This is a genomic window from Streptomyces sp. enrichment culture, from assembly GCF_964273145.1.
GTDB lineage: Bacteria > Actinomycetota > Actinomycetes > Streptomycetales > Streptomycetaceae > Streptomyces.
Map to the genome: position 1 here is coordinate 6,135,045 of NZ_OZ186873.1, position 56,174 is coordinate 6,191,218.

Consider the following 56,174-nt stretch of genomic DNA (forward strand, 5'->3'; position numbering starts at 1 on the left):
TGCTCACCACCGCCCTGACGGTCGCCGCGGCCGCCGCCCCCGGCGTCGCGCGGGCCGCCGCCCCCGGCCCCTCGGTCACCCGCGCGGGCACCACCACCCTCGACGACCGGGCGATCTACTTCGTGTCCTACGACGGCCTGGTCAACAACAACTCCTTCCAGAAGAACGGCCTGCTGACCTACAAGGGCCACCAGTACGCCGTCTGGTACACCGCCGACCGCAACGCCGTCGTCGGCCGCCGCGCCCTCGGCACCGGCGCGTGGCAGACCGTGAAGGTGGGCCACACCCTGCGGTACGACGACTCCCACAACGTCATCTCCATGGGCGTCTCCAAGCTCGACGGCCGCCTGCACCTCAACATGGACTCGCACAGCGACGGCTTCACCTACGTCAAGTCCGTCGCCGGCCTCGTGGACGACCCGTCCGGGCACAGCTGGACCGCGAGCCGCTTCGGGCCGCCCCGGTCCACGCTCGACGGGCTCGCCCTCACCTCCCGGTTCACCTACCCGCAGTTCATCGCCACCCCCGAGGGCAGGCTCCAGCTCAGCTACCGCGCCGGTGTCTCCGGCGACGGGCGCAACGCCCTGGCCGAGTACGACGGCGAGAAGTGGACGGCGCTGGGGGAGTGGACCGACTCCACCGGCACGTACACCAGCGAGCACGGCTCGTCCACCGCCCGCAACATGTACCTGCACGGCATCGACTACGACCGCGGCGGCCGGCTGCACGCCTTCTTCACCTGGCGGGAGCAGAACGGCGCGGTGATGTGCGCGAGCGGCGGCATCACCAACCACGACACCGGCTACGTCCGGTCCGACGACCGCGGCCGCACCTGGCGCAACGACGCGGGCGCGGTCGTCGGCGTCACCGGAGGCCCCGACCGGGTCCGCGTGAGCGACGCCGGTCTGGTCGTGGACCCGTTGGGCCCCGACCACTCCCTGATGAACCAGGAGAGCCAGTCCACCGATTCCGCGGGCCGGCCGCACGCGATCATCTCCTACGTCCCCGGCCGCTTCGGCCGGTGCACCACGGACTACGTCGCCGACCGCATCGCGAACGGCCGCGCCTTCCACGTCCGCCGCACCGCCTCCGGCGCGTGGCGGAAGACCGAGATACCGGTGCCGCTCGGCTCCAGCCAGCGCACCAAGCTGGTCCTGGACAGGTACGACAACGCGTACGCCGTCCTCCCGTACGGCAGGATCGCCGCCGCCTCCGCGGCCTTTGGGCACACGGACTGGAAGCTGCTGTACGACGGGGCGGGGCTGAACGCCTTCGGCGAGGTGGTGATCGACGAGACGCGGGTGGCGCAGGACGGTGTGCTGTCCGTGATGTACCAGGAGAAGTCCAGCGGTACGACTCCGTCGGCGCTGCGCGTCGTCGACTTCCGCCTGCCCGCCTGAGCACGGTGCGGCCGGGCGGCGTGGCGGTAGTGTGAAGGCCTTCCCGCCGCCCCTCGTCCCCCTGGAGGTCCCCGCCCGATGGCCCAGTCGGTGGGTATCAAGGACGTCGCCCGTGCCGCCGGAGTCTCCGTCGGCACGGTCTCGAACGTCATCAACCGGCCGGAGACGGTCGCCACCGGGACCCGCGCGCGCGTGCTGTCCGCGATCGACCGGCTCGGCTACGTCCGCAGCGAGTCCGCGCGCCAGCTGCGCGCGGGCCGCAGCCGGATCATGGGGCTGCTCGTCCTCGACATGGGCAACCCGTTCTTCGTCGACGTGGCGCGCGGCGCCGAGCGGGCCGCGCGCGAGGCCGGACTCGGCGTGATGGTCTGCAACAGCGCCCAGAGCCCGAGCGAGGAGGCCGAGTACCTGTCGCTCTTCGCCGAGCAGCGGGTGCGGGGCGTGCTGCTCACCCCGGCCGACGCCACCGGCCGCACCATCGAGGGCTTCCGGCGCCACGGCATCCCCTTCGTGCTGGTCGACCGGGTCGCCGAGGGAACCACCGGGTGCTCGGTCTCCGTCGACGACGTGGCGGGCGGCGCCCTCGCGGTGCGCCACCTGGTGGACGCCGGGCACCGGTCCCTCGCCTACGTCAGCGGACCCCCCGGCCTCAACCAGGTGCGCGACCGCCGCACCGGCGCCCTGAGCGCCCTCGCCGAGGCCGGCCTCGGCCCCGAGGCGCTGCGCGAACTGCCCACCGAACGGCTCGACGTGGCCGCCGGGCGCGACGCCGGCGCCCGCCTGCTGGGCCTCGCCGACCGCCCGACCGCCGTCTTCTGCGCCAACGACCTGCTCGCCCTCGGCGTTTTGCAGGCCATGTACGCGGCCGGGGTCGACGTACCCGACGACCTCGCGATCGTCGGTTACGACGACATCGAGTTCGCCGCCGCCGCGGCCGTCCCGCTGACCTCCGTACGGCAGCCCGCCGTCGCCATGGGCGCCCTCGCCGCCGGACTGCTGCTGGAGGAGACCGAGGGCGAGGACGCGGCACGACCGCACGAACACCGCCGGGTCGTCCTCCAGCCGGAACTGGTGGTACGGCGCTCCAGCATGTCCACCCGCTGACCGCCCGCGCCCGGCGGATCCCGGCGGGTCCCGGATCCGCCGGCCCGGCGGCCGTGTGCTGGACTGGGGCACGGCCACATGATCCGTCCGTCACCGGGAGCCCCCGTTGCGCGTCAGCTACCGCCAGCCCGGCGTCGTCCTCACCGACCGCCGCTTCACCGTGCCCCTCGACCACGACGACCCCGCGGGGGAGACGATCGAGCTGTACGCGCGTGAGGTCGTCGCGAGCGACAAGGCGCACCAGGACCTGCCGTGGCTGGTCCACCTCACGGGCGGTCCCGGTTTCGGGGCGGCCCGGTTCATCGGCCGGCAGAGCTGGCTGGACCGCGCCCTGCGGGAGTACCGGGTCCTGCTCCTGGACCAGCGCGGCACCGGTGCCTCCACACCCGCCAACCGGCAGACGCTCCCGCTGCGCGGCGGTCCCGCCACGCAGGCCGAGTACCTCACGCACTTCCGCGCCGACTCCATCGTCCGCGACTGCGAGGCGATCCGGCCCGAGGTCACCGGCGGCGCCCCCTGGACCGTCCACGGCCAGAGCTTCGGCGGCTTCTGCGCCGTCACCTACCTGTCCCTGGCCCCCGAGGGCCTGGACACCGCCCTGATCACCGGCGGCCTGCCCGCGCTCGACGCCCACGCCGACGACGTCTACCGGGCCGCCTACCCGCGCATGGAACGCAAGACGGCCGCCCACTACGCCCGCTACCCGCAGGACGTCGAACGCGCCCGCCGCATCGCCGACCACCTGCTCACCCACGACGTGACCCTGCCCGGCGGCTACCGCCTCACCGCCGAGGCCTTCCAGTCCCTCGGCATCCTGCTCGGCGGCGGCGAGGGCAGCCACCGCCTGCACTACCTCCTGGAGGACGCCTTCGTCCGGACCCCGTACGGCGCGCAGCTGTCCGACGCGTTCCAGGAGCAGGTGCAGGGCCTGCTGTCGTACGCGGGCCACCCGCTGTACGCGCTGGTCCACGAGGCGATCTACGGCCAGGGCGAGCGGCCCACCGACTGGGCGGCCGAGCGGGTCCGGGCCGAGTTCCCGCAGTTCGACGCCGCGCGCGCCCTGGCGTCCGGGGAACCGCTCCTGTTCACCGGCGAGGCGGTCCAGCGGTGGATGTTCGACTGCGACCCGGCGCTGCGCCCGCTGCGCGAGACCGCCGAGCTGCTCGCCGCCCGCACCGGCTGGCGGCCCCTGTACGACCCCGCCCGCCTCGCCGTCAACGAGGTGCCGGCCGCCGCGGCCGTCTACCACGACGACCTGTTCGTCGACACCGCCCACTCCCTGCGGACGGCACGCGCCATCCGCGGCCTGCGCACCTGGGTCACCGACGAGTACGAGCACGACGGCGTCCGGACCGACGGGCCCCGCGTCCTGGACCGGCTGCTCGCGCTCGCCCGCGACGAGGTGTGAACCCGGGGCGACGACGAGTCCCGGTCCCCGGGCGCGACGCCGGCGGCCCGCGCCGTTCCCTATGCTGAACGGCATGCGAGATCACACGGGGGACCGGGCGGCCCTGCGCGGCGACTGCGAGCGGTGCTTCGGACTGTGCTGCGTCGCCCTCCCCTTCACCGCCTCCGCGGACTTCGCGCGGGACAAGGAGGCCGGCACGCCGTGTCCCAACCTCCGGGACGACCACCGCTGCGGCATCCACGCGCGGCTGCGGCAGCGGGGCTACCCCGGCTGCACGGTCTACGACTGCTTCGGCGCCGGGCAGCGGGTCTCGCAGGTCACCTTCGGCGGGCGGGACTGGCGCTCCGGCCCGCCCGGGCACGCCCGCCGCATGTTCGACGTCTTCCCCGTCGTGCGCGGGCTGCACGAACTGCTGTGGTACCTCGCCGAGGCGCTCACCCTGCCCGCCGCCCGCCCCCTCCACGCCGATCTGCGCCGCCTGCGGCAGCGGACCGAGCGGCTCGCCGGCGGCACGCCCGAGGAGCTGGCCGCGCTGGACGTGGCCGCGCACCGGCAGGAGGTGAACGCCCTCCTGCTGCGCACCAGCGAACTGGTCCGCGCCGGGGTGCGCGGCCGGAGGAAGAACCGCCGCGGCGCCGACCTGATGGGCGCCCGCCTCAAGGGCGCCGACCTGCGCGGCGCGAACCTGCGCGGGGCCTACCTCATCGCCGCCGACCTGACCGGCGCGGACCTGCGGGGTGCGGACCTGATCGGTGCGGACCTGCGCGACGCGGACCTGACGGACGCGGACCTGACGGGCGCGTTCTTCCTGACCCAGCCTCAGCTGCACGCGGCCCGGGGCAGCGCCGGCACCCGCCTGCCGAAGTCGGTCATCCGCCCGGCGCACTGGGCGGCGGGGCGCTGAACCGCCCTCCCGGGTGGCCGGTTCCACTCCCGGGTCCGGCCCGGTCCTCCCCGAGCGGTCCGGCGTACGGCCGGCGGTGCGCGGCCGGCCGGCGTTCCCCACCGTGGTGTGCCCGGAGTGGCCGGCCGGCCCGGAACCGGCCCCGGAACAGGTACGCGATCCGCGTGCGCGCCCTGCCCGGAACCATCGCGTACCGAAAGGTCCCGTGGGGACCTGGCACGTGACGTGGTTGGCGCGCGCCCCGATCTCCGGTAGGTTAGGCAAGGCTTACCTAAGGAGGATGGGATGGGTGACGGCCACACCTGCACGGCCGCGCCTGCCGCGGCGGAGCGGGCCCGCTCGGTGCTCGCCGCCGCGTGGTCCTGCGCGGTGACCGCGCAGGGCGGGCGCGAGGAACTCGTCGGCGCGCACACCGTGACCGACGACGGCCGGCTGTTCCTGGAGGTGCCCGAGGACAGCGCCCTGCTCGGGGCGGCCCTGTGCGCGCCCCGCGGCGAGCCCTCCGCCGTGCTGGAGTTCGCCGACGTCGCGCCCGTCCCGGTCCGCGACCGCGTCCGCGCCCGGCTCTGGCTCGCCGGCCGTCTGGCCCTCGCCGACGGCCGGCTCGCCTTCCACCCGACGCGCGGGGTGCTGCGGCAGCCGTCCGGTGCCGTGGTCGTCGGCCCGCAGGAGCTCGCCTCCGCCGCGCCCGATCCGCTGGCCGCGGCCGAGGCCCGGCTGCTGACCCACCTCGCCGACTGCCACGGCGACGCGGTCGAGCGGCTCACCCGGCTCGTCGACCCCGGCAGCCTGTACGGCGCGGTCCGCGTACGTCCCCTCGCCGTCGACCGGCACGGCCTGACGCTGCGCATCGAGCGCGCCCGCGCCCACGGTGACGTACGCCTGCCGTTCCACGCGCCCGCCGACACCGTCGCCCAGCTCACCGAACGGATGCACGCACTGCTCACCCGGGCGGCCGCGGCCTCCTGCCCGCGTGCGCTGCGGCGGCAGCGCACGGACGGCGAGGGGTAGGCGGCGACGGGCGGGGCGCCGCCCCGCCTCCGGTACGGGCACGGGATCGGCGGTCCGCTCCCGGGGGCCGCTGGGCCGACGCGGATCGAGGGCGTCCGGGACCGGTGCGGCTGGGCACCCCGGCCGGCCCGCGGCCCACCGCGGCGCGGGAGACCGCGGCGGGCGGGGACCGGAAGCGGCCGAGCGCGACCCGGGGGGCGATGCCCCCGCAGGGGGATGCCCGTCAGGGGGAACGGCGGGCGACGGCCTCCCCGCCGCGCCGCGGACGCCGCGGACGCGGTACGCGGCGCAACCGGTCCCGCAGACCGGTCAGCCGGGAGCGGCGCGCGTGCTGCTCCCGCGTGTGACGGTCCAGCTCCTCCAGCAGGCGGCGCGACCGGTGCTCGGTGTCCATCTCGTCGAGGATCCGGTTGACCTCGGCGAGCACCGCACCGTGCAGCTGCCAGTGCCGGGTGTCGCGCCGCACCTCGTCCAGCAGCAGGCCGGCGAGTTTGTCACGAGTGATCGCGGCCTGCCGCAGCTCGGCGGAGAGACGTTCCTCCGCGGACTCCGCGTTCTCGCTGATGCTGGTGGTGACCAGTACCGCGAAACTCACCACGGCGTCGGCGATCTCGGACAGCAACCGCTCGACGGTGGCGCCGACCTCCGGCGGGAACAGGGCCTGCGGCTCGCGTTCCTTCGCCAGGTCGGTGAAGGTGCGCGCGAGCACCCGCAGGACCACCGTGCAGATCTCCAGCGTGTCCAGCCCCGTACGCAGCACCACCCGGTGCAGCAGCCCCTCGCGGACACGCGGGTTGAGCCGCAGGCTGTCCTCCGCCTGCCGCAGCGCCTCGTCCACCTCGACGATGGCGTGGTCGAGCCGGCGGGCCTCGTGGAGCCGCTCCGCCGCGCGGCTGTACAGCGTGTGGCCGGCGGCCTCCTCGCCCAGGCGCAGCATGAGCTGCCGCATCCGCCTGGCCAGCCCCTCGATCGACTCGCCGGCCTGCTCCACCCACACCGGAGGCGCGAAGAGCAGGTTGAAGGCCAGGCCGACGACCGCCCCGATCAGCGTCTCCACCACCCGGGCCCAGGCCAGCGCCCCGTGCGAGGTCACCCCGAGCACCAGCATCGCGCTGATCGCCACCTCGGCGACGAACTCGTGCGCCCGCACCAGGTGCCCGACGCCCAGCGCCGCCACGATCACCAGGGCCAGGCTCCACCAGCTCAGCCCCACCACCACGCTGAAGGCGATCGCGACCAGGACACCGGCCACCACGGAGTTGACGCGGCGGACGCTCATCTTGAGCGTCGCGTACAAGGTGACCTGGACGACCAGCAGCGCGGTGAGGGGCGCGGTGAGCGGCGCCGCCGACTTGTCGGGGGACAGCCGGACCGCGATGACATAGGCGATCGACGCCGCGGCGGCCGAGCGCAGCGCCTGTACGACCAGGGGGTCCCGACACGCCTTCCGCACCGCCCGCGCGGCTGCTTCGGCCCTCTCACGTAGATCACGCATCCTCGGGCTGTTCCCCTTCCCCAGGCGCATCGAACATATCCGGCCAGGACGGTAACCGGCCACAGCGGATCGAATCGTCCCCACGCGCCGCGGAGGGCCGGACGTGTGGTGCCCCGGCCCTCGGGAAAACCCCAGGACAGACCCCCGGTTCCCCGTACCCCGGGGTGGGGGGCCCGCCGTATGGCGGCCGGTTCCGGCGACGCGGCAGCCTGGGATCATGAGACGGCAGCGGACCGGAATCCTCCTGACTCTTCTCACCGCGCTCACCACGCTTGCCGCGGCCCCGGCCTCCCCACTCCCGGCGGCCGCGCCCGCCCCGGCCGCCGCGCGGGCCGACCCGGACCCGGCGGTCGTCGCGGCGCTGGACCGGGCCGCCCACCCACTGCGCACCGTCGAACCCGGCGGCGGCACCCGCGACCTGCGCCCCCTGGACCGGATGATCGGGAACGCCCGCGTGGTGGGCCTGGGGGAGGCCACGCACGGCTCGCACGACTTCTTCGCGCTGAAGGACCGGGTCCTCCGCCACCTCGTCGAGGAGCGCGGCTTTCGCACCTTCGCCCTGGAGGCGCCCTGGAGCACCGGCCTGCGGCTGGACGCCTACGTGGTGCGCGGCGAGGGCGACCCCCGGCGCATCATGAGCGAGGAGTTCCAGCGCGACTACCGGTGGTGGAACACCACCGAGTACCTGCGGCTGATCGAGTGGATGCGGGCGTACAACGTGCGCCACCCCGACGACCCCGTGCGGTTCCTGGGCGACGACATCGCCTGGACCGGCCCCGAACTGTACGACGCGGTCAGGGACGACGTGGCGGCGGCCCACCCCGGGGTGAGCGCCCGCCTCGCCCGGCTGTACGCCGGACTGCGGCCCACCGTGCCGGCGGGGACGTACATCGAGGAGTACCTGGGCAAGCCCCTCGCCGACCGCGAGGAGATGGCCGCCCGCACCGGCGAGGCCCTGCGGCTGCTGGAGCGGCAGGGACCGGGCCGCGACCGGGAGGCGCACGAACGGGCGGTGCGCCACGCCACCGCGATCGACCGGACCGCCCGGCAGTACGCCTTCGACCTGGAGGATCCCGCCCAGGTCGCGGCGGCGATGCGCTACCGGGACGAGGCGATGGCCGACAACGTCCTCCGGTGGCAGCGGGAGACCGGCACGAAGGTGCTGCTCTCCGCCCACGACGCGCACGTCGCCTACGAGCCGGCGGACCCGGAGCACTACCCGAAGGTGCAGGGAGCCTTCCTGCGGGACGCGCTCGGCGACGGGTACGTCAGCGTGGGCCTCACCTTCGGCCGCGGTTCGTTCCACGCCACCGGGCCGGACGGTGCCGTCCGGCGCTGGACGCTGGGGCCGGCGGACCCGGGCGGCAACGAGCACACCCTGGACCGGGTGCGCCACCGCGACTACGCCGTCGACCTGCGGACCGTCGGCGCGCCGGCCGGACCGTGGCTGCGGCGGGCCCGCCCGACGCGGAGCATCGGCACGGACTACCCGGACGGCCCGTACGACGTCGCGCTCGCCCGCAGCCACGACGTGCTGATCCACCTCCACCGGGTGGAGGCGGCCCGGCTGCGCGACCGGTAGCGCCCGCCCCCCGGGTCAGGCGGCCAGCTTGTCGAGGAACGCGTGCAGATTGCCCGTCGTCCGGGCGATCTGCTCCTCCAGGGTGAGGCTCTCCTCGAAGCGCGCGCCGGTCTCGGGCACCTTCTTGCCGCGCACGTAGAGGGAGCAGGCGAGGTCGGTGCACATGTACAGGCCGACCGAGTTGCCCTCGCGGCCCGCCGCGCCGGCCTTGCGCGCGGTCATCAGCGACACGCCGCCGCGCGGATGCGAGGTCAGGCACAGCGAGCACAGGCTGCGTTGGAGGAAACCGCGCCGGGCGGGCTGGAAACGCATCGCCACGCCGACGAGCCGGCCCTCGCGTTCGGTGACCAGGTGGGTGCGGTCGGGTGCCCCGGGGTCCCGCCAGCCGAGGAAGTCGAGATCCTCCCAGGGGCGCTCGGCGAGATCGCGGGGTACGGCCAGACGCCTGGCCTCGCCCTTGGAGCAGTTGACGAAGGAGCTGCGGATGTCCTGCTCGGTGAGCGGCCTCACGGGATGCCTCCTGGGGGTCGGGAGCGGACTGAAACCTAGGATCCCTAGGTTCGCTCACGGTAACCACCCGCGCGGAGCCGGGGCCAACGATTTTCCACCGGCACCTCACGGCTCACCGGCGCCTGACGGCCCGCCCCCGGGCCGCGGCGGCCAGACCCCGGGGGCGAGCACGCCGAACGCGTAGGCGCGGGCGACCAGTTCGGTGCGGTTGGCCGCGTTCCAGCGGGCGGACAGGCGGCGCAGGTGGTACGTGACCCCGTCCGGCGTCAGGCCCGTCTCGCGGGCGGCGCGGGCGGTGGTGGCGCCCCGGGCGAGCAGGGCGAGGATCCTGGCCTCCGTCGGCGAGACCCGTACCGGCGGCTCGGCCTGCGGGGGCCGTTCGCCGAGCACCCGCAGCATCACCAGCAGCGCGGGCGTGTCGTCCGCGGTGTCGCTGACCGGGTCCGCCGTCAGCTCGCCGTACCGCTCCCCGCCACCGGGGGACGGCCAGCGCACGGACACCTGGTAGCGCGAACGGTGCCGCAGCCGCAGCGCCTGCGCGATCCGCTCCACCTGGCCGGCCTCCCGCGGGCTGAACAGCTCCAGCACGTTCCGGCCGCGCAGCCGCCCCGGCGTCGTCCCGCACTCCGCCGCCATCGCGGGGTTGGCCAGCAGCACCGCGCCGTACACGTCGCACACCGCCACCGGCACCGTGATCCGGTCGAACAGCATCAGGGCACGGTTGCGCCACACCACCGCGCCCCGCGCGTCCATGTCCACCCTCACCTCCTGCCACGGGGCACTGTCGCGGGCAAGGGCGACACGCCCACGGGCACTACACAATCATGCAGTGCCGCGGGACGGCCCGCGGGGTCCCGTCGACCAGGCTGGAACGCAGTACGTCCGTACCGCGAAAGGCAGTTGACGCGCATGCCCCCCACCGCGCCGCACCCCCGTCCCGCAGGCGCCGGCCCCGACGTCCCCGTCGTCGACATCTCCGCCACCGGCCCCGGCCGCACCCCGATCCAGCAGGCCATGGGCCTGATGCGGGAGCACGGCCCGGTACTGGTGCGGCGGCTGCACGGGCGGGACACGCTCTTCGTCGCCGACCTCGGCCTCGTCACCGAGCTCGCCGACGACGAGCGGTTCGCCAAGCACGTCGGGCCCGCGCTGGAGAACGTCCGGGAGTTCGCCGCCGACGGCCTGTTCACCGCGTACAACGACGAGCCGAACTGGGCCAAGGCGCACGACATCCTCATGCCCGCCTTCGCGCTCGGCTCGATGCGCACCTACCACCCCGTGATGCTGGCCGTGGCCCGCCGACTCGTCGACAGCTGGGACCGCGCCGCCCGCGCCGGGCGGCCGGTGGACGTCCCCGACGACATGACCCGGATGACCCTGGACACCATCGGCCTGGCCGGCTTCGGCTACGACTTCGGCTCCTTCGCCCGCGACGAACCCCACCCCTTCGTCGCCTCGATGGTCCGCTGCCTGGAATGGAGCATGACCCGCCTGGCCCGCGTCCCGGGACAGGACCACACCGCGGCCGACGAGGCCTTCCGCGCCGACGCCGCCTACCTCGCCCAGGTCGTCGACGACGTCATCGCCGCCCGCACCGGCACCGACCAGAGCGCGGCACAGGACCTGCTCGGCCTGATGCTCACCGCCGGGCACCCCGCCGACGGCACCACGCTGGACGCCGCCAACATCCGCAACCAGGTCATCACCTTCCTCATCGCCGGCCACGAGACGACGTCCGGCGCGATGTCCTTCGCGCTGTACCACCTCGTCAAGCACCCGGCCGTGCTCCAGCTCGTCCAGCGCGAGGTGGACGAGGTGTGGGGCGACCAGGCCGACCCCGAGCCGACGTACGACGAGGTCGGCCGGCTGACCTACACCCGCCAGGTCCTCAACGAGGCGCTGCGCCTGTGGCCGACGGCCGCCGCGTTCAGCCGCCACGCCCTTCAGGACACCCTCCTCGGCGGGCGCATCCCGCTGCGCGCCGGGCAGGGCGTCACCGTGCTCACGCCGATGCTGCACCGGCAGCCCGTCTGGGGCGACAACCCCGAGCTGTTCGACCCCTCCCGCTTCACCGCCGAGGCGGAGGCGGCGCGTCCGGTGCACGCCTTCAAGCCGTTCGGCACGGGGGAACGCGCCTGCATCGGACGGCAGTTCGCGCTCCACGAGGCGACCATGCTGCTGGCGATGCTGGTGCACCGCTACCGGCTGCACGACCACGCCGACTACCGGCTGAACGTGAAGGAGACCCTCACCCTCAAGCCCGAGGGCTTCACCCTCACCCTGACCCCGCGCACCCCCGCCGACCGCGTCCACACCCCGCTCCCCGGAGCGGCCACCGGCCCCGCCCGCACCCGGGCCGCGGCCGGCACGGCGGACGCCGCCCCGCCCGCCCGCGTCCGCTCCGGCACCGGCGCGCTGTTCCTGCACGGCAGCAACTACGGCACCTGCCGCGAGTTCGCCGCCCGGCTCGCCGACGAGGCCGCCGCGCTCGGCTGCGTGACCGAGGTCGCGCCGCTGGACGCGTACGCGGGCGGCCTGCCCGCCGACCGCCCCGTGATCATCACGGCCGCCTCCTACAACGGCCGCCCCACCGACGACGCCACCGCCTTCGCCGCCTGGCTGGAGGAGGGCGCCGCGGACCTGTCCGGCGTGACGTACGCGGTGCTGGGCGTCGGCGACCGCAACTGGGCCGCGACCTACCAGCACGTCCCCACCCGCATCGACGACCGCCTCGCCGCCCTCGGCGCCACCCGGCTGCTGGAGCGCACCGCCGCCGACGCCTCCGGCGATCTCACCGGCACCGTCCGCGACTTCACCGCCCGGCTGCGCACCGCCCTGCTGGAGCGCCACGGCGACCCGGAGGCGACCGCCCCGGCCACCGCGGCGGCCAGGGCCTACGAGGTCCGCACCCTGACCGGCGGCCCCCTGGACGCCCTCGCCGAGCGGCACGGCCTGGTGCCGATGACGGTCACCGAGGCCCGTGACCTGACCGCCCCCGGCCACCCCCGCCGCAAGCGGTTCGTCCGTGTGGCCCTGCCCGAGGGCGTCACCTACCGCACGGCCGACCACCTCACCGTGCTCCCCGCCAACGACCCGGCCCTCGTCGACCGTGCCACCGCGGCGTTCGGCGTCGACCCCGGTGCCGTGCTGGACATCCGTCCCGCCCGGCCCCGCCGCGACGGCTTCGCGGTGGACCGCCCCCTGACGGTGCGTGAGCTGCTCACCCATCACGTGGAACTCCAGGAGCGCCCCACCCCCGACCGGCTCGCCGCGCTCGCCGCCGCCAACCCCTGCCCGCCCGAACGCGCGGCCCTCGCCGCCCTCACCGACGACCCCCGCACACTGGTGGAACTCTTCGAGGACCATCCCGCCCTGCGCGGCGCCCTGGACTGGCCGGCGCTCCTGGAGCTCCTCACCCCCTTGCGGCCCCGTCACTACTCCATCTCCTCCTCACCCGCCGTCAGCCCCGGCCACGCGGATCTGATGGTCTCCGTCCTCCAGGCCCCGGCCCGCTCCGGCAAGGGGGTCTACCGCGGCACCGGATCCGGTCACCTGGCCGCCGTCCGGCCCGGCGACACGGTCTACGCCCGCGTCCAGCCGTGCCGGGAGGCCTTCCGCGCCGGCATCGACGCCGGCAGCTCCGCGCCGGTCGTCATGGTCGCCGCGGGCACCGGTCTGGCCCCCTTCCGCGGGGTGATCGCCGACCGCGTGGCGGCCCTCGCCGCGGGCGCCCCGCTCGCCCCCGCCCTCCTCTACTTCGGCTGCGACGCCCCCGACGCCGACTTCCTGCACGCCGACGAACTCCGTGCCGCCGAGGCCGCCGGAGCCGTCTCGCTGCGGCCCGCCTTCAGCGCGGCCCCCGAACGCGGTGCCGCCTTCGTGCAGCACCGCATCGCCGCCGAGGCCGAGGAGGTGTGGGCCCTGCTGGCCGCGGGCGCCCGTGTCCTCGTCTGCGGCGACGGCGCGCGGATGGCACCCGGCGTGCGGGAGGCGTTCCGCGCGCTCCACCGCAAGCACACGCCCGACGCCGGCGAGGCGGCGGCCGGGGAGTGGCTGGAGGGGCTGATCGCGGCCGGGCGGTACGTGGAGGACGTGTACGCCGCCGGATGACGGGACGGGCCGCCGGGCGGTGCCCGCCTCCCGGAGGGAGCCGCACCAGGCGGCCCGCCGCGGACACCCGCGACCCGGACGGGTCACCGCGGCCGCTCCGGCGTTTCACCGGCCGGAACGGAGGTACCCGAGGGCGCTCGGACGACGGGAGTCGACAGCAAGGGAGTGTGTTGTGACCGACCATCGCCCCGGAGGACCCGACGGGAACGGTGCCCCCGTGCCGCGGGACATGCCGGACCAGCAGGCCGACGCCGGTGAGGACCCGTGGGAGGTCGCCCCGGACGCCACGGGCTCCCGGGAGGACACCGACGGGGACGACGCCCGCGCGGACGGCCGGGATGCCCACGCCACCGGATCCGCCGACGTACCCGACACGGACGAGGCGGGAACGGGCCGCAGGGGAGCGCCCCGCTCGGGCGCCGTCCCCTCCGAACACCCCGTACCCGACGAGCCGTCGGACTGACCGCGGGCCCCGCGCGGGGTGGGGGGCGCGGGGCGGCGGTCAGCCGACCTTGCGCCCCCGCAACGGCTCCGTCCGCGCTCCCGCCCCCTCCCGCAGACCCTGCAGGAACTCCCGCAGCACCTCGGTGGCCGTCCGCTCGGGCCGCCAGCCGAGATCGGCACGCGCGCGCGTGCAGTCCAGCAGGGGCAGTCGCAGTACCGCGTCGAACAGGCGCGGCGAGGCCGGCAGCAGCCGCAGCCCCCGCGCGGCGGCGATCGCAGAGCGCGCCGCGGAGCGGGGCAGCCGCACCCGGCGGGTCCCGAGCATCTCGCCCAGCAGGCCGGCGTCGACCGGGGGATCGGCCGCCAGGTTGAAGGCGCCGCGGACGTCGGAGCGCACGGCGAGCCGGCAGGCGTTCGCCGCGTCGTCGGTGTGCAGTACCTGCGCCCGCAGCCCGGGCACGTCCGGCAGGAGGGGCAGCAGTCCGGGGCGGGCCACCGGCCCCGGCAGGAAACACCCGCCGAAGATCCGGCGCTGCTCGCTCCCCTCGGCCGTCGGGTGGGACGAAGGCCGCCCGGGTAACCCTCGCCCCGGGTCCACGCGCGGCGGCGGGGCGGGCGGCGCCGGGCGGACCGCGGGAGAGGGACCGCCGGAAAAGGAAGAGCCCCGACCGGACGGGGGGATCGCGGTCGGGGCGGTCTGGGGCGGGGTACGGATGGCGGTCGCCTCTCGGCGAAAGGCTCCACAGGGCTTCAGCCGAACGATCTTCCCTGTGGGCGATGGGTGAGGCCCGGGGACACTGTCCCATCCGTACCCACGCCCCGTTCAACGGGGAGGACCCTGCGGGTGTTCCGCGTTCCGTCCCGTTCTGCGGTGATCTGCGTCACTCGCCTTGGTGACCCCGTTTTTTCCCGTCCTCCCGGTCCTCCCGGCCGTCCCGGCCGTCCGGAACGGTCTCCGCCCACAGGTTCTCCGCCTGGAGCAGCAGCGTGCCCAGGACCGCGGCCCGCGCCGCCTCCTGCCCGGCGTGTTCCCGCAGTCCCTCCTGCAGCCGCAGGTGCAGTTCCTCCAGCGCCGCCTCGGCCGGGATCTCGGCGGCGGTGTCCGGCTCCTCGCCCTGCAGCCGGCCGGCCTCCGCGTGACAGGCGTCCCCGATCAGCTCCAGCAGCCGCGCGTAGCGCTCCAGCACCGGCCCCTCGGGCGGGGCCGGCGTCCGGTTCTCGTCGGCCGCCACCGTCAGCGTCCGGATCAGCGCCGTCACGTGCCCGGTCACCCTGTCCCACCGCTGGTCCTCCTGCTCGGGCGGCGCCGCCACGGGAACGCGGTGCAGGGCGCGCAGCGGACCGTACGTCAGCCGCAGGCTCTCCTGGCTCCAGCCGCGCGCCGAGTGCAGCGCGTCGAGGCGGTGCTGCAGCCGCGCGGCGGCGCTCGACCAGCCGACGGCGGTCTGCGCGTCCCACGCGCAGTCCCGCAGGTCGGCGGCGAGGGAGTGCAGGACGTCGCCCGCCTCCCGGGCGAGCGCCGTGAGGTTCTCCCGTACGTCGCGCAGGTGGATCGGCGGCAGCACCAGCGCGTTGACGGCGACGCCGATGACCGCGCCGAGCGCCGCCTGCCCGACCCGGTGCCCGACCGCGGCGGCGGAGACGGCACCGGAGGCCAGGGTGAACACCGCCGTCGTGGCCGCGTAGACGCCCTGCCCGCCGAAGCGCTGCCAGTTGGCGAGCAGCATCAGCAAGGGCAGGCACAGCACGAGCGCCACCGTGGTGTCGTCGGTGACCGCCTGGGCCCCCGACGCCACCAGCGTGCCCAGGCACATCGCCGTGAACAGCTGCGTCGCCTGCCGGACCGAGCTGTACACGGTGGCCTGCACCAGCACCACCGCCACCCACGGCGCCATCAGCGCCATCGGGTCGCCCATCCAGACCTGGGCGACGCACCAGGCGAGCAGCCCCGCCCCCGCCGCCTTCAACGACTGCACGGCCAGGTCGCGCTCCCGGCCCGGCCCGCTCCAGGCGGCCCGGGCGGCCCGGGCTACGGCGGTCGCCTCCCGCCGCACCGTCTTCGCCGGCCGGGCGCCCCGGACCACCTCCCGGAGACCGCGCGGCCACGCCCGCCGGGCGCCCTCGCCGGCGGACCGGTCCTCCTCCGCCCGGATCTCCGCGGTGCGGGCGCCGGTGGACGCCTGGTCCGCCGCGGCGGGGGCGTCATCCGGCCGGGCGCCGACGGGCCCGGCGGCGGTCCGCCGGGGACCCGGTGGCCGGGTGTCCGCGGGCCGGCCACCGCCGGCCGATGCCCCACCGGCGTTCCTCCGGCGCCGTACCGCGCCGTTTCGTGTCCCGGCCCCTCGGGCCGTCCGCCGTACGGCCCGGGCCGTACGTCCCACCGCTTCCCTCAGACGTGTCATGTGCTGCCGGGTATCCGCGCGACCGGGTGTTTCATGCCAGCGGGCTGTCCGCGAGGGAGGCCAGCAGGTGCGCGGGATCGGCGTAGACCGCGTCCGCGCCCGCCTCCTCCAGGTCGGCGCGGGGGACGCCGCCGCACAGGACGCCCACGCAGCGCACCCCGGCCCGGCTGCCCGCGCGCATGTCCCAGACGGTGTCGCCGACGAAGACCGCCCGCTCGGCGGAGACCCCGGCCAGTTCCAGAGCGTGCTCCACCGGTTCCGGCGCGGGTTTGCCCGCGTCGACGTCGTCGGCGCTGGCGGTCGCGGTGATCGCGTCGTCGGCGTCCAGGGCCCGGCGCAGCGCGTCCAGCTCCGCGCCGCTCGCGGAGGTGGCCAGCACCACCTTCCAGCCGTCGCCGGCCAGGCGCCGCAGCAGGTCCCCGGCGGCCGGCAGGGCGGGCAGCCGGTCGAAGTACTGCCCGTACAGCGCCTTGTGCGCGGCGCTCAGTGCGGCGTCCTGGTCCTTGTCGCGGTCGTCGCCGAGCAGGTGGCCGACGAGGTCCGCGGAGGGCAGGCCCACGGCCCGGTGGACGGCGTGCATGGGCACCCGGTGACCGGCCTGCCGGAACGCCTCCCACCACGCCACGACATGCAGGTGATTGGTGTCGACGAGGGTCCCGTCGACGTCGAACACGGCTGCCCGTTCCATGCACCGGTTCCTTTCCTGGTTCTCGCGTTCTCACGTGTCGCTCCCGCGGCGGGTACCACCTCGGCGGCCCGTCACTCCGGCCGGCACCCGCACGCGGGCGCCGCGGTTTGCCGGTGCCCCACCCGGGTACTGCGATGCCCCGTCACGCTTTCCGCACCGACGAGGAGGGCACACGTGTCCACCCCCACCGCATCCGCCCCCAAGGTGGCCGTCGTCACCGGTTCCGATTCCGGGATCGGCCGCGCCACCGCCGTCCGCCTGGCCGAGGCGGGGATGGACGTCGGCATCACCTGGCACACCGACGAGAAGGGCGCCGAACGGACCGCCGAGGAGGTCCGCGCCCTGGGGCGGCGGGCCGAGACCGCCCGGATGGACCTGACCCGGCTGCCGCAGGCCGCGGACACCGTCGACGAGCTGTGCGAGCGGCTCGGCCGCATCGACGTCCTGGTCAACAACGCCGGGACGGGCACGGCGACGCCCTTCCTCGACCTGAGCCTGGACGACCTGCGCCACGTCCTCGACGTCGACCTGGCCGGGCCCTTCCTGTGCGGGCAGCGGGCGGCGCGGCACATGATCCGGCAGGGTGGCGGCGGCCGGATCGTCAACGTCACCTCCGTCCACGAGCACCAGCCGCGGGTGGGCGCCGCCCCGTACTGCGCGGCCAAGGGGGGCCTCGGGCTGCTCACGCAGGTCATGGCGATCGAGCTCGCCGAGCACGGCATCACCGTCAACGCGGTCGCCCCCGGTGAGATCGCCACCCCCATGACCGGCCAGGAGGACACCGACCCGCACACCGAGCGCCGGCCCGGCGTGCCGCTCGGGCGGCCCGGCGACGCCCGCGAGGTCGCCGCGGTGATCGCCTTCCTCGCCGGGCCCGACGCCTCGTACGTCACCGGAGCCTCCTGGAGCGTGGACGGCGGCATGCTGCGGATGGGCCCGATGGCCGGATCCCACCTGACCGGCGACGACTGGCGGCGCCCCTGAGCGGACCGCCGTGCGACCGCGTACCGGCTCCTGCGACCGCCCCGGCCTGCGGCTTTCATCGCCGGGGCGCCGGCGCGTCCCGCACGGGCGGGGGCCGGCGCACGCGGGGGAACGGGGCGTACGGCCCGGTGGCGGCGCTCGGTGGGCAGGTGCCCCGCGGACGCGGCGAGAGTGCGTCCGGCCGCCCGGCCACGCCGGGCACGATCGAGACGGCGGCACCCGGCCTTCTGCGCCAATGGCGCGAATCGACCATCCGGGTGCATCGCGTTCTACGCTCTCTGTATGACCGAAATCGCGAGCCCGTACATCACCCGTCCGAGGATCGTGGTGCTCGGGGTACAGCCGGACAGCCCGCCGTTCCGGATCGTCGAGATCGACGGTCAGGTGGTCGGTGAGGCGAGGACCGTCATCGACGTCCTGGAGGCCGCCGCCTCGTACGGCATCACGGTCCACGACCTGGACGATCCCGAGGTGATCCGCTGGGTGGGCGGCGACAAGTTCACCTGGACCCGGCACTAGAAGTGCTTCGTCAGGTTCTGTCGTCAAATGATCTTCGATCGGGGATCATGGTCGGGTGATACGCCGCCATGAACTGTCCGATGCCGAGTGGGCCTTCGTGCAGCCGCTGCTGCCCCGGTCCGGGCGGGGCCGCAGACGGCTGCACGACCGGACGGCCCTGAACGGGATCGTGTGAAAGGTCCGGACCGGCACGGCCTGGCGGGACGTGCCCGAGCGATACGGCTCCTGGGCGACGCTGCACACCCGCTTCCGCCGATGGGCCAAGGACGGCACCTTCGAGCGGATGCTCCGAGCCGCCCAGGCCAGGGCCGACGCGGCCGGGGACATCCAGTGGCTGGTGTCGGTCGACTCCACGATCGTCCGGGCCCACCCACACGCGGCCGGAGCGCGAAAAAAGGGGGGCTTCGCACCCCGGGACTCGGCCGGTCCAGAGGCGGCCTGACCAGCAAGATCCACCTGGCCTGCGACGGCGCCGACCGCCCGTTCGCCTTCACCGTCACCGGCGGGAACACCAACGACTGCACCCGGTTCACCGCCGTGATGGAGGCGATCCGGGTGCCCCGGCCGGGCCCAGGACGGCCCCGGGTCCGCCTCGATCACGTCATCGGCGACAAGGGCTACAGCTCCAAGGCCATACGCACCTGGCTGCGGCGACGCAACATCCGGCACACCATCCCGGAACGGTCCGACCAGCTCCGCAACCGGCTCCGACGCGGCAGCCGTGGCGGACGTCCACCGGCCTTCGACAAGCAGGTCTACGAGCGGCGCAACGTCGTCGAGCGGTGCTTCAACCGCCTCAAGCAGTGGCGCGGCATCGCCACCCGCCACGACAAGACTGCCAAGTCCTACCAAGCAGCCGTCACTCCCGCATCGCTGCTGATGTGAGCGTGACATTTGATGACACCGCCTAACAACCCATCTCATTTGGCGTAGTCGGTAGTCTGCGGGCGTGACGATCGTGGAACGTCTGGTGCCGGATGAGCTGTGGGAGCTGTTCCAGCGGGTGGTGCCGCCTGCTCCGACCCGGCCGCAGGGCGGCGGCCGCCGCCGTCACGGTGACCGGGAGGTGCTGGCCGCGATCATCTTCGTGGCCACCTCGGGATGTACCTGGCAGCAGCTGCCGTCGGCGTCGTTCGGACCGTCCGGGGCGACCGCGCACCGGCGGTTCGCCGAGTGGAGCCGGGCGCGGGTGTGGGCCAGGCTGCACCGCCTGGTACTGGACGAGCTCGGCGCCCGGGGTGAGCTGGACTGGACCCGCTGCGCGATCGACTCGGTGAACATGCGGGCGATGAAAAGGGGGAGCTGACCGGCCCGAATCCTGTCGATCGGGGCAAGTACGGCTCGAAGATCCACTTGATCACCGACCGGAATGGTCTGCCCCTCTCGGTCGGCGTCTCCGGAGCCAACACCCACGACAGCCAGGCCCTCATCCCGCTCGTGCGCGGTATCCCGCCCATCCGGTCACGCCGCGGGCGACGCCGCCGCAGGCCCGGCAAGCTCTACGGAGACAAGGGCTACGACTACGCCCACCTGCGGAGATGGCTCCGCCTTCGCGGCATCCGCCACCGCATCGCCCGCAAGGGCGTCGACTCCTCCGCCCGGCTGGGCCGCTATCGCTGGGTGGTGGAGCGAACGGTGTCCTGGCTGGCCGGCTGCCGTCGCCTCCACCGCCGCTACGAGCGCAAAGCCGATCACTTCTTGGCCTTCACCAGCATCGCCTGCACCCTCATCTGCTACCGCCGCCTCGCCAAATGAGATGACTTGTAAGGCACCAGGCAGGGCCTCGGCCCGAAGGCCCAGCGGCTGCGCTGGAGCGGCCTAGAGCCGGTGAACGAGGTCAGGAACATCCGCACCGGCCCCACGACCCCGATCGGTGTGGACGCTTCGGGCCGCCGCGGCCGCCACGCCGTCCACACGGTCTGCAGGCCGCCCACGCCGACCAGTCGTACTACCTCTGCGGCGACGTCAACTCCGCTGGCTGACAACGAGGTTGCGCGGAGGCCACCTGCCGGATGGCGGCGATGGTGGGTTCGGCACGTCTTTCGGCCAGCCAGGCCAGGGCCGAGACGGAAGGCGCGAGACCGGTGACGTCGACGTACCGGATGTCGGGGCGGGGGAAGAAGTCCCGGGCGGCCGCCGGGAGGAAGCACATCGCCGCTCCGCTGGCCACGATGTGGAGCAGGGACTCCATGTCGGTGGCGACCGGCCCGTACCGCACGGGACTGCCGTCGGGGCGCGGATCCACCGCCCAGAAATCCCACCACACCCGCGGCACCTGCTCGGGTACGTCGGCCACGGTGCGGTCGGCGAGCTGGGCCAGTGTGAGGCGGGGCAGGGCGGACAGGGGGTCGTCGGCCGGCAGGCACGCCACGCGGGGCTCCTCGGCGAGGTGATGCACCTCTATGCAGGCCGGGACGGGGGGCCGCAGGAAGGTCACGTCGGCCTCCTGCCGGACCAGGGCGGCGATGTGGTCGACGAAGTTGAAGCTGCGCACCTCCGGTATCACCCCGGGGTGCCGGTCGCGCAGGGTCCGCAGGACGGCGCGGGTGTGGGGCATGGCGGCCTCGGCGCCGATGGTCCCCACGACGAGCCGGCCCGAGAGCCGGCGCGCCTGCGCGTCGGCGATCCGCCGCATCCGGTCGGTGGCGCCGACCGCCGTTCGGGCCTCGGCGCGCAGTGCCTGTCCGGCCGCGGTAAGGACGACGGACCGGCTGGTGCGTTCGAACAGCCGCACCCCGAGCCGCCTCTCCATGTCCCGGATCTGCTGGCTCAGCGCGGACTGGGTGATGAACAGGCGCGTGGCGGCACGGCCGAAGTGAAGCTCCTCGGCCAGCACCAGGAACAGGCGCAGCTGGTGGATGCTCGGTTCCGTCGGCCTCCCGGAGCCCGTGCCGACCATGGCCACCCCTCTTCTCCGGTAACGATAAGAATCTCATTATCGACCGGATGGGATTCCGCACACCGGTGTTCGGTGACACCGGAGGCGCAGTTGTGCGAATGTTCTGCTCGCTGCCCCGGTGACCGGGTTGACCGCCCGGTGCGGGTGGCGCGCTCATATGGCGCAGGCTCCTGAGGGAGACACGGACGGGGGTGAGCTTGACCGTGGTCGGTACGCCATCACCAGTGCACCGCCGGTTTACCGGCGCACGGAGTCCCAGGGGAAGGGGCGTACGGCGCATCCTGGAGACAGGTCTGTCCTGAAGGCCGTTCCGCCGCGGGGAACCGCCCTCCCCGTCCGCCGCCCGAGCGGACCCGGTCCGCGCACCTCGGCCCGCCGTGCCGTTCCCCGGCCCGCCCCGACGAGGGGGTCGCCGGCCCGGGACGGGCGGCACTATGACCCGCCCGCCGGCGCGGTGGTCGGCCGCCAACCAGTCGAACGAGAAGTCCGCCCCGCAGCGGCCCGGTCCTGCCCGGCCCCGGGGCGTTCCGTCCGTGTGCGTGGGGCAGCGGGCGGGGGAGGAGGAGACGATGAGCGGTGTACTGGTCCACCTGCCCTCGGACGAGGAGGGAACCGCCCCCGGACCGGTGAGCCTCCGGCTCGGCCCGGGGGACATGGCGCGTTTCGGGCGCGGTTCCGCGTCCGTCCCGGTCGAACTGCGGCTGTCCCACCCCGCGGTGTCCCGGCTCGCGGGGGAGATCCGGGTGACGGAGGACCACTGGCAGCTGAGCAACCTCAGCGCGACCCGGAGCTACCTGGTGGAGAACCCGGAGGGAGCGGGCGAGTACTTCAGGGTGCCGCCGGGCCGGGCCGGAGCGCCCGTCCCCTTCGAGTTCGCGCGTGTCGTCCTGCCCACCCAGGGACGTGCCGTGAGCTTTCAGGTGTTCGCCCCCGACCACGTGTACCTCGGTACGAGCGGGCTGACGGGTCTGGCGGGCACCGACACGCTCAGCGCCTTCTCCCTGGACGAGACCTCCACGTACTTCCTGGTCCTGGTCGCGCTCTGCGAACCCCGACTGCGCGACGAGTCGGCGGTGGCGGTGGCGACCACACCACAGATCGTCGAGCGGCTGCGGAGCCACCCGGCCTGCGGCCGGCTGACCACCCGGGCGGTCAGCTCCCACATCGACTACCTGGCGGAGGAGAAGCTGCGGATCGTCGCCCCGGGGAGCGCCGGCCCCGGCCCGGGCGGGCGGCGCAACGGAAAGCGGGAGGCGATCGTGGGGCTCGCCCTGCGCTTCGGGCTCGTACGCGAGGAGCATCTGGGGCTCCTGCCGTCCAGGAGGCCGTCCCGCCACCTGCCCGAGACGGTGAGCCGGTGAGCGGCGGGTCGGTGGAGGTGGTCCCGCGCGGCTACCGGGTCGGCGCCTGGGAGGCCGCCGGCCTGATCGGGGCCGGCGGCTGGGGGACGGTGTACGCGGGCCGGTCCGCCGGCGGACCGGACGACGCCGGCGGACCGGCGGAGGTCGCGCTCAAGTTCCTGCCCACGGCGGGACTGGCACCGCGCCAGGCGCGCGGCCTGGTGGAGACGGCCCGGCGCGAAGCCGAACTCGGCCGGCGCGCCCGGCACCCCCGGCTGATCCGGGTGCTGGACTCCATGACCCTCAGCGACCCCGCCAGCCCCGCCCTCGACGGAGCCGTGGTGCTCGTGATGGAACGGGCCGAGCACAGTCTGCGCGACCGGCTCGAGAACCCCCCCGGTTCCGGGCGGCCGCCGCTGCCGGTACGGGAGGGGGAGCGGCTCCTCACCGAAATCTGCGAGGGACTGGCACATCTGCACGGCCTCGGCTGGGTGCACGGGGACCTCAAGCCCGACAACATCCTGATCATGGCGGACGGATCCGTGCGGCTGTCGGACTTCGGCCTCTCGGTGGAACTGGACGGCACCCACGCCTACATCCCGCCCCTGGGCACCCCCGACTACCTGCCGCCGGAGCGCTGGCGGGCACCGCTCGGGGAGCGGGGCGTGCAGATACGGCAGAGCACCGACGTCTGGGCGCTGGGCATCATGATCCACCAGGTGTTCACCGGGGGCGCCTCGCCGTTCCCCGGCACCACGGCGACGGCCCGCGCCGCCACCGCCCAGGAGTACGCCACCGGGCGCACACCGCTGCGCATGGACCCGCGCGTACCGCCCTTCTGGCGCGGCCTGGCGGCCGACTGCCTCACTCCGGACCCCGTCGACCGTGCCGTGCACACCGCCGAGAGCCTGCTGGCCCGCATCCGGGCCGGGCGGGAACTGCCCGCGCGGTACCCGGCGCGCCGGGGCAGGCACGCCATGCTGGCCGCCACCCTGGCCGCCGTGGTGTGCGGCGTGGGCGCCGGCTGGCCCCAGCCCGGCGGGGTGGACCGGTCCGCCCGCACCGGCGTCGCCGTGCCCGGACGGGACGGGCCGGCGGCGGGGAGCGGGACGAGCGCACGCGTCGAGGTGTTCAACACCGAGGAGCAGTGCCGCGTGCGCGGCAACCGGGACGAACTGTGCAGTCTCGGTCTGGCGATCGATCCCCTGGAGCCGTACACCGCCGACAACGTCGTGGCGACCAGGGTCTGGCACGGTGATGCCCTGGCCGCCGACTGCCAGGTGGCACGGGGCGTTCCGGTCATCGACGAGACGGGCGCGCGCTCGGTACGGTGGTTCCGGGTCCGCCTCCCGGCCGGGGAGCCCCGGAGCACGGCCTGGCTGCCGGCCGTACGGACCAAGGACCGCCCGCCGCTCCCGGAGTGCCCGGTAGGGCCGTCCCAGGGCTGACGCCGGCACGGCTCGGTGTCACGGGCACAGCTTGATGTCGCGCCCGTCGTTGTCCCTCGCCTCGTCGTTCCCCCAGCGCTGGAGGTGGTAAGCGGAGACGTAGGCGCGGCCCGTGCCGCCCGGTGCAACCTCGTCGAGGTCGGTGAGCAGCCACCAGTGGTTGTACGAGCCGCCGACCCGCACCTCCTCACCCCACTTCTTGCACAGGACGTAGTTGGTGCCCGCGAACAGCCTGCCCTGGGGGGCGCAGCGCGGACTGCCGTCGCCGACGCAGTCGACGTACGCGTAGCCGGTGGCGTCGGCGAAGGTGTCCACCCAGTACCTGGCCGGTTCGACGCCCCCGCCGTCGCATGCGTTGGTGCTGGTGACGTGGGGGAACGGCCCGGCGGGGGAGAGGTGGTACTCGATGCCCTGGATCACCGGGTACACCATCTCGTCCGTCTCGCCGTCGTTGTCGCCGTTGCTGTCGTACAGCTGCTCGTAGTGCAGGTGGGCCGCGGAGGTCCCCACCAGTCCGAGCCGCCCGACCGGAGCGCCGGAGGCGACCTGCTGTCCGAGGCGCACGTCGATGCGGTCCATGTGCAGGTACACCGTGAACCACCCGCCGCCGTGGTTGATTTCGAGACCGCCGGGCTCGAAGAACTCGGTGACCGTGCCGGCGGCCGAGGCGACCACCTGCGCGCCGAGGGTCTGCCCGCCGACGCGGTACATGTCGAGCTTCTTGTCGTCGGGGTCGTGCCCCGCGTACGTCTGCAGCTGCCAGGTCTGCTGGCAGGGGAAGGGAAGCCGGAAGTCGGGCCGGGCCGCGGCGGCCTCGGCGTCCGCGGGCGCGGCGGCCACCGGGGCCGCCCCGGAGACCGTCCAGAGCCCGAACAGGGCGAGCACCGCCAGCACGGCGCGGACGGCTCTGCGCACCGGCGGCCGCGACGGGTGCCTGCCGAGGGGGAGAAGCATGGGGATCCTCCTTGTCCGCCCGGCACCGTGCCGGACGGTCGATCCGTACGGTGCCTCAGGAGACCGACCGGCGGACTCCGGGATGTTCCGGGGTGTCAGCACTGGCGGCTGACGTTGCCGGTCTCGTCGCCCTTGAGGTAGATCGCGCTGACATAGCCGACCCCGCCGGCCCGCAGCGGCAGCTCGACCCACTTGTCGTTGGTGTAGCCCTCGGCCGTGACGGTCTGGCCGACCTTCCAGCAGTTCGCCGGGTACGTCTCGTTCGCGTGGACCGTGCTGACCACGCCGCACCCCGTCGACGCGCACGAACGCACGTTGGCCTGCGTCCACGCCGTCACCGTCGTCTGACCGCCCCCGCCGTCCTCCGGCTGGAAGGTGACGTCCACCCAGTCGTTGTCGGTCATGCCCAGGCCGTCCCAGAAGGTGCCGTCGGCGACGTCGATGCCCGCGGGATTGGCGACCCGGCGGCCGAACTCGTCCAGGCCGCCGTTGTAGCCGTTCTGGTACGCCGCCTGGGCCTGGGGGGTGCCCTGGGGCAGGTCGCGCCACATCTCGCGCTGGGCGGACGGGTTCCAGTAGTCGTCCCGGGTGTTCCACGGCCCGACGTCCCACACCGGTGCCGTCTCGCAGCGGCCCTTGTAGCACAGCCGCACCCGGTACTCGCGGCCGCCGTTGCTCGCCAGCATGCGGCGCGAGGGCAGGGCGACGAAGTGGTCACGCGGCTGGATGACGTGGCCGTTCGCCGTGGTGTGCCCGACCAGCCCCTCACGGGTGGCGAAGAGGCGGTAGGTGACGGCGGTGGCGCCCGCGGTCCCCATGGCTCCCGTCCCAGGCGCGGTCCTGGGCTGCTCGGCGTCGGCGTGGACGACGAGGCCCGACACGGAGGGGGCCTCGCCGCTGCCCGGCCGGCCGTGGAACGTCAGCCGGACCTGGAGCACCGAGACGGCTTCCGGCAGTCGCACCCTCCCCTCCCGGTCGACCGTGCTCCACTGCGTCCAGGTGTCGGGGTGGCTGCTGCCGCGCACCTCCGTCAGCAGGGCCGTCCCGGCCGGGACCTCGGCCTCCTGCCGGACGGTGAAGGCCGAGGCCTGGCGGCCCAGGCTCCGCACGGGCGAGGTGTAGACGGCGTAGGAGGCGCCGGGCGCGGAGTGCGTCCGGACGTCGGCGCTGCCGGCGGTGATGCCGCCCGCGCGGTGCGCGATGTTGTGCTGGTCACTGTCCCGGCTGGTCAGGTCGATCCGCCAGCTGCCGCGGACGGACCGGTCGGCGGCGGTCTCGGCCGGTACTCCGGCGGCGACGGCGGTGGCCGGCGGCAGACTCGCCATCACCACCAGGACGCACAGGCTCCTGACGAGCCTGCGGACGGTCGGTCTCATACGGATTCCCGGGGTCGAATGGTCGGTGGGTGTCGTACCAACCCCTATCCGGGTCGCGGCCCCGCCGTCCCTCCGGAACGTTCCGGGTGACTCCGGCCGCCGCCCCCGGCGTACGTTCCTGCCGTCGTTCCGCGGACGTGATCGTCGCGGTACAGAAACCACAGGGGGAAAGGAAGCACCCGTGCGTCTCAGACTGTTCGGATCCCATCTGCGCGCCGGCCTCACGGCCGTCGCCGCCCTGTCCCTGCCCCTCATGGCGGCGGCCCCCGGACAGGCGGCCCCGTCCGCGGCCACCGCCTCCCCGTCCGCCGCCGCGGCCTTCACGGGCGCCTGCCCGGCCGCCGGCACCGTCACCCAGTGGTACCACAGCGGTCACGACGGCATCGACATCGCCAACAGCCTCGGGACGCCCATCTACGCCGTCGGCCCGGGCGAGGTCATCGCCTCCGGCCCGGCACAGGGCTACGGCCAGTGGATCCGCATCCTGCACCCCGATGGCACGGTGACCGAGTACGGCCACATGTACCACCGGGACGTCAGCGTCGGGCAGCAGGTGTCGGCCGGCCAGCGCATCGCCCTGATGGGCAGTGAGGGCGAGTCCACCGGCGTCCACCTCCACCTCCGAGTCCGCACTTCGACCTCCACCTCCGTACGCGGCATCGACCCCGTCCCGTACCTCCGCGACCGGGGCGTCGGCGTGCCGTGCACACCCGGCGGCGGGGGAGGTCAGACGACGGTGACGGCGTGGACGCAGGCCAACGTGCGTTCGTGCGCGTCGACGGGGTGCGGCGTGGTCAGCACGGTCCACGCGAACGAGACGTACCCGGCGAACTGCTGGAAGGTCGGCCAGACCGTCACGGCCGAGGGCTACACCAACGACAAGTGGGTCGAGCTGCCGCTGCGGGCCGGCGGGGTCGGCTATGTCAGCGCGATCTACCTCAAGGGCGACGAGACCGGCAACGTCAGCCGCCAGTGCTGACACCCCGGGACACGCGGGCGGAGAGGACACGGGAGGCCGGATGGCACTCGGACGGCTGGGATGGGCGCTCGGCGCGGTGGTGTGCGCGGGCGTGCTGGTGGTGGTCGTCCTGACCGCCGGGGCCGGAGGGACGACTGCCGGCCCCGCGCCGGCGGGGAAGCCGGCACCGACCGGCTCCGGCCCGCCGCGGAGCCCGACGGACGAGGAGAAGGACGTCCTCCACCAGGCCGAACAGCTGCTGATCAGGGACTGCATGGCCGAGCAGGGCTTCCGCTACTGGCCCGCTCCCCGGCTGCCCTCGCCGGACTACCGCGAGTTCCCCTACGTGGTGGACGACGCGGAGTGGGCCGCGGAGCACGGCTACGGCCGGGAGCTGGAGGACCGCCAGAAGCGGCGCTGGGACGAGATGGGGGTGAGGAAGTACCTGAACGGGCTCTCCGCGGCACGGAAGACCGCGTACACCGAGGCCCTCCACGGGCCGGAGAGCGATGCGCCGCTCAAGGCCGAGGTCGCCATGGGCGGGGCCTTCACCCACAGCGACCAGGGCTGCACCGTGGAAGCCTGGCGCGGCCTCTACGGAGACGTCCGCGCCTGGTACCGCTCGATCCAGATGGTGAACAGCCTGCCGGGCGTCCGGGCGGGCCGGGTCGCCGGGGAAGCGGACTTCCGGACCGACCTGGCGGCATGGCGGAGCTGCATGAGGCAGCGCGGCCATACCGCCGAGAACCCCTCGGAGCTGCGCCGGGTCCGCTTCCTGGACACGGGCCGCGGAGCCCGGGCGAAGGACGTGGCGGCGGCCACGGCGGAGGCCCGATGCGCCCGCACCAGCGGACTCGCCGCGACGGCCGAGCGGCTGGACGAGCACTACCGGGACGTCGAGTACCGCGAACACCGGTCGGCGTTCGACACGGCCCGGCGTCTGCAGTTGGAGGCGCTGCCCACAGCTCGCGATGTGGTCGGCCGGGGCTGACATCGCGCGTGAGACCGAACACTCCGGCACTTCCGAAGGAACCGACGAAAGGGAACGACGACACCATGACAAAGATCCGCGCCGCTCTGCTCGGTACCGTCATGGCCGCCGCGGCGATCATCGCCGCGCCCGGCATCGCCCAGGCGGACGGCGGTTGCAACACCGGTGAGTTCTGCGCCTACGCGGACGAGACCGGCCAGACCTACCGCTCCTCGGCGAACAGCGTCGACTGGCCCGACTACATCCAGAACAGGGTGGACTGGGTGCAGAACCTGGGCACCAGTGGCTACCCCGCCCAGGTGAACATCTACTACAACGAGCACTACCGGAGCGCGTACGCCTGCCTGGGACAGGGCCACACGTGGAACCTGCGCGGCGGGGACTACAAGTTCAACTGGACGAGCGGTTACACCAGTGGTCACAACGAACAAGTGCACGACAACGCCGCCGCCCACAAGTGGGTCTGGGGCTGCGGCAACAACACCTGACCGATCCACGGTCGCCATCGGGGCGCACCGGCTTCCGCCGGTGCGCCCCCGGCCATGGGCGAGGGCGATCCCGAAGCGCCCGGACCACCCGTCCCTTCGCGCACCGCGGCGGTACGAGGCGTTCCCGGACCACCGGGGCGCCGATGAGGCGTTCCGGAACGCCAGTGGCCGGCTCGACGCCTACGCCAACTCGCTCTACCGCTCCGTCGAGAACCACCTGGACGGCCAGACTCTCGCCGCTCGCCTCGACGCCGCCGACAGCATCCGGTTCCTGCCCGAGCCGCTCCTCGCTCTCGACCGCCGTCCCCGCTCATACGACAAGTACCTCGAGTGGGAGCTCGACCGGCATCGCTGCCGGGTCGGGACACAGACGCGCTGCCGCGTCCTGTGGACCGCATCTCGGCAGCAGGCGACGTAGCCCTGCGGGTCTGTGTAGCGAACGGTGGAACTCGGTCGGTCTTTTCAGCGGCGTCCGGCGGTACCCCGGCCGGGTCCAGGACGGCCCCGGGTCCGCCCGCGCCGCAGCCGCGCCGCGAGTCGGTCCGCCCCGGAGCCCGGCGCGGACCGGCGGCGGGTGTCGGCGGCCCTACCGCGCGGGCCCGCGCGCGTGCACCGCGCGGCTCAGGCGCCGCCCCAGGAGCAGGTAGCCGGCCAGCGCACCCGTGGTGTTGAGGATGACGTCGTCGACGTCGAAGGCCCGCCCGGTGACCAGCGCGCCCTGGGCGGACTCCACCAGCAGCATGACCAAGGCGGCCGGCAGCAGGACGCGCAGCACCCCCCGGGTCCGCGGGGCGACGACCGGGACCAGTACGCCGAAGGGGACGCCGAGCAGCAGGTTCCCGCCGATCTGCTGGGCGGCGTCGCGCAGCGCCGGCTGGTCCAGGTACGCCCGCAGCGAGCGGCCCGGGTGCAGGTTGGTGTGGGTCAGTGGCTCCGAGGCGGGGGAGGGGGACAGGGTGAGCCGTGCCAGGACCACCGCGAACGCCACCATGAACACGAACGCGCACACCATCGCGAGCAGCCGCAGGGGCAGCGGCAGCGGGCGCCGTTCGGGCCGGGCGGGAGCCTTCGCCCCGGCGGCGCGGGGGCGCCGCGGGGAACGCGGCCAGGGGAGTGCACGGGCCATGGGTGTCCTCCAGTCGTCGGCTTGCCTGCGTGAGAAGGGGGCCGGCGCGCTCAGGCCCCGCTTTTGGGCCCGTACGTCACCCGCACCTCCTTGAAGCCCAGGGAGTGCAGGAGCCCCTGCAGCATGCCGGTGGTGTTGCTCTCGGCGCGCGCGGTGAGCTCGCTGTCCCGCGCCGCGTCGGCGATGTGCCGCGCGGCGAGTTTCTGCACCGCCTGTTCGCTGTTCGGATTGTCCGAGAACAGGTCGCCGAGCCGGTCCAGCAGGCCGCGCTGCTTGGAGACGGCGTAGGAGCGCTCGGGGTCCAGGGCCGGGGTGCCGAGCGCGGCGCGCGGCAGCCGCAGCGTGGCCGACGTGCGGTCCTCGTCCACCGTCACGTCGTCCGCGCCGACCTCGCCGAGGTCCACGTAGGCGTCGACCGTGCCCGCGCCGATGTACAGGGTGCGGGTGCCCCGGACCGCGTCCGGCAGGTAGGGGGTGTCCTTCTCCAGGTCCACGACGACCTGGAAGTTCCCGGACGCGGCCTCGTAGCGGCTGAGGTCCCGGACGGACTTCAGCAGCGCGGGGCCCGAGCGGTCGTGGGTCTCGGTGCCGAAGACGTCCCTCAGGCCGGGGACCAGGCTCAGCCGGAGGACGGCGAACAGGACGGCGAGTACCAGTACGGACACGGCCAGCGCCTTCGCCCAGCCGGGCATCCGCCCGGACGGGCGCCTGACGGGAGTCGTCATGCGAGGGCCCTCCTTTCCCCTGTCCGGATGCCCCCGCATGTGCCCCCGCAGACAAGGGACTTGGGCCCGGAGGCACACGGCCCGGGCACGGTCCGGCGCGGCGCCCGCGGCACCCGGTCGCCCGGCCCTCCGGGAGCGGGACCCCACGCCCCACTGCGTGCCTTCGGCGTGCCGGGCCGCCCGCCCCTGCGCCGGTGGCGTGATGTGCGGGACGATTCCGGGGAACCGGCGTGTGCGAAAGTTCCCGGGGTGGGAGGGAACACGGACGGCGGCCGTCACGGCGCACCCGCGCGGAGGCGCCGCGACCGGGTTTGCGGCGCCGGCGCCATGAGGCCCCGGCCCGACATGATCACGCGAGGAGCGGTTCGTGCGAGACATCGCCGTGTTCAGCGGTAGCGCCCACCCCGACCTGGCCGAGGAGGTCTGCGCGCACCTCGGAGTCCCGCTCAGTCCCACCCGGGTGAGCCGGTTCGCCAACGACTGCCTGGAGGTGCAGCTCCAGGCCAACTGCCGGGAACGGGACGTCTTCCTCATCCAGCCGCTGGTCCGGCCGGTGCAGGAGCACCTCGTCGAGCTGCTGCTGATGTGCGACGCGGCCCGCGGGGCGTCGGCGAGCCGCATCACCGTCGTCATGCCGCACTACTCCTACGCCCGCTCCGACAAGAAGGACGCGCCCCGCATCTCCCTGGGCGGGCGCCTGGTCGCGGACCTGCTGGTGACGGCGGGCGCGAGCCGGGTGCTCGCCATGACGCTGCACGCGCCGCAGGTGCACGGCTTCTTCTCGGTGCCCGTCGACCACCTGCACGCGCTGCGCGAACTGGCCGCCCACTTCCGGCGCTACGACCTCTCCCGCACCACCGTCGTCTCACCGGACCTCGGCAACGCCAAGGAGGCCGCCGCGTTCGCCCGGATGATCGGCGCCGAGGTGGCCGCGGGCGCCAAACAGCGCCACGCCGACGACCGGGTGACCATCACCTCCGTGATCGGCGACGTGGCCGGGCGGGACGTCATCGTGCTCGACGACGAGATCGCCAAGGGCAGCACCGTCCTGGAACTCCTGGACCGGCTGCGGGAGGCGGGTCCGCGTTCGATCCGCGTCGCCTGCACCCACGGGCTGTTCGCGGCGGGCGCGCTCAAACGGCTGAGCGAGCAGCCGGACGTGCGGGAGATCGTGTGCACCAACACCGTCCCGGTCCCGGCCGACCACCACACGGACAAGCTCCGGGTCCTGTCCATCGCGCCCGCGCTGGCGGAAGCCGTACGGCGGATCCACAACGGCGAGTCCGTCAGCGCCCTGTTCGACGGGCCCCCCACCGCCTGACCGTTCACCGTCCGGCCGCTCCCGCCCGGCCGCTCAACGCGGCCCGGACACGGCCCCCGGCTGCTCCAGGGCCGTCTCCAGCGTCGGGCGCGGCGGCAGCAGCCGCGCCAGGCCGGTGGCGCGCAGGATGCGCAGCGTCAGGGCGTGGGTGCAGACCAGGTGCAGTTGCCCGCCGCGGTCCAGCACCCGTTGGCGGGCCCGGCACAGCAGCCGCAGGCCGGAGCAGTCGAGGAACTCGATCCGGCCGAGGTCGAGCACGATCCGGGCACCCGGCCGGCCGGTTTCGCGGTCCAGCCGCGGGGCGATCTCCGCCGCCGCGGCGATGTCGATCTCGCCGTGGAACTCCAGCACCGTGCACCCCCGCTCGCGGCGGACGCGCAGATGCCGGGCGGGCGGTGCGGGTTGGTGCCGCACGACGGCATCGCCTCCAGCCTGCTCCCCGGGCGGCGGGACCGGACGGACCCTCACCGCTCCTCCTCATTCCGCAAGTTACCCCCGAACGAGGGAATTTGAGCATGCTCGCTTGACATATGTCTTCGAATTACCGGCACATCTCGTCCGGCCTGCGGGGGAGGGGAGGGGTGAGGCCGGTGCCGCGCGCGGCACCGGCCCCGACGTCAGTCGACGACGAGAACCATCTTGCCCGTCGTACGGCCGGTCTCGCCCAGCGCGTGCGCCCGGGCGGCCTCGGACAGCGGGAAGGTCTGCGCGATCGTGGCGCGCAGCTGTCCGGACTCCACGAGGTCGGCGATCGCCCGCATGCCGCTGTGATCCGCGTCGACGAGCATCTCGACCGCCCGCACACCGAGCCGTTCGGCCTCCCGGGGGAACTCGTCCGACCCGCCCGGCAGGATCGACACCACGACGCCGCCCGGGCGCAGCACGCGCAACGAGCGGACGGCGGTGTCGCCGCCGATCGTGTCCAGCACGACGTCGACGTCCTTCACGGCCTCGGCGAAGTCCGTCTCCCGGTAGTCGACCGGCTCGTCCACGCCGATGGAGCGCAGGAAGTCGTGCTTGCCCGCGCTGGCGGTACCGATCACGTGCGCGCCGCGCGCCTTGGCGATCTGCACGGCCACGTGGCCCACTCCGCCGGCCGCCGCGTGGATCAGCACCCGCTGTCCCGGCCGGAGGTCCGCCCGCTCCACCAGCGCCTGCCACGCCGTCAGCGACACCAGCGGCAGCGCGCCCGCCTGGACGTGGTCGATCCCGGCCGGCCGGTGCGCCAGCGCGCGTACCGGGGCGATGACGTACTCGGCGTGCGAGCCGTGGCCGAACGGGTACGGCAGCATGCCGAAGACCTCGTCACCCGGCTGGAACATCGCCACCCCGATCCCGATCGCCTCGACCGTGCCGGCCACGTCCCAGCCGAGCACGAAGGGCGGCTCGCCCAGGAAGCCGCCGCTCGCGCGGTGCTTCCAGTCGGTCGGGTTGACGCCGGCGGCGCGCACCCGGACCAGCACCTCGTTCGGGCGCGGCGTGGGGCGCTCCAGCCTGATCTCCTTGAGGACCTCGGGGCCGCCGAGGGTGTCCTGACTGATGGCTCGCATGGTGTTCACGTTGCTCATGGTGTACCAGCCTGCCTCTGTCCGCTCGTTCAAGAGAATGGCATGACTGCCATCATTCGACAGGATCGGGCCAAGTACCGGGTGCTCCCGACTGCGCTGGTCCGCACGGTGATCCGCCGGTACCGCGCCTCCTGTCGGAGAGTGACGGAACCCTCACTTCCGTGGGCCTTCGAGATTGATCCTTTTTCGTTCGAACCCGATAAGGTTCCGATCGGCGCTGCGAGTTGACGCGTTTGCGACGGCTCCGCTCGCCCTGCGTACTCATGAGTGCGGTCCCCTTGCGCGCCCCCCTGATCGATCGTGTTGCTTCGAAGGATGCAGATGGAACTCGCCACTCCGCCACCTGCGGCGCGGGCCCCTGTCGCCTGGTACAGCTGGTGGCTGATGCCGCTGGGCCTGGGAGGCGGGACGGTAGCCGCCACATTTTTGAGCTCGGAGCGGATGACCGCGGCCGTCGCCGGCGTCACGGCGACGGCGGCCAGCGCCGTCTGCGTACGCCTCCTGCTCCGCTCCCAGGCCCGGCTGCGCCGCACGGAGCAGGTCTTCCGCACCTCGCAGGAGGAGACCGCGCGGCAGTGGCAGCGGCACGTGGCGGGCCTGGAGCGCGAGCTCGCCGCCGAGCGCACCGCCCGGGAGACGCAGCTGGCCGAGCAGGGCCGGTCGTACGAGACGCGGCTGGCCGAACAGGTCACGGCGTACGAAGCGCAGCTGGCCGAGCGGGACCGGGCGTTCCAGGAACAGGCCGCGTCCTACGAGGCCCGGCTGGCCGAGCAGGCCGAGACCGCGGGGGAGCGGCTGGCGCACCAGCTGGCCGCCGTGGCCCGGCTGGCCGACGAGCAGCTGCCCCAGGCGCTGGACCGGCTGCGCGCCGGCGACGCCATCGACGACATCCTGCCCACCGTCGAGCAGTGCGCCAAGGTCGGCGCCGACCTCCAGGCCGAACTGCGCAAGGTGCTGCGCACCGCCCTGATCGGCGTCGAGCGCGAACTGGACCGTTCGACCTCCGCGGAACAGGCCGTCATCAGCATCGGCAACCGCATCCACGTCCTGACCAGCAAGCTGCGCGGACGCCTGCACGAGATGCAGGGCGAGCACGGGCGGCTGCCCGCCGTCGCCCGGGGCCTGATGGAACTCGACCAGGCGATCGGCCCCGCCGACTGCCTGGCCGCCAGCATCGGCGTGCTCGGCGGCTCCGACCGTCCCGGCCGGCAGTGGCAGGAGCCGCAGCGCCTGCTGAGCGTGGTGCGCGGCGGCATCGGCCGCATCAAGGACTTCCAGCGCGTCCAGGTGCGCCACCTGCCCGAACTCGGCGTCGACGGCGGCCTCGTGGACCACCTCACGCTGATCTTCGCCCACCTGCTCGACAACGCGGCCCGCTACTCGCCGCCCACCGAGCCGGTGCTGGTCTCCGGCAAGGAGGTCCCCAACGGCGTCGGCATCGAGATCCAGGACTCCGGCAAGGGGCTGAGCGAGGAGAAGAAGCGCGAGGCCGAGCACGCCCTCGCGGGCACCGCGCCCGGCGCCGGCCTCGGCGGCATCACCGAGGATGCCAACATCGGCCTGCGGGTCGTCGGCATCCTCGCCCGCCGCTACGGCATCCGCGTCACCTTCACCGACTCCCCGTGGCTGGGCACCTCCGTGGTGGTCGTCGTACCGCACAAGTACTTCAGCCCGCTGCCGTCGGCCGCACCGGCCACCGCCACCGGTGCGGCGCAGACCGCCCCGGCCGTCCCGGCCGGCGGGCCGGCGACCGTCCCGGCCGACGCCGCCGTGGACACCACCCCCGGCGGACTGCCCCGGCGCAGGAGCCGCCGCGGCGACGACGACCGGTCCCGGCCGGCCGGGCGGCCCGGACGGAGCAGCGTCTTCGCCGTCCCGCCGGACGCCTCCTTCGCCGGCCTCGCCGCCTTCGCCACCGCCGGCCGTGACCCCGGCGCGGCGTCCGGAGGGGCCGGCGACCGCGACACGACCACCGGTGGCACGTCCACCGAGCACCGCACCGAAGAGAGCGACTAGTGCCATGACGTACCAGGGAACCGACGTGAGCTGGGCGCTCCGCGACCTCGTCGAGAGCATCCAGGAAATCCGCTTCGCCCTCGTCGCCTCCAGCGACGGCAAGGCCATCACCTCCTACGGAGCCGAGGACCCCGACGACGTCGACCGCTTCGCGGCCGTCGTGGCCGGTCTGCAGGCGCTGGCCCAGCCGGTCGCCGAGCAGTTCCCCGGCCACGCGGGACAGCTGCGGCTGGCGATGATCGAGGTCGACGGCGGCCACCTCTTCGTCGTCCGCGCCGGCGTCGAGACGTATCTCGGCGTCCTCGCCCGCGAGGGCCTGGACCAGGGCCTGCTCGGGCACCAGATGAGGGACCTGGCCCGCAGGATGGGCGAGCTGCTCGGCACCACGCCGCGCCTGGAGGAGCACTCTGGATGAGTGCTCCCCGCCGGCCGACGGACCCGTCCGGTCTCGAGCGCTACTACGTCCTCACGGGCGGGCGCAGCGGACCGGGCGGTTCGGCGTCGACCCTCGACGTGGCGACCCTCGTGGTCGCCCGCACCACCCCCTTACCGGGCATGCAGTACGAACACGCGGAGATCCTCCGGCGCTGCCGCGACCCGCTGTCGGTGGCCGAACTCGGCGCCCACCTCCACCTGCCCTTCAACATTCTCGCGGTGCTGCTGTCGGACCTGCTGGAGGCGGGCCGCATCGAGGCCCGCGACCCGATCCCGGCGCACGACGCCGGCCGCGGGCCCGACCTCGCGCTCCTTGAGGAGGTACTCAGTGGACTTGAACGGCTTTGACCGGCCCGGCCGGCCCCCGGCCGGCGGCACCCGCTCGGTCAAGGTGATGATCGCCGGCGGGTTCGGCACCGGGAAGACCACCATGGTCCGTTCGGTCAGCGACATCAGGCCGCTCACCACCGAGGAGACCCTCACCCAGGCCAGCGCCGACGTCGACCACCTCATCGGCGTCGCCGACAAGGCGCAGACCACGGTCAGCCTGGACTTCGGGAAGATCAGCCTCAACGACACGCTGATGCTCTACCTGTTCGGCACCCCGGGCCAGGAACGGTTCTGGTTCCTGTGGAACGGCCTGTTCAAGGGCGCGCTGGGCGCAGTCGTGCTGGTCGACACCCGGCGGCTGGCGTCCAGTTTCCGGGCGATCGAGGAGATGGAGCGGCAGAAGGTGCCCTTCGTCATCGCGCTCAACGTCTTCCCCGACTCCCGGGACTACCCCGTCGAGGAGATCCGGGACGCCCTGGACATCTCCCCCCACATCCCGGTCGTGTCGTTCGACGCGCGCGACCGGGCCTCCAGCCGTGACGTGCTCGTCACCCTCATACGCCACTTGAAGGACCGTCCGGCCGTCGCCCTGGAGCCCCGATGAACGACCAGACCCCACCCGACGCCGGCGCCGCCGGAAGCTGCCCCGTCGCCCACGGCGGCGCCCTGCGCCTGTACGGCTCCGAGGCGGCGACCGACCCGCACGGCCTCTACGCACGGCTGCGCAAGCAGTACGGCGCCGTCGCCCCGGTCCTGCTGGAGGGCGACGTCCCCGCCTGGCTGGTGCTCGGCTACCGCGAGAACCGCCGCGTGCTCGACAACCCCCTCCAGTTCAGCCGGGATTCGCGGATCTGGCGGGACTGGCGGGAGGGCCGCGTCGACGAGACCTCCCCCCTGATGCAGATGGTGGGCTGGCGGCCCGACTGCGTCTCGCAGGACGGGGAGCCGCACCAGCGGCTGCGCGCCGCGGTCACCGACAACCTCGGCGCCGTCGCCGGCCGGGGCATCCGCCGCCACGCCACCCACTTCGCGCACAAGCAGATCGACGCCTTCGCCGGCGCGGGCCGTGCCGACCTGGTGACCGACTTCGCCGAGTACCTGCCCATGCTGGTGCTCACCCGTGTCTTCGGGCTCGCCGAGGCGGAGGGGCGCACGCTGGCCGAGTCCAGCAACCTGGTGATCAAGGGCGGCGCGGACGCGCTCGCGCACAACGAGCGCATCGTGCGCATCCTCACCGAACTGGCCGCCCGCAAACGCGCGGAGCCGGCCTCCGACTTCACCACCGGGCTCATCGAGCACCACGCCGGCCTCGACGAGGACGAGATCGTCAACCACCTGCGTCTGGTGCTCATCACCGCCCACACCATGACCAGCAACCTGCTGGCCCGGGTGCTCGAGCTGGTCCTCACCGACGTCTCCTGGCTGTCCGGGCTGGTCAGCGGCCAGCTGGACCTCTCCACGGTGGTGGAGGAAGTGATGTGGAACAGGCCGCCGCTGGCCGTGCTGCCGGGGCGGTTCGCCACCGCCGACCTGGAGCTGGGCGGCCACCCGATCAGGAAGGGCGACCTGCTGGTGCTCGGCCTGGCGGCAGGCAACTCCGACCCGGAGATCCGCCCGGACGCCGGCGTCTCCGTCCAGGGCAACCAGTCCCACCTGGCCTTCAGCGCGGGCCCGCACGAGTGCCCCGGGCAGAACATCGGCCAGGCCATCATCGAGACCGCCGTCAACGTCCTGCTGCACCGCCTGCCGGGCCTGCGCCTGGCCGTGCCCCCGGAGGAACTCACCTCGACGGCCTCCACCTGGGAGTACCGCCTGGACAGTCTGCCGGTGGAGTTCGCCGCGTAGGCGCGTCGCCCGCGCGGGCCGGTGGGACGCCGGCCGCCGCACCGGCTCCGGCCCGTCCGGCCGGGGGCCCCGGCCGGACGGCAGCCCGCGTCACACCGTCAGCAGGTCGTCCACCGACCCCCGCCCGGCCAGCTCGGCCGTGGCCACCGGGCCCTCCTTCACCGCCGCGTAGCGGCCGGTGGTCAGCGCCCACTCGTAATTGCCGTTGATCCAGTGCCGGATGGCGTCCACGCCCATGTCCACGCGGGCCCGCTGCTCCGCGTCGAGCCCCAGTTCGTCGCACATGCGCGGCACGCGGGCCTCCAGGTCGAGGTACTCGCGCAGGCAGCCGGTCGTCATGCGGTACGCCTCGTCGGCGGCCTCCTGCCACGAGCAGCCCCGCTCGCGGCGCAGGACGGCGATGAGGTTGTGGCCGTCACCGCGGCGCCGCTCCCGCTCGAAGGAGTGGATGTCGTTCATGAATCCGATGGTGTCCGCGGCGAGATCCCGCATCCGCTCCATCAGCGGATGTGCCATCGCCTGCGCGGGCACCTCGAAACCGCGGCTGCGCTCCCCGGCGTCGATGCTGTGGTGGATGCCGACCGTCCGGCGCCGGAACGCGGTGTACTCCGCCACCCCCAGCGACCCGGCCAACCCCCGGGCTGCGAGATCGACCTCCTCGCAGTGCGCCGCCAGGAACCGTCCCCAGGAGGCGGCGAACCGCGTCCGCCAGGTCAGCGACATGCCCCGCGAGAGCTGCTCCCAGACCTCCGCCCAGGCCAGCGTGATGGGACAGGCCACCCGCGGCGGGGCGCCCGCCGGGCGCAGCGGGGTGACGATGAGCTCCCGGGCCACCTCCGCTATGCGGTCCGCGCGGTCGGGCCGCCCGGCGTCGAACTGGTCGTCGAAGAGGAAGGCCAGCGAGAACCAGTTCATCAACATGACCATGTCATCCGCCGAGGCGTACGGGTAGGTGCGGGCCGCGGCCTGCGCGAGGTCCCAGGACACGTACTCCTCGAACCCGGCCTGGCTGCGCACCAGTCCCCTCTCGCGCACCCAGCGCAGGTGGCGCTCACGCGCGTACGCCAGGTGCTCGCTGACGGGGGTGTCGAAGGGGAGGTCGAACCGGACGTCCTGCATGGGTTTCCTTTCGGGAGACGGACCGCAGAGCCCCCGCCCCTGCGCGCGGGTGGTCGTCCGACCGCCCGCATCTGTCGAACACTGCTTCGCGAGACGAAGATCGAATCGAAAAGCGGTACGAGGCTGCCCGGGCCGTAAACGATCTACACGGCGGTCCGTCGTGATCTCGATTACTGCTCGCGCCCCGGTCGCCGCGTAGGATCACCCGCTCCCCGCGCGCGTCGGCGCCCCGCGTTCCGGCGTCCGGCCGGAGGCCGGCGGCAGGAGCCACCCGTCGTCCGCGCCTGCCCGGACGGGGCGGCGGGGGTGGGCGAGGACGGCCGGGGTGTCCGCCGGGCGCCGGTGGCACCCCGCGCGGACGTCCCGCCGCCGGCCCGTGGTACGCGAGCGCCGGTGTGGCCGAAAGCCGCGGCAGGGGCCTGGTGTGACGCAGGGGGGAGCCGATACCGTCCCGGCAGGGCGCACCGGGGGACGCACCGCGACCGTTCGGCCCGGCCGGCTCCCCACCCGGCCGGTTCCCGCACCGCCGTCCCTCCGCCACGGCCGCTCGTGACCGGCACCGCCGGCGGGCCGGGGCCCGGCGCGCCCGCCGCCCATGGAAGCGCCACCGCCGTGCACGCGTCCTCGCTCCTGGAGCCCACATGTCGTTACGACGCCGCTGGACCGGTCCCCTCCTGCTCGCCGCGCTGCTGACCGCGCCGGCCTCCCCGCCGGCCGCGGCCGCCCCGCCGCCGCCCGCGGCGGCGCCCGTGGCCGCCACCGGCACCGCCCCGCCCCGCACGGAACCGGCGGGCACCACCTCCACGGTGCCCCTGCCGTCGCTCAGCGCGACCACCACCCAGGTCGCCTCCGGTCTGCGGCGGCCCACCGCCCTCGCCGCCCCCGACGACGGCACGGGCCGCCTGTTCGTCACCGAGAAACCCGGCACCGTCCGCGTCTACCACCCGGACACCGGCCTGGCCCGCACCCCGCTGGTCGACATCACCTCCGCCGTCGACGAATCGGGCAACGAGCGCGGCCTGCTCGGCGTCGCCCTCCCGCCCGACTTCGCGCGCAGCCAGGACGTGTACCTGGCGTACACCGCGCTGCCCGACGGCGCGGTCACCCTCGCCCGCTACCGGCTCGACGAGTCCCGCCTGGAGCCCCTGCTCTCCCAGCCGCACGCCGAGTACAGCAACCACAACGGCGGCCAGCTCGCCTTCGGCCCCGACGGCAAGCTGTACTGGAGCATCGGCGACGGCGGCGGCTCCGCGGACCCGCTGCGCGCCGGACAGCGGCTGGACACCCTGCTGGGCAAGATCCTGCGCATCGACGTCAGCCGTGCCTGCGGCGACCTGCCGTACTGCGTCCCCGAGGACAACCCGTTCGCCGGCAGGGCCGGCGCCCGCCCGGAGATCTGGCTGTACGGCCTGCGCAACCCCTGGCGGTTCTCCTTCGACCGCGCCGACGGCTCGCTGTGGATCGGCGACGTCGGACAGGGCCGCTGGGAGGAGGTCGACCACCTTGCGCCCGGCAGGGGCGGGCTGAACCTCGGCTGGTCCTGTCGCGAGGGCCTGGAGAAGTTCGAGGGCGGCCACTGCGTGCCCGGCGAGGAGTACACCGAGCCCGTCTTCACGTACTCCCCGTACACCGGCGGCTGTTCGGTCATCGGCGGCCACGTCTACCGCGGACGGGCGTACGCCGGTCTGGTCGGCGGCACGTACATCGCCACCGACTACTGCTCCTCCACGGTCTGGGCACTGCGCCCCGACGGCCGCGGCGGCTACGAGCAGGCCGAGATCGGGGAGATGCCCACCCAGGTGACGTCGATCGGCACCACGGTGGACGGGGAGTTCTACGTGGTCAACGACCTGCCCGGCGGTCTGCACCGGGTGTCGTTCGCACGCGAGGAACCGACCTGCCGCATCGACCGCACCGTGCGGAGCTGGGGCACCGGCACGACGGTCGACCTCACCGTCACCAACACCGGCAGCACACCGGTGAACGGCTGGACCCTGGAATTCCCGCTGGCCCTCGGGCAGCGGGTCGTCTCCGACTGGAACACCGACCTCACCCAGGGAAGCAACGTGATCACGGCGTCCAACGCCCCGCACAACGCCACGATCCCGCCGGGCGGCAGCGTCACCCTCGGCTACCTCGCCGACCACACCGGCGACGCCTCGGCGCCACCGCGGTTCACGCTCAACGGGGACGCCTGCGCCGTCGGCCGCTGAACCCGCCGCGTCCACCGAAGTGCCGGGCGGGAGCGCTCCCGAGCCGGGTGCCGGCCCGGCGCGGAACCGGAGGGCCGGACAGCCGCGGTCCGGTGCGTGCGGGGCGGTGGCCGGTGAGCGACTGAACCCGCCGGGCCGGGATATCCGCAAGATGACAGGGCGCGCGGCACAACGGCTCCGCGCCCCGGACCCTTCGGAGGAGACATGGCACTGGTCAAAACGGGCGTCGTGGTGCTCGACTGTGCCGAGCCCGAGAAACTCGCCGAGTTCTACAAGGTGCTGCTGGGCGCGCAGGAGACGGAGGCGACCGCCAACCGGGTGGAGATCAAGGGGGCCGACGGCTTCCGCATGGCGTTCCGGCGCGACATGAACGCGACCCCGCCGAGCTGGCCCCGGCCCGAGAACTCCCTCCAGGCCCACCTGGACTTCGTGGTGGAGGACCTGGACGAGGCGGAGCGCGGAGTCGTCGGGCTCGGCGGACGCCCGCTGGAGGCCAAGGACGCGGCCGGGCCGTACGAGGAGCGGGGGTTCGCCGACCCGGCGGGCCACTCCTTCACCCTGCGCCGCGTCGCGCCGACGGCACCCAAGCAGGGCTGAGCGGAGCCGTCGCCCGTCGTCCGCCGCCGTCCGTCACCCGGAGCACACGCCGTGGGCGCGGGGGCGACAGACCCCGCGCCCACGGCCGGGCGCGGCGCCGTCCGGGCCCCGCGGAGGAGGTCCGGACGGCCGCCTCGACGACGCGTCAGGCCCGGCCGCCCTCGTCCTTGGCCGGCCAGACCCCGGTCGAGCGGGCGACTGCCTTGGCCCCGGCGCGGTCCACGGCACTGCGCACCACGGCGAAGATGGCGCCCTGCACCGCGGACGCCAGCAGGATCTCGCCCCAGCCGCGGTCCGGGTCGAGCGCGTCCGGCGCGTCGTCCTCGTGCCGGAGCGCCTTCCACGTCTTGCGGAAGGCCAGGCTCGCCAGCGCGCCGCCCGCCCAGCCCAGCACGAATCCGACAGGCTGGTAGGCCAGGGGGAGTTTCTTCTTCTTGCTCTTGCCCACGTGGGTCTCCTCGTGTGTGCGATGGGTGTGGGGTGAGGGTGCGGTCGAGCGCACCGGCCGGACGCCGGATGCGCGGGTGTACGGAGCTGCGTCCGCTCAGGGGCGGCCTCGCGCCGGGACCACCTCCCCGTCCCGGACCGGACCCGGCGGCGTCCCGTCGCCGAAGGGCCGGCCGCCCAGCTCCTGCCGGTGATGCGGCGTGAGCCACCCGGCCAGGTCCGGCCCCAGGGGCACGATCCCGGTGGGATTGATACCGGTGTGGACCTGGTGGTAGTGGCGCTTGATGTGGTCGAAGTCGACGGTGTCGCCGAAGCCGGGCGTCTGGAACAGGTCGCGGGCGTACGCCCACAGGACCCGGTTCTCCGTCAGCTTCCAGCGGTTGCACTTGAAGTGCCCGTGGTAGACGGCGTCGAACCGCACCAGCGTGGTGAACAGCCGGATGTCCGCCTCCGTGATCGTGTCGCCGACCAGATAGCGCCGTCCCTCGAGCCGCCGCGCGAGCAGCTCCAGCCGCCGGAACACGGCCGTGCACGCGGTCTCGTACTCCTGCTGGCCGGTGGCGAAACCCGCCCGGTACACGCCGTTGTTGACGTCCTCGTGGACCTCCGCCATCACCGTGTCGATCTCGTCCCGCAGCGCCCGCGGGTACAGGTCGGGCGCCCCCGGGCGGTGCAGCGCCGACCACTCGGTCGCCAGGTCGAGGGTGATCTGCCGGTAGTCGTTGGTGACCAGCCGTCCGCTGGGCACGTCCACGATCGCCGGAACGCTCACCCCGCCGGGGTAGCCGGTCTCCCGCCTGTCGTAGGCCTCGCCGAGGTACCGGATGCCGAGGACGGGGTCGTGGCCGCCCGGGTCGAGCGTGAACCGCCAGCTGCGGTCGTCCTGGATCGGATCGGCGATCGCCAGCGACAGGGCGTCCTCCAGGCCCAGCAGCCGCCGGGAGATCACCGCCCGGCTCGCCCACGGGCAGGCACGGCTGACCACCAGGCGGTACCGGCCGGGCTCCACCGGCCAGCCGTCCCGCCCGTCCGCGGTGATCCGGTCCGTGAAGTGGCTCCTGGACCGCTTGAACGCCTTCCTGCCGTACGCGCTGTTGCCGCCGTCCCCGCCGTCACCACTCACGCACCTCACCTCCCGGTCGTACCCGTCCGCACCCGTCGTCCGGGTGCTCTGGTGGACGCGTTCCCCGTTTTGCGCCGTCGGCACTGGTGAGCCACTCGCAAGGGAGTGTGAGCCGCGTCCGGCCGGGGCAATCGGCGAGACGTGAGCGCGACACCCTCGGATCGGCAGACGGAGCGGGAAGCGGACGGCAACGCGGTGGGGAAGACGGAGGGAACCGGAGTGGGGGACACGCAGGAGCACACGGCCGGGAAGGGGGACGGCGCAAGCGGCCGCAAGGCCGACCGGCGGACACGTGTCACCGTGCTGGTGGCGCTGGCGGCCAACCTGGTGATCGCGGTCGCCAAGGCGGTCGGCGGCCTCCTCGCCGGCTCGCCCGCCCTGCTCTCGGAGGCGGCGCACTCCGTGGCCGACAGCATGAACGAGGTGTTCCTGCTGGCCGCACTGCGCCGCAGCCGCCGCCCCGCCGACCGGCGGCACCCCTTCGGCTACGGCAAGGAGCGGTTCTTCTGGTCGCTGCTCGCGGCCGTCGGGATCTTCGTCATGGGCGGCTGCTTCTCCTACTACCAGGGCGTCGAGGCGTTCCGCAGCGGTGCCGAGGAGGAGCTCGACGGCTACGCCGCCGGTCTGATCGTGCTCGCCGTCGCCTTCGTGGCCGAGGGCGCGTCGCTCCTGCGCGCCCTGTACCAGGTGCGCCGGCAGGGCGGGTCACGCGGTCTGCGCGATCCGGCCCTGCGCACGGTGGTCGCCGAGGACGGCACGGCGGTGCTCGGGGTGACGCTGGCCTTCGCCGGCATGGTGCTGCACATGACCACCGGACAGGTGGCGTGGGAGGCGTGCGCCTCCCTGGCGATCGGCACCCTGCTGGTGTACGTCGCCTACCGGCTGGGGCGGGAGGCCCGCGACCAGCTGATCGGTGAGGCGGCCGACCCGGAGGCCAGCGGCCGGATACGGGCGCTGCTCCGGGCGCAACCGGAGATCGACAGCGTGGAAGCGCTGTTCACGATGAAGACGGGCCTCGACTCCACCTTGGTGGCCGCCCGCGTCGACCTGGTGCCCGGCCTGGACAGTGAGCGGGTCGAGGAGGTCGCCGTGCGTATCAAGCGGTCCATCGCCCGCACCGTGCCCGAGGCGCGGCAGATCTTCCTCGACGTGACCGACCGGTCGGCGCAGGAGGCACGGGAGAGCCCCGCCGCGACGGGGGAACGCGGCGGGGCCTGACTCCCGCGTGCCCGGCCGGCGCCAATTCATGCGCGCCCCGGCCGGAGACGGAACCGGAGGGAAGCAGGGGAGGGATCGGGGAAAACCGGAGACGGATCCGCCGGTCCCGCCGGGCCCGCTTACCTCCACCAGGCCCTTAAGTCCCGTCGGTCCCCTGGGTCTCAGCGGACCCAGCTCACCCCGTACACGCGGTCAGTCCCCGTCGACCGGCTCCAGGACGAAGACCGGGATCTCCCGGTCGGTCTTCTTCTGGTACTCGGCGTACGGCGGGAAGGCCGCGACGGCGCGCTCCCACCACTCGGCCCTCTCCGCACCTGTGACCTCACGGGCCGTCATGTCCCGCTTGACCGGCCCGTCCTGCAGCTCCACGTGGGGGTCGGCCTTGAGGTTGTGGTACCAGACCGGATGCTTGGGCGCCCCGCCCTGGGAGGCGACCACGGCGTAACGCCCCTCGTGCTCGACGCGCATCAGCGGCGTCTTGCGGAGCTTGCCGGACCGGGCGCCGCGGCTGGTCAGCACGATCACCGGCAGCCCCGTGTCCAGCAGCGTCGTGCCCTTCGTGCCGCCGGAGCTCTCGTACAGCTCCACCTGCTCCCGCACCCATCGTTCCGGGCTGGGCTCGTACTCACCCTCGAGTGGCATGGCGTCAGCTCCCCTCGTCGTCGCGTGGTACGGCAGGGCACCGTCGTCCCGTGCCGTTGCGTGCAAGGCCCATCCAACCGCATTCCGCCTCCGCCCGCCCGCCCGCGTCGCGGTGGCGGCGCGACACGGCGAAGGGAATGCCGGGACTTCCCGTCGTCCGGTAGCAGGATCCCGTCATGCGCATCGACATCGACAAGAACCTCTGCATCGGCGCGGGGCAGTGCGCCCTGACCGCCCCGGACGTGTTCATCCAGGACGACGACGGCTACAGCACGCTCGCCCCCGGCCGCGAGGACGGCGGCGGCAGCCCCCTGGTCCGCGAAGCCGCCCGTGCCTGCCCGGTGGGAGCCATCACCGTGTCCGGGACGGCCGGCTGACGCGGGGTGGTTCCGGCGCCCCCGGGCCGAGCCGGTGCCACCGCCGTTCACCCGCCCGGCGGGGCTCACCGGGCCCGCAGCAGGACGCGGGCCGCCTCGCGCGCCCGCGCCGCGGGTTCCGCGCTTCGCGTGATGCCCGCGGTCACCATGGCGCCCTCCGCCAGCAGGAGGAGCTGCCCGCCCAGCGCGGCGGGCAGCCCCGCCTCGGCGACCAGCCCGTCGAGGAACTCCCCGAACGCCCGCTTGTGCGCCCGCACCCGCTCCGCCACCAGGGGCGAGACCGCGCCCAGCTCGCCGTAGGCGTTGATCCACGCGCAGCCGCGGAAGTCCGGCTCGCCGAACCACCGCTCCAGCCAGTCGAAGACGGCCAGGATCCGCCGCTCCGGCTCCGCGCGCTCCCGGACGTACCGCGCCAGCCCCTCCCGCCAGCGCAGGTCCCGCCGTTCCAGGTACGCCGCCACCAGGTGCTCCTTCGCGGGGAAGAGCCGGTAGAGACGCTTGAGCGAGACACCGGAGGCGGTGCGGACGTCGTCCATGCCGACGGACCGCACACCCCGGCCGTAGAACAGTTCCTCGGCGGCGTCCAGCACCCGCTCCCGGGCGACCTCGGTGTCCATGCGGAAGACCACTCCTTGACGTGAGAACGAGCGTTCTCCTACGGTAACAGCCCTGCGGAGAACGTCCGTTCTCCAACTGTCGCCGGGGAGGACCCATGACCACCCGTCCGCCGCTGCCGCCCTTCACCCGTGAGACCGCCGCCCAGAAGGTGCAGGCCGCCGAGGACGCCTGGAACACCCGTGACCCGCACCGGGTGGCGCTCGCGTACACGGAGGACTCGGTCTGGCGCAACCGGGACACCTTCCTCACCGGACGCGCCGCCATCGTCGCGTTCCTGACCCGCAAGTGGCAGCGCGAGCGGGAGTACGCGTTGCGCAAGGACCTGTGGGCCTTCGACGGCAACCGCATCGCGGTCCGCTTCCAGTACGAGTCGCGCGACGCGGACGGCCGGTGGTGGCGCTCCTACGGCAACGAACTGTGGGAGTTCGACGAGCGCGGCCTGATGACGCGTCGTGAGGCCAGCATCGACGACGTCCCGATCGAGGAGGGCGAGCGGCGCATCCACGGCCCCCGGCCGCAGGCCGAGCGCGGGCGGCCCCTCCCGGTTCAGTAGGGTGCCCGCGTGAACGGACAGGACGCGAAGCCCTTCCTCTACGTCGTCGTCTGCGCGGCCGGGATCGCCGCGGACGTCGGCACACTCCTCACCGCCGCCCAGCGGCGCGGCTGGGAGGTCGGGGTGATCGCGACCCCGACCGCCGCGGCGGACGGCTTCTTCGACGTCGCCGCCGTCGAGGCGCGGACCGGCCGTCCGGTCCGCGCCGTGTCGCGCCGCCCCGGCGACCCGCGCCCGTTCCCGCCGCCGGACGCGGTGATCGTCGCACCGGCCACCTTCAACACCCTCAACAAGTGGGCCGCCGGCATCGCCGACACCCTCGCCGCGGGCACCCTGTGCGAGGCGTACGGGCTCGGCGTCCCCCTCGCCGTCCTGCCGTGCGTGGCCGACGCGCTGGCCGCCCACCCCGCGTACCGGGAGAGCCTGGCCCGGCTGCGCGGGATGGGCGTCCGCTTCGGCGACCCGTACGCCGGGGAGGCGGGGGAGGGCGGCGGACCGCCCGAGTTCGGCTGGGAGCGGGCGCTGGAGCTGATCGAGGGCCGGCCGGCGGCCGGGCCGTGACCGGCCGCCGGCCGGCCCGAACGCCGCCACGCGCAGCCGGCCGTCGGCCCGGCCGCCATGCCCCGGTGCGGAGGGCCCGGCCGCGCGGCGTCCGGTGACCCGGCTTCGACACGATCGTCGAGCGGGCGGACCCGAGGGCGGCACGGGCCCGGACGGTGCCGCGCGGGTCCACGCCCCGGGCGCTGAGCGGGCGTGCAGGTCGCCGTGATCTCGTATGTACTCGTCTGTAGTCGTCTGTACTCGTCTGTACGTGGAGTGCGCACGAACACGTACGCTCGCCCTCGGTACCGATCACGAAGGAGCAACGGCGACGATGCAGTATGTGAAGCTCGGTTCGACGGGCCTGGACGTGTCGCGGATCTGCCTGGGGTGCATGACCTACGGCGTCCCCGACCGCGGCGCGCACGAGTGGACCCTCGACGAGGAGGCCTCGCGCCCGCTGATCCGGCAGGCGCTGGAGGCGGGCGTCACCTTCTTCGACACGGCCAACAGCTATTCCGACGGCACCAGCGAGGAGATCGTCGGCCGGGCGCTGCGCGACTTCGCCCGCCGGGACGAGGTCGTGCTCGCCACGAAGGTGTACTTCCGGACGCGTCCCGGCCCCAACGGCGCCGGCCTGTCCCGCAAGGCGATCATGACGGAGATCGACAACAGCCTGCGGCGCCTGGGCACCGACTACGTCGACCTCTACCAGATCCACCGCTGGGACCCGCACACGCCGATCGAGGAGACGATGGAGGCGCTCCACGACCTGGTGAAGGCGGGCAAGGTGCGCTACATCGGGGCCAGTTCGATGTACGCCTGGCAGTTCTCCAAGGCCCAGTACACCGCGCAGCTCAACGGCTGGACGAAGTTCGTCTCCATGCAGAACCACTACAACCTCCTCTACCGCGAGGAGGAGCGCGAGATGCTGCCGCTCTGCGCGGACCAGGGCGTCGGTGTGCTGCCGTGGAGCCCGCTCGCGCGCGGCCGGCTCACCCGGGACTGGGACGCCACCACCGAGCGCAGCGCCACCGACTCCTTCGGCAGCAGCCTGTACCAGGAGGGCGACCGCGCCATCGTCGAGGCCGTCACCCGCATCGCCGCCGAACGCGGCGTCCCGCGCGCCCAGGTGGCCCTCGCCTGGCTGCTGCACCGGGACACGGTGACCGCGCCGATCATCGGCGCGTCCAGGCCGCAGCACCTGCAGGACGCGATGGCCGCCGTCGAACTGGAGCTGAGCGACAAGGAGATGGAGGAGCTGGAACGGCCGTACGCGCCGCACCCGGTCGCCGGCCACTGACCGCCCGCCGCCGGTCACCGGGCCCCGGTACCGAGGGAGCTGGCCTGCTCGCTGGGTGTCGCCCCGTCCACCTGCCCCGAGCGGACGCGCGCGCTGCGCAAGCGCGGAGTGATCACGGGGTTCCACGCGGCGGTCGGCCCGCGGGCGCTCAACCGCCCCGTCCAGGCGCTGCTGTCGATCCGGGTGAGCCCGCTCAGCAGGGACGTCGTCGAGGGCTTCGAGGCGTACGTCATGCCCTGCCCGAGGTCCTCTCCGCGTTCGTCGTCGCGGGCAGCGACGACTTCCTCGTCCACGTGGCCGTACCGGACGTCGACCAGCTGCACGCATTCCTCGTGGACCGTTTCAGCCGGCGCCGGGAGATCGTCGACTTCCGCAGCGACGTGATCTACCAGCACGCCAGCACACAGGTCGTCAGTCCCCTGCGGGTTCCACCGTGTGGACGGTCCGCGCGGGAGCCCGTTCCACCGGGACCGGCTCCGTGCGGCGGGCGCGGGCGGCCGTGGCTCAGGGCCCGGTGCCGGCGTCGAGCACGGTGAGGGTCACCGTGGACGCGGTGCCGCCCACGGGAACCCTGCCGCCCTTCCACGGCACCTCGAGGGCGTCCCGTTCGTCCGGCGGGGTGAGGAGCAGCGCCGCCGGGGTCGCCGCGCGGGCGCCGCTGACCTCCGGGCCGGCGAACGACAGCCCGGCCCAGGCGCTCCGGCCGGGCGGCAGTGTGACCGTTTCCGGCGAGCCGGGGGCCCGCCGCGGGTCCGGGCCCAGCTGACGGCCGGACGCGTCGACGAAGGCGGCGCCCGGATAGCCGTACAGGGTGCAGGTGCGGGACGAGACGTTGGTCAGGACGACGGGGTAGTTGCGCTGTCCGGCCCCCGGGTCGACCCGGCCGACGGACGCGCGCAGTTCGGAGCTGTGGCAGCGGCCCCCGGCCCGGGCGGAGGCGGACGCGGACCCGGCCGTGTCGCTCGCCACGGCGCCGGACGGCGACTGCGCGCCGGGGCCGGCGGGGGCGCTGCTCGCGGTGGTCGTGGGCGGGCTCGTGACGGGTGACTGCCGGGCGGCACCGGTCGTGCCACCGGCCGTGGCACCGCCGTCCGCACCGCAGGCGGTCAGTGCGCCGAGTACCGCGGCCGTGCCCGCCAGCAGGGCGGCCCGGCGCGCGGCCGGGGACGTGTTCGCCATCGCTTCTCCCCTCCAGGAGGCTCACCGCGCACGGCCGCACCCGTGTCGTCGCACGCGCCTACCCGGTCGGGTGTCCGCGGGCACCGCCGGGGAAACCCGGGCGGGTCCGAAGGGGCCCGGGGCGACGGTGCCGAGGGCGCCGGACGGCCCTCACACGTCGTCGAGCAGCCCCAGTTCGGCCCAGATCGTCTTGCCCTCGGCGGTGTGCCGGCTGCCCCAGCGCTGGGTGAGCTGCGCGACCAGGAGCAGCCCCCGCCCGCCCTCGTCCCACGTCTTGGCGCGGCGCAGGTGCGGTGCGGTGTGGCTGGTGTCGGACACCTCGCAGATCAGGGTCGCCGTGTCGTGGATCAGCCGCAGCCGGATGGGCGGGGCACCGTACCGGATGGCGTTGGTGACCAGCTCGCTCACCACCAGTTCGGCGGTGAACGACGCGTCCGTCAGGGCCCAGGCGGCCAGTTGGTCCAGGACCTGCTTGCGGATGGGCCCGACGAGGGAGGGGTCGGCGGGGATGTCCCACGTGGCGACCCGGGAGGCGGGCAGTCCCCGGGTGCGGGCCAGCAGCAGGGCCACGTCGTCGGCGGCGCCGCCCGGCGGCAGCAGGGCGTGCAGCACGCGGTCACAGGTGTCGTCGAGCGAACCGGACGAGCCGGACGGGACCGGGCCGGACGATCCGGACAGGGTCGCGCACAGCAGGTCCTGGGCGGCGTCGAGGTCCCGCAGGCGGTTCTCGATCAGCCCGTCGGTGTAGAACGCCAGTATGGTGCCCTCGGGCAGCAGCAAATCGGCCGATTCGAAAGGCAGCCCGCCCAGGCCCAGGGGAGGGCCCGACGGCAGCTCGACGAGCCGGGGCGCCCCGCCGGGCGGCACCATGACGGGCGGGGGATGCCCGGCCCGGGCCAGGGTGCAGCGCCGCGAGACCGGGTCGTACACCGCGTACAGACAGGTGGCGCCGACCTCGCCGGTACCGTCGCCGCCGGACTCCTCCGACAGTCTCAGGACCAGGTCGTCGAGGTGGGTGAGGAGTTCGTCGGGTGCCAGGTCGATGTCGGCGAGGGTACGCACGGCGGTGCGCAGCCGGCCCATGGTGGCCGAGGCCTGGATGCCGTGGCCGACGACGTCCCCGACCACCATGGCGACCCGCATCCCGGACAGCGGGATCACGTCGAACCAGTCGCCGCCCACGCCGGAACGCGCCGCCGGAAGGTAGCGCGAGGCCGCCTCCACCGCGGCGGTCGGCGGCAGGGTGCGCGGCAGCAGGCTGCGCTGCAGGGTCAGCGTCGTCTCGCGTTCACGGGAGTAGCGGCGGGCGTTGTCGATGCAGATCGCGGCGCGCGCGGTGACCTCCTCGGCCAGCAGCACGTCGTCGTGGGTGAAGGGATCCGGACGCCGGAAGCGGGTGAAGACCGCCACGCCGAGGGTGGTGCCGCGCGCCTGCAGCGGCACGGACATCGTGGAGTGGGCGTCGTGCTCCCGCGCCCGCCGGAAGCGGCCCGCGTCCCGCGCCCGCCACCGCTCCGGATCCCCGGACGGCACCGCGGCCACGATCGCGCGGCCCGCCACCAGCGAGTCGGCCTGTGGCGTGCCGGCCGGGTAGAAATCCAGACGTCCCGGCTCGGCCGTCGTCTCCGGGCAGCCCTCGGTGACCGACCGGTGGGCCGCGCGCCGCAGGCCGATCGGCGGGGCGGGCGGCTCCCCGCCGTGCTCCTGCGCGTCGAGCAGGTCGACGCCGACGAAGTCGGCGAGGGCCGGGACGCACACGTCCGCCAGCTCCTGGGCCGTGCGGGTGACGTCGAGGGTGGTGCCGATGCGCACGCTGGCCTCGTTGACCAGCTGCAGCCGCTCCCGGGCGCGGTGCTGCTCGGTGAGGTCGTGGGCGGTCACGCACAGGCCGCGCACCCGTCCGTCGTCGTCGGTCAGCGGCGCGATGCGGGCCAGCCAGGTGTCGGCGCTGCCCTCCCCGGTGGCCTTCAGATGCGCCTCGACGTCGCATCCCCGGCCGGTGTCGAGTACCCGGAGCATGTGTTTTTCGATCCCCGTGTTCTGCAGCCGGCCGCTGATGTCGGTGGGCCGCAGGCCGTGGATCCGGGCGGGCGGCAGTTCCATCAGGCGCGCCATGGCGTCGTTGACACCGCGCAGACGGAGCCGGTCGTCGAAGATCATCGTGGCGCAGGGCGACTGCCTCAGGGCCGCCGCGAGCAGCGGATCGTCCGGCCGTTCGCCGCCGCCGTCGAGCGGGGTGACGACGAGCCAGCTCGCCGGGGCGCCGTCCGTCGCCTTCCGGCGGGTGGCCAGCACCCACACCGGCACCGTACGGCCGTCGCGGTGACGCAGTGCGAGCGTGCCGCTCCAGCATTCGCCCTCGGGCGCGGGGGGTGTGGGCGCGCCGCCGTCGGCCAGCAGCCGTGCGGCGGGACGTCCCACGACGTCCGCCGCCGGGTGGCCCAGGAGACGGTAGGCGCCCTCGTTCCACTCCAGCAGAGTGCCGGAGTCGTCGATGACGGCCCGGGCCGTGTCGGCCTCGTCCAACGGGTTGACCGGGCTCATGCTCGCCACTCCACACACTCACAGTGAACGGTGTGTCACTTGGGATCCAAGCCTAGTGCGTCGCGGGCCCAAGCGGACCGGAACGTCCCACGTCCCCCCGGTTCACCGTTCCGGGGGACAGGGGAAGGCGCCGCCTCGACGGGAGGCGCGGGGCGCAAGGAGCGCACGCACCCTTGACGGACACGTGTGTCAGGGCGTCAGATTCTGTTCGTTCACGGTGAGTTGTGAGTACTTATGGGTTCCGATGAGGGAGAGTCGCCATGACGGTCACACGCAGATCGGTCCTCGCCGCCTCCGCGGCCGCACCCGCGGCCGGTGTGCTCTCGGGCGCCTCGGCGGCCCGGGCCGCCGAGGCGGCGGGTGACGCCCCGGGACGCCGGATCGTCGCCCTGCGTGACGGCTGGCGTTTCGCGCTGGTGAACCCGGGCGGGACCACCGACCCGACGGGGGAGTACGCCGGTGCCGCCGACCCGGAGTACGACGACGCGGCGTGGCGGCGGGTGGCCGTGCCGCACGACTGGAGCATCGAGCAGACGCCCACGACCGAGCACGGCACCACCAGTGGGACCGGCTTCCTCCCGGGCGGCCTCGGCTGGTACCGGCTCGCCTTCACCCTGCCGCCCTCCTTCGCCGGCAAGCGGATCTCGGTGGAGTTCGACGGCGTCTACATGGACGCGTACGTGTACTGCAACGGCAAGGAGATCGGCCGGCACCCCTACGGCTACACGGGCTTCGCCCTCGACCTCACCGGCGTGGCGCACACCGACGGCCACACCCCGAACGTCCTCGCGGTCAAGGTGCACAACCGGCTGCCCAGCAGCCGCTGGTACTCCGGCAGCGGCATCTACCGCAACGCCCGCCTCGTCGTCACCGAGCCGGTGCACGTGGCCCGCTGGGGCACGTACGTCACGACCCCGCAGGTGACGGGCGAGCGGGCCCTGGTGCGGGTGCGCACGACGGTCGTGAACGCGACGGGGACCGCCCGGCAGGTCGAGATCCGGTCGGCGGTCGAGGACTCCGACGGACGCACGGTGGCCCGCGCCACCTCCACGGCCGGCGTCGACGGCGACCACACCGAGATCCACGAACTCACCGTGTCCCGGCCCCGGTTGTGGGACTTCGCGGACCCGCACCGCTACACCCTCCGCACCGAACTGCGCGTCGCGGGCCGGACCGTGGACACCTACGACACCCCCTTCGGCATCCGCACCTTCCGCATCGACCCCGAGGAGGGCTTCCACCTCAACGGTGTCTACACCAAGATCAAGGGCGTCGACCTGCACCACGACCTCGGTGCGCTCGGCGCCGCCGTCAGCATCGACGCGGTCCGCCGCCAGATGGAGATCATGAAGTCCATGGGCGCCAACGCCCTGCGCACCTCCCACAACCCGCCCGCGCCCGAGGTGATCCGGGTCTGCGAGGAACTGGGGATCGTCCTGCTGGTGGAGGCCTTCGACTGCTGGCGCACCGGCAAGAACCCCTACGACTACGGCCGGTTCTTCGACGAGTGGTGCGAACGGGACGCCACCGAGATGGTGCGCGCGGCCCGCAACTCGCCCGCGGTGGTGATGTGGTCCATCGGCAACGAGATCCCCGACTCCACCTCCACCGCCGGACTGGCCATGGCCGACCGGATCATCGACGCGATCCGCGCCGCCGACGACACCCGTCCCCTCGTCATCGGCTCCGACAAGTACCGCCGCCTGCCCGCCAAGGGATCGCCCGCCGATCTGATGCTGGCCAAACTGGACGGCCTCGGCCTCAACTACAACACCGCGAAGTCGGTGGACGCCCTGCACGCGGCCTACCCCCACCTCTTCCTCTTCGAGTCGGAGTCCTCGTCGGAGACCTCCACCCGTGGCACGTACCAGGAGCCCGAGCACCTCAACACGGGCGAGAACCACACGCCGGGCAGGCGCGCGACCTCCTCCTACGACAACAACCTCGCCTCGTGGACGATGAGCGGCGAGTACGGCCACAAGAAGGACCGCGACCGCAAGTGGTTCGCCGGGCAGTTCCTGTGGTCGGGCATCGACTACATCGGGGAGCCCACGCCGTACGACGTCTTCCCGGTGAAGGCGTCCTTCTTCGGCGCGGTCGACACCGCCGGCTTCCCCAAGGACATGTACCACCTGTTCCGCAGCCAGTGGACCGAGGAGCCGATGGTCCACCTGGTGCCGATGACCTGGAACCACGAGCCGGGTGACACGGTCGAGGTCTGGGCGTACGCCAACGTCGACACCGTCGAGCTGTTCCTCAACGGGAAGTCCCTCGGCGTGCGCCGCTTCGACCGGAAGAAGACCCTCGACGGCCGGGAGTACCTGGAGACCACCGAGGCCACCGGCGACGACAAGACCTTCACCGACGGGCCCTGGCCGGGCAGTTACACCAGCCCCAACGGCAGTGCGGGCAAGCTCCACCTGACCTGGAAGGTGCCGTACGAGCCGGGCGAGCTCAAGGCCGTCGCCCGGCGGGCCGGCAGGGCGGTCGCCACCGACGTGCTGCGCACCGCGGGCGCCCCGCACGCGGTACGCCTGACGCCGGACCGCGCCTCCGTCGCCGCGGACGGCCGCTCGCTGGTGTTCGTGACCGCCGAGGTGACCGACCGGCACGGGGTGGTGGTGCCCGGCGCGGAGCACCTGCTCTCCTTCGAGGTGGCGGGCGGCTCGCTCGCCGGGCTCGACAACGGCCGCCAGGAGAGCGCCGAGCGCTACCAGGCGAGCACCCGCACCGCCTTCCACGGCAAGGCCCTCGCCATCGTCCGCTCCGGCACCCGCGCCGGGACGCTACGGGTGACCGCCCGCGCGGACGGGCTGCGCGCCGGCACGGCCACCGTGCGGGCCGTCCCGGCCGCCTCCCGTGCCACCACGCCCGCACCCGTGTTCCGGCCGGACCACCCCGCGCCCCACGGCCACCCGCACGCGGACGCCAGTTACTCCGGCCGCCCGGACACGCTGCCCGCCGCGATGCTCGACGGGGACCCGGCCACCGGCTGGTCCAACGGCTTCTTCAAGGCGGCCACCCCCCTGCTGCCCGCCTTCGACGGGGCCCGTGCCGAGGACTGGGTCTCGGTCGACTACGGGCGGACGCGGAGCTTCGACCGCCTGGAGGTCTCCTTCACCGTCGACGCGGGGCACAGCCTGCCCGCGACGGCCGAGGTCGCCGTCTTCGACGGCCGTGCCTGGCGGGCGGTCCGGGACGCCCGCGTCGAGTGGGCCACCGCCTCCGGCGCGCCCACCGTCATCACCTTCGGCCGGGTCCGGGGTTCGCGGCTGCGCCTCACGCTGACGAGCCGCCACCCGGACGAGCCGCGGGGAGCG

The 56,174-nt window shown here is 74.0% G+C and carries 51 protein-coding genes and 3 pseudogenes (2 of these 54 cut by a window edge); 33 read left to right on the plus strand and 21 right to left on the minus strand.

Features of this window, described 5'->3' with window-relative positions; all coding sequences use genetic code 11:
- The 5 genes from ACSU6Z_RS27195 to ACSU6Z_RS27215 form a co-directional block, all read left to right on the plus strand.
- Positions 1-1,400, plus strand: the 3' portion of a protein-coding gene (locus ACSU6Z_RS27195; protein WP_437049569.1) for a BNR repeat-containing protein. The gene continues 16 nt to the left of window position 1, outside the view; the window shows 1,400 of its 1,416 coding nt (coding positions 17-1,416); the start codon falls outside the window, past its left edge; the stop codon is at positions 1,398-1,400.
- Positions 1,401-1,478: 78 nt separating this feature from the next.
- Positions 1,479-2,504, plus strand: a complete 1,026-nt coding sequence (locus ACSU6Z_RS27200) for a LacI family DNA-binding transcriptional regulator (protein WP_437049571.1) — start codon at positions 1,479-1,481, stop codon at positions 2,502-2,504.
- A 106-nt stretch (positions 2,505-2,610) separates the two neighbouring features.
- Positions 2,611-3,912 carry an alpha/beta fold hydrolase gene (locus ACSU6Z_RS27205; RefSeq protein ID WP_437049572.1) on the plus strand — a complete coding sequence of 434 codons (1,302 nt, stop codon included), beginning with the start codon at positions 2,611-2,613 and terminating at the stop codon, positions 3,910-3,912.
- 61 nt (positions 3,913-3,973) lie between these two features.
- On the plus strand, positions 3,974-4,816 hold the full coding sequence (locus ACSU6Z_RS27210; protein WP_437049574.1) for a pentapeptide repeat-containing protein: 843 nt from the start codon (positions 3,974-3,976) through the stop codon (positions 4,814-4,816).
- A 285-nt stretch (positions 4,817-5,101) separates the two neighbouring features.
- The gene (locus ACSU6Z_RS27215; RefSeq protein ID WP_437049576.1) at positions 5,102-5,827 is read left to right on the plus strand and encodes a DUF2470 domain-containing protein; all 726 of its coding nucleotides are present in this window, start codon (positions 5,102-5,104) and stop codon (positions 5,825-5,827) included.
- A 223-nt stretch (positions 5,828-6,050) separates the two neighbouring features.
- Here the strand turns inward: ACSU6Z_RS27215 and ACSU6Z_RS27220 are convergent, their stop codons facing one another.
- The gene (locus tag ACSU6Z_RS27220) at positions 6,051-7,322 is read right to left on the minus strand and encodes an FUSC family protein (protein ID WP_437049577.1); all 1,272 of its coding nucleotides are present in this window, start codon (positions 7,320-7,322) and stop codon (positions 6,051-6,053) included.
- A 217-nt stretch (positions 7,323-7,539) separates the two neighbouring features.
- On the opposite strand from ACSU6Z_RS27220, the gene ACSU6Z_RS27225 reads away from it, so the two are divergent.
- On the plus strand, positions 7,540-8,904 hold the full coding sequence (locus tag ACSU6Z_RS27225; protein ID WP_437049579.1) for an erythromycin esterase family protein: 1,365 nt from the start codon (positions 7,540-7,542) through the stop codon (positions 8,902-8,904).
- 15 nt (positions 8,905-8,919) lie between these two features.
- Here the strand turns inward: ACSU6Z_RS27225 and ACSU6Z_RS27230 are convergent, their stop codons facing one another.
- Both ACSU6Z_RS27230 and ACSU6Z_RS27235 read right to left on the minus strand, forming a co-directional pair.
- Entirely contained in the window at positions 8,920-9,414 is a 495-nt protein-coding gene (locus tag ACSU6Z_RS27230) for an FBP domain-containing protein (protein WP_437049581.1), read from the minus strand.
- A gap of 105 nt (positions 9,415-9,519) precedes the next feature.
- Entirely contained in the window at positions 9,520-10,167 is a 648-nt protein-coding gene (locus tag ACSU6Z_RS27235) for a PAS domain-containing protein (protein WP_437050505.1), read from the minus strand.
- Positions 10,168-10,323: 156 nt separating this feature from the next.
- On the opposite strand from ACSU6Z_RS27235, the gene ACSU6Z_RS27240 reads away from it, so the two are divergent.
- Both ACSU6Z_RS27240 and ACSU6Z_RS27245 read left to right on the plus strand, forming a co-directional pair.
- A complete protein-coding gene (locus ACSU6Z_RS27240) occupies positions 10,324-13,524 on the plus strand; it encodes a bifunctional cytochrome P450/NADPH--P450 reductase (protein WP_437049583.1) in 3,201 nt (1,066 codons plus the stop codon).
- A gap of 172 nt (positions 13,525-13,696) precedes the next feature.
- Positions 13,697-13,987, plus strand: coding sequence for a hypothetical protein (locus ACSU6Z_RS27245; RefSeq protein ID WP_437049585.1), 291 nt, complete (start codon positions 13,697-13,699; stop codon positions 13,985-13,987).
- Between the two features lie 39 nt (positions 13,988-14,026).
- Here the strand turns inward: ACSU6Z_RS27245 and ACSU6Z_RS27250 are convergent.
- From ACSU6Z_RS27250 to ACSU6Z_RS27260, 3 genes and pseudogenes are all read right to left on the minus strand, one after another.
- Positions 14,027-14,509 (minus strand): annotated as a pseudogene (locus ACSU6Z_RS27250) (NAD-dependent epimerase); the annotation flags it as partial.
- A gap of 340 nt (positions 14,510-14,849) precedes the next feature.
- Positions 14,850-16,052, minus strand: coding sequence for an FUSC family protein (locus ACSU6Z_RS27255; RefSeq protein WP_437050507.1), 1,203 nt, complete (start codon positions 16,050-16,052; stop codon positions 14,850-14,852).
- A gap of 349 nt (positions 16,053-16,401) precedes the next feature.
- Positions 16,402-17,058, minus strand: a complete 657-nt coding sequence (locus ACSU6Z_RS27260) for an HAD family hydrolase (protein ID WP_437049587.1) — start codon at positions 17,056-17,058, stop codon at positions 16,402-16,404.
- 174 nt (positions 17,059-17,232) lie between these two features.
- Here ACSU6Z_RS27260 and ACSU6Z_RS27265 point away from each other — a divergent pair, with 174 nt between their 5' ends.
- The 4 genes and pseudogenes from ACSU6Z_RS27265 (at position 17,233) to ACSU6Z_RS27280 (ending at position 20,316) form a co-directional block, all read left to right on the plus strand.
- Positions 17,233-18,042: an SDR family oxidoreductase gene (locus tag ACSU6Z_RS27265; RefSeq protein ID WP_437049588.1), complete on the plus strand. Its 810-nt coding sequence runs from the start codon at positions 17,233-17,235 to the stop codon at positions 18,040-18,042.
- A 282-nt stretch (positions 18,043-18,324) separates the two neighbouring features.
- Positions 18,325-18,561 (plus strand): hypothetical protein, encoded by a 237-nt coding sequence (locus ACSU6Z_RS27270; RefSeq protein ID WP_437049590.1) that lies wholly within the window; start codon positions 18,325-18,327, stop codon positions 18,559-18,561.
- Between the two features lie 58 nt (positions 18,562-18,619).
- Positions 18,620-19,446, plus strand: a pseudogene (locus tag ACSU6Z_RS27275) (IS5 family transposase).
- Between the two features lie 73 nt (positions 19,447-19,519).
- A protein-coding gene (locus tag ACSU6Z_RS27280) for an IS5 family transposase (RefSeq protein ID WP_437050253.1) occupies positions 19,520-20,316 on the plus strand; the annotation gives its coding sequence in 2 pieces (ribosomal slippage) (positions 19,520-19,865 and positions 19,865-20,316; 798 coding nt in all).
- Positions 20,317-20,509: 193 nt separating this feature from the next.
- Here the strand turns inward: ACSU6Z_RS27280 and ACSU6Z_RS27285 are convergent.
- Positions 20,510-21,460, minus strand: a complete 951-nt coding sequence (locus ACSU6Z_RS27285; protein WP_437049591.1) for a LysR family transcriptional regulator — start codon at positions 21,458-21,460, stop codon at positions 20,510-20,512.
- Between the two features lie 569 nt (positions 21,461-22,029).
- Between ACSU6Z_RS27285 and ACSU6Z_RS27290 the strand changes: the two genes are divergently transcribed.
- A complete protein-coding gene (locus ACSU6Z_RS27290) occupies positions 22,030-22,821 on the plus strand; it encodes a serine/threonine protein kinase (protein WP_437049593.1) in 792 nt (263 codons plus the stop codon).
- Complete coding sequence (locus tag ACSU6Z_RS27295; RefSeq protein WP_437049595.1) at positions 22,818-24,248, plus strand: serine/threonine-protein kinase; 1,431 nt, start codon at positions 22,818-22,820, stop codon at positions 24,246-24,248. Before ACSU6Z_RS27290 ends, ACSU6Z_RS27295 begins: the two co-directional genes overlap by 4 nt.
- Positions 24,249-24,266: 18 nt before the next feature.
- On the opposite strand, the gene ACSU6Z_RS27300 is transcribed toward ACSU6Z_RS27295, so the two are convergent.
- Both ACSU6Z_RS27300 and ACSU6Z_RS27305 read right to left on the minus strand, forming a co-directional pair.
- On the minus strand, positions 24,267-25,202 hold the full coding sequence (locus ACSU6Z_RS27300; protein ID WP_437049597.1) for a M23 family metallopeptidase: 936 nt from the start codon (positions 25,200-25,202) through the stop codon (positions 24,267-24,269).
- 95 nt (positions 25,203-25,297) lie between these two features.
- Positions 25,298-26,578 (minus strand): SH3 domain-containing protein, encoded by a 1,281-nt coding sequence (locus tag ACSU6Z_RS27305; protein ID WP_437049599.1) that lies wholly within the window; start codon positions 26,576-26,578, stop codon positions 25,298-25,300.
- A gap of 181 nt (positions 26,579-26,759) precedes the next feature.
- Here ACSU6Z_RS27305 and ACSU6Z_RS27310 point away from each other — a divergent pair, with 181 nt between their 5' ends.
- From ACSU6Z_RS27310 to ACSU6Z_RS27325, 4 genes and pseudogenes are all read left to right on the plus strand, one after another.
- Positions 26,760-27,557 carry a peptidoglycan DD-metalloendopeptidase family protein gene (locus ACSU6Z_RS27310; protein ID WP_437049600.1) on the plus strand — a complete coding sequence of 266 codons (798 nt, stop codon included), beginning with the start codon at positions 26,760-26,762 and terminating at the stop codon, positions 27,555-27,557.
- A 40-nt stretch (positions 27,558-27,597) separates the two neighbouring features.
- Entirely contained in the window at positions 27,598-28,527 is a 930-nt protein-coding gene (locus ACSU6Z_RS27315) for a hypothetical protein (RefSeq protein WP_437049601.1), read from the plus strand.
- Between the two features lie 65 nt (positions 28,528-28,592).
- Entirely contained in the window at positions 28,593-29,015 is a 423-nt protein-coding gene (locus ACSU6Z_RS27320; RefSeq protein ID WP_437049602.1) for a hypothetical protein, read from the plus strand.
- 136 nt (positions 29,016-29,151) lie between these two features.
- Positions 29,152-29,441 (plus strand): annotated as a pseudogene (locus ACSU6Z_RS27325) (hypothetical protein); the annotation flags it as partial.
- A 160-nt stretch (positions 29,442-29,601) separates the two neighbouring features.
- Here ACSU6Z_RS27325 and ACSU6Z_RS27330 read toward each other — a convergent pair.
- Together ACSU6Z_RS27330 and ACSU6Z_RS27335 are read right to left on the minus strand one after the other, a co-directional pair.
- Positions 29,602-30,141: a VanZ family protein gene (locus ACSU6Z_RS27330; protein ID WP_437049604.1), complete on the minus strand. Its 540-nt coding sequence runs from the start codon at positions 30,139-30,141 to the stop codon at positions 29,602-29,604.
- Positions 30,142-30,191: 50 nt separating this feature from the next.
- Complete coding sequence (locus tag ACSU6Z_RS27335; RefSeq protein WP_437049605.1) at positions 30,192-30,866, minus strand: DUF4230 domain-containing protein; 675 nt, start codon at positions 30,864-30,866, stop codon at positions 30,192-30,194.
- A 367-nt stretch (positions 30,867-31,233) separates the two neighbouring features.
- Here ACSU6Z_RS27335 and ACSU6Z_RS27340 point away from each other — a divergent pair, with 367 nt between their 5' ends.
- Positions 31,234-32,187, plus strand: a complete 954-nt coding sequence (locus tag ACSU6Z_RS27340) for a ribose-phosphate diphosphokinase (protein WP_437049607.1) — start codon at positions 31,234-31,236, stop codon at positions 32,185-32,187.
- Between the two features lie 33 nt (positions 32,188-32,220).
- Here ACSU6Z_RS27340 and ACSU6Z_RS27345 read toward each other — a convergent pair whose 3' ends face one another.
- The gene (locus tag ACSU6Z_RS27345; RefSeq protein WP_437049609.1) at positions 32,221-32,601 is read right to left on the minus strand and encodes an anti-sigma factor antagonist; all 381 of its coding nucleotides are present in this window, start codon (positions 32,599-32,601) and stop codon (positions 32,221-32,223) included.
- A 203-nt stretch (positions 32,602-32,804) separates the two neighbouring features.
- Positions 32,805-33,755, minus strand: a complete 951-nt coding sequence (locus tag ACSU6Z_RS27350; RefSeq protein WP_437049611.1) for an NADP-dependent oxidoreductase — start codon at positions 33,753-33,755, stop codon at positions 32,805-32,807.
- A gap of 321 nt (positions 33,756-34,076) precedes the next feature.
- Between ACSU6Z_RS27350 and ACSU6Z_RS27355 the strand changes: the two genes are divergently transcribed.
- From ACSU6Z_RS27355 to ACSU6Z_RS27375, 5 genes are read left to right on the plus strand one after another with little or no spacing between them, the layout of a single operon-like run.
- Positions 34,077-35,771 (plus strand): ATP-binding protein, encoded by a 1,695-nt coding sequence (locus ACSU6Z_RS27355; RefSeq protein WP_437049613.1) that lies wholly within the window; start codon positions 34,077-34,079, stop codon positions 35,769-35,771.
- Between the two features lie 4 nt (positions 35,772-35,775).
- The gene (locus tag ACSU6Z_RS27360; RefSeq protein ID WP_029384842.1) at positions 35,776-36,186 is read left to right on the plus strand and encodes a roadblock/LC7 domain-containing protein; all 411 of its coding nucleotides are present in this window, start codon (positions 35,776-35,778) and stop codon (positions 36,184-36,186) included.
- Positions 36,183-36,554, plus strand: coding sequence for a DUF742 domain-containing protein (locus tag ACSU6Z_RS27365; RefSeq protein WP_437049614.1), 372 nt, complete (start codon positions 36,183-36,185; stop codon positions 36,552-36,554). The genes ACSU6Z_RS27360 and ACSU6Z_RS27365 overlap by 4 nt, the downstream gene beginning before the upstream one ends.
- A complete protein-coding gene (locus ACSU6Z_RS27370; protein WP_437049616.1) occupies positions 36,535-37,140 on the plus strand; it encodes a GTP-binding protein in 606 nt (201 codons plus the stop codon). The genes ACSU6Z_RS27365 and ACSU6Z_RS27370 overlap by 20 nt, the downstream gene beginning before the upstream one ends.
- Positions 37,137-38,381: a cytochrome P450 gene (locus ACSU6Z_RS27375; RefSeq protein ID WP_437049618.1), complete on the plus strand. Its 1,245-nt coding sequence runs from the start codon at positions 37,137-37,139 to the stop codon at positions 38,379-38,381. Before ACSU6Z_RS27370 ends, ACSU6Z_RS27375 begins: the two co-directional genes overlap by 4 nt.
- 90 nt (positions 38,382-38,471) lie before the next feature.
- On the opposite strand, the gene ACSU6Z_RS27380 is transcribed toward ACSU6Z_RS27375, so the two are convergent.
- On the minus strand, positions 38,472-39,500 hold the full coding sequence (locus ACSU6Z_RS27380) for a 7-epi-alpha-eudesmol synthase (protein ID WP_437049620.1): 1,029 nt from the start codon (positions 39,498-39,500) through the stop codon (positions 38,472-38,474).
- 641 nt (positions 39,501-40,141) lie between these two features.
- Between ACSU6Z_RS27380 and ACSU6Z_RS27385 the strand changes: the two genes are divergently transcribed.
- A complete protein-coding gene (locus ACSU6Z_RS27385) occupies positions 40,142-41,713 on the plus strand; it encodes a PQQ-dependent sugar dehydrogenase (protein ID WP_437049621.1) in 1,572 nt (523 codons plus the stop codon).
- 204 nt (positions 41,714-41,917) lie between these two features.
- A complete protein-coding gene (locus ACSU6Z_RS27390) occupies positions 41,918-42,310 on the plus strand; it encodes a VOC family protein (protein ID WP_437049622.1) in 393 nt (130 codons plus the stop codon).
- A gap of 145 nt (positions 42,311-42,455) precedes the next feature.
- On the opposite strand, the gene ACSU6Z_RS27395 is transcribed toward ACSU6Z_RS27390, so the two are convergent.
- Together ACSU6Z_RS27395 and ACSU6Z_RS27400 are read right to left on the minus strand one after the other, a co-directional pair.
- Positions 42,456-42,758 carry a DUF4235 domain-containing protein gene (locus ACSU6Z_RS27395; protein ID WP_437049624.1) on the minus strand — a complete coding sequence of 101 codons (303 nt, stop codon included), beginning with the start codon at positions 42,756-42,758 and terminating at the stop codon, positions 42,456-42,458.
- A 96-nt stretch (positions 42,759-42,854) separates the two neighbouring features.
- The gene (locus ACSU6Z_RS27400) at positions 42,855-43,880 is read right to left on the minus strand and encodes a glutathione S-transferase family protein (RefSeq protein ID WP_437049626.1); all 1,026 of its coding nucleotides are present in this window, start codon (positions 43,878-43,880) and stop codon (positions 42,855-42,857) included.
- Positions 43,881-44,099: 219 nt separating this feature from the next.
- Between ACSU6Z_RS27400 and ACSU6Z_RS27405 the strand changes: the two genes are divergently transcribed.
- Positions 44,100-45,098, plus strand: a complete 999-nt coding sequence (locus ACSU6Z_RS27405) for a cation diffusion facilitator family transporter (RefSeq protein ID WP_437049628.1) — start codon at positions 44,100-44,102, stop codon at positions 45,096-45,098.
- Between the two features lie 192 nt (positions 45,099-45,290).
- On the opposite strand, the gene ACSU6Z_RS27410 is transcribed toward ACSU6Z_RS27405, so the two are convergent.
- Positions 45,291-45,740, minus strand: a complete 450-nt coding sequence (locus ACSU6Z_RS27410; protein WP_437049630.1) for a nitroreductase family deazaflavin-dependent oxidoreductase — start codon at positions 45,738-45,740, stop codon at positions 45,291-45,293.
- Positions 45,741-45,916: 176 nt separating this feature from the next.
- On the opposite strand from ACSU6Z_RS27410, the gene ACSU6Z_RS27415 reads away from it, so the two are divergent.
- Complete coding sequence (locus ACSU6Z_RS27415) at positions 45,917-46,117, plus strand: ferredoxin (RefSeq protein ID WP_437049632.1); 201 nt, start codon at positions 45,917-45,919, stop codon at positions 46,115-46,117.
- 65 nt (positions 46,118-46,182) lie between these two features.
- On the opposite strand, the gene ACSU6Z_RS27420 is transcribed toward ACSU6Z_RS27415, so the two are convergent.
- The gene (locus ACSU6Z_RS27420) at positions 46,183-46,734 is read right to left on the minus strand and encodes a TetR/AcrR family transcriptional regulator (protein ID WP_437049634.1); all 552 of its coding nucleotides are present in this window, start codon (positions 46,732-46,734) and stop codon (positions 46,183-46,185) included.
- 95 nt (positions 46,735-46,829) lie between these two features.
- Between ACSU6Z_RS27420 and ACSU6Z_RS27425 the strand changes: the two genes are divergently transcribed.
- The 3 genes from ACSU6Z_RS27425 (at position 46,830) to ACSU6Z_RS27435 (ending at position 49,131) form a co-directional block, all read left to right on the plus strand.
- A complete protein-coding gene (locus tag ACSU6Z_RS27425; protein WP_437049636.1) occupies positions 46,830-47,288 on the plus strand; it encodes a nuclear transport factor 2 family protein in 459 nt (152 codons plus the stop codon).
- Positions 47,289-47,297: 9 nt separating this feature from the next.
- Positions 47,298-47,849 (plus strand): flavoprotein, encoded by a 552-nt coding sequence (locus ACSU6Z_RS27430; RefSeq protein ID WP_437049638.1) that lies wholly within the window; start codon positions 47,298-47,300, stop codon positions 47,847-47,849.
- A gap of 313 nt (positions 47,850-48,162) precedes the next feature.
- The gene (locus tag ACSU6Z_RS27435) at positions 48,163-49,131 is read left to right on the plus strand and encodes an aldo/keto reductase (RefSeq protein WP_437049640.1); all 969 of its coding nucleotides are present in this window, start codon (positions 48,163-48,165) and stop codon (positions 49,129-49,131) included.
- A 14-nt stretch (positions 49,132-49,145) separates the two neighbouring features.
- Here ACSU6Z_RS27435 and ACSU6Z_RS27440 read toward each other — a convergent pair whose 3' ends face one another.
- On the minus strand, positions 49,146-49,454 hold the full coding sequence (locus ACSU6Z_RS27440; RefSeq protein ID WP_437049642.1) for a hypothetical protein: 309 nt from the start codon (positions 49,452-49,454) through the stop codon (positions 49,146-49,148).
- Between ACSU6Z_RS27440 and ACSU6Z_RS27445 the strand changes: the two genes are divergently transcribed.
- Positions 49,425-49,667, plus strand: coding sequence for a hypothetical protein (locus ACSU6Z_RS27445; RefSeq protein ID WP_437049644.1), 243 nt, complete (start codon positions 49,425-49,427; stop codon positions 49,665-49,667). The two genes, ACSU6Z_RS27440 and ACSU6Z_RS27445, sit on opposite strands and share 30 nt — an antisense overlap.
- Here the strand turns inward: ACSU6Z_RS27445 and ACSU6Z_RS27450 are convergent.
- Together ACSU6Z_RS27450 and ACSU6Z_RS27455 are read right to left on the minus strand one after the other, a co-directional pair.
- Positions 49,636-50,310, minus strand: a complete 675-nt coding sequence (locus ACSU6Z_RS27450) for a DUF4232 domain-containing protein (RefSeq protein WP_437049646.1) — start codon at positions 50,308-50,310, stop codon at positions 49,636-49,638. The genes ACSU6Z_RS27445 and ACSU6Z_RS27450 overlap by 32 nt on opposite strands.
- Positions 50,311-50,460: 150 nt before the next feature.
- The gene (locus ACSU6Z_RS27455) at positions 50,461-52,854 is read right to left on the minus strand and encodes a SpoIIE family protein phosphatase (RefSeq protein WP_437049648.1); all 2,394 of its coding nucleotides are present in this window, start codon (positions 52,852-52,854) and stop codon (positions 50,461-50,463) included.
- A 260-nt stretch (positions 52,855-53,114) separates the two neighbouring features.
- On the opposite strand from ACSU6Z_RS27455, the gene ACSU6Z_RS27460 reads away from it, so the two are divergent.
- Positions 53,115-56,174: the 5' portion of a glycoside hydrolase family 2 TIM barrel-domain containing protein gene (locus ACSU6Z_RS27460; RefSeq protein WP_437049649.1), read on the plus strand. The gene runs 36 nt beyond the window's last position; the window shows 3,060 of its 3,096 coding nt (coding positions 1-3,060); it begins with the start codon at positions 53,115-53,117; the stop codon falls past the right edge of the window.

Bases quoted from the DNA above. Each gene is read 5' to 3' on its own strand.
- ACSU6Z_RS27300 (WP_437049597.1), bottom strand. From the start codon at position 25,202: ATGCTTCTCCCCCTCGGCAGGCACCCGTCGCGGCCGCCGGTGCGCAGA.
- ACSU6Z_RS27285 (WP_437049591.1), bottom strand. From the start codon at position 21,460: ATGGTCGGCACGGGCTCCGGGAGGCCGACGGAACCGAGCATCCACCAG.
- ACSU6Z_RS27435 (WP_437049640.1), top strand. From the start codon at position 48,163: ATGCAGTATGTGAAGCTCGGTTCGACGGGCCTGGACGTGTCGCGGATC.
- ACSU6Z_RS27410 (WP_437049630.1), bottom strand. From the start codon at position 45,740: ATGCCACTCGAGGGTGAGTACGAGCCCAGCCCGGAACGATGGGTGCGG.
- ACSU6Z_RS27390 (WP_437049622.1), top strand. From the start codon at position 41,918: ATGGCACTGGTCAAAACGGGCGTCGTGGTGCTCGACTGTGCCGAGCCC.
- ACSU6Z_RS27425 (WP_437049636.1), top strand. From the start codon at position 46,830: ATGACCACCCGTCCGCCGCTGCCGCCCTTCACCCGTGAGACCGCCGCC.
- ACSU6Z_RS27385 (WP_437049621.1), top strand. From the start codon at position 40,142: ATGTCGTTACGACGCCGCTGGACCGGTCCCCTCCTGCTCGCCGCGCTG.
- ACSU6Z_RS27455 (WP_437049648.1), bottom strand. From the start codon at position 52,854: ATGAGCCCGGTCAACCCGTTGGACGAGGCCGACACGGCCCGGGCCGTC.
- ACSU6Z_RS27240 (WP_437049583.1), top strand. From the start codon at position 10,324: ATGCCCCCCACCGCGCCGCACCCCCGTCCCGCAGGCGCCGGCCCCGAC.
- ACSU6Z_RS27350 (WP_437049611.1), bottom strand. From the start codon at position 33,755: ATGAGCAACGTGAACACCATGCGAGCCATCAGTCAGGACACCCTCGGC.
- ACSU6Z_RS27235 (WP_437050505.1), bottom strand. From the start codon at position 10,167: ATGGACGCGCGGGGCGCGGTGGTGTGGCGCAACCGTGCCCTGATGCTG.
- ACSU6Z_RS27450 (WP_437049646.1), bottom strand. From the start codon at position 50,310: ATGGCGAACACGTCCCCGGCCGCGCGCCGGGCCGCCCTGCTGGCGGGC.
- ACSU6Z_RS27330 (WP_437049604.1), bottom strand. From the start codon at position 30,141: ATGGCCCGTGCACTCCCCTGGCCGCGTTCCCCGCGGCGCCCCCGCGCC.
- ACSU6Z_RS27375 (WP_437049618.1), top strand. From the start codon at position 37,137: ATGAACGACCAGACCCCACCCGACGCCGGCGCCGCCGGAAGCTGCCCC.
- ACSU6Z_RS27260 (WP_437049587.1), bottom strand. From the start codon at position 17,058: ATGGAACGGGCAGCCGTGTTCGACGTCGACGGGACCCTCGTCGACACC.
- ACSU6Z_RS27220 (WP_437049577.1), bottom strand. From the start codon at position 7,322: ATGCGTGATCTACGTGAGAGGGCCGAAGCAGCCGCGCGGGCGGTGCGG.
- ACSU6Z_RS27215 (WP_437049576.1), top strand. From the start codon at position 5,102: ATGGGTGACGGCCACACCTGCACGGCCGCGCCTGCCGCGGCGGAGCGG.
- ACSU6Z_RS27225 (WP_437049579.1), top strand. From the start codon at position 7,540: ATGAGACGGCAGCGGACCGGAATCCTCCTGACTCTTCTCACCGCGCTC.
- ACSU6Z_RS27315 (WP_437049601.1), top strand. From the start codon at position 27,598: ATGGCACTCGGACGGCTGGGATGGGCGCTCGGCGCGGTGGTGTGCGCG.
- ACSU6Z_RS27320 (WP_437049602.1), top strand. From the start codon at position 28,593: ATGACAAAGATCCGCGCCGCTCTGCTCGGTACCGTCATGGCCGCCGCG.
- ACSU6Z_RS27270 (WP_437049590.1), top strand. From the start codon at position 18,325: ATGACCGAAATCGCGAGCCCGTACATCACCCGTCCGAGGATCGTGGTG.
- ACSU6Z_RS27290 (WP_437049593.1), top strand. From the start codon at position 22,030: ATGAGCGGTGTACTGGTCCACCTGCCCTCGGACGAGGAGGGAACCGCC.
- ACSU6Z_RS27200 (WP_437049571.1), top strand. From the start codon at position 1,479: ATGGCCCAGTCGGTGGGTATCAAGGACGTCGCCCGTGCCGCCGGAGTC.
- ACSU6Z_RS27335 (WP_437049605.1), bottom strand. From the start codon at position 30,866: ATGACGACTCCCGTCAGGCGCCCGTCCGGGCGGATGCCCGGCTGGGCG.
- ACSU6Z_RS27380 (WP_437049620.1), bottom strand. From the start codon at position 39,500: ATGCAGGACGTCCGGTTCGACCTCCCCTTCGACACCCCCGTCAGCGAG.
- ACSU6Z_RS27360 (WP_029384842.1), top strand. From the start codon at position 35,776: ATGACGTACCAGGGAACCGACGTGAGCTGGGCGCTCCGCGACCTCGTC.
- ACSU6Z_RS27365 (WP_437049614.1), top strand. From the start codon at position 36,183: ATGAGTGCTCCCCGCCGGCCGACGGACCCGTCCGGTCTCGAGCGCTAC.
- ACSU6Z_RS27420 (WP_437049634.1), bottom strand. From the start codon at position 46,734: ATGGACACCGAGGTCGCCCGGGAGCGGGTGCTGGACGCCGCCGAGGAA.
- ACSU6Z_RS27355 (WP_437049613.1), top strand. From the start codon at position 34,077: ATGGAACTCGCCACTCCGCCACCTGCGGCGCGGGCCCCTGTCGCCTGG.
- ACSU6Z_RS27210 (WP_437049574.1), top strand. From the start codon at position 3,974: ATGCTGAACGGCATGCGAGATCACACGGGGGACCGGGCGGCCCTGCGC.
- ACSU6Z_RS27415 (WP_437049632.1), top strand. From the start codon at position 45,917: ATGCGCATCGACATCGACAAGAACCTCTGCATCGGCGCGGGGCAGTGC.
- ACSU6Z_RS27305 (WP_437049599.1), bottom strand. From the start codon at position 26,578: ATGAGACCGACCGTCCGCAGGCTCGTCAGGAGCCTGTGCGTCCTGGTG.